The organism is Shewanella livingstonensis, assembly GCF_003855395.1.
Lineage (GTDB): Bacteria > Pseudomonadota > Gammaproteobacteria > Enterobacterales > Shewanellaceae > Shewanella > Shewanella livingstonensis.
Genome location: NZ_CP034015.1, coordinates 4,205,624 through 4,263,294, shown reverse-complemented (window position 1 = coordinate 4,263,294; position 57,671 = coordinate 4,205,624). Strand labels below are relative to the sequence as shown.

The 57,671-nt window shown below is 40.4% G+C and carries 50 protein-coding genes (2 of these 50 running past the window's edge); 32 read left to right on the top strand and 18 right to left on the bottom strand.

Translation table 11 applies throughout. The features are described from left to right. On the bottom strand, positions 1–388 hold the 5' portion of the coding sequence (locus EGC82_RS18520; RefSeq protein WP_124732056.1) for a WD40 repeat domain-containing protein. 584 nt of this gene lie to the left of the window's left edge; only the first 388 of its 972 coding nucleotides appear in the window; the start codon lies at positions 386–388; the stop codon falls past the left edge of the window. Positions 389–557: 169 nt separating this feature from the next. On the opposite strand from EGC82_RS18520, the gene fkpA reads away from it, so the two are divergent. Further along, positions 558–1,310 carry an FKBP-type peptidyl-prolyl cis-trans isomerase gene (fkpA, locus tag EGC82_RS18515; RefSeq protein ID WP_124732055.1) on the top strand — a complete coding sequence of 251 codons (753 nt, stop codon included), beginning with the start codon at positions 558–560 and terminating at the stop codon, positions 1,308–1,310. Between the two features lie 290 nt (positions 1,311–1,600). Here the strand turns inward: fkpA and EGC82_RS18510 are convergent, their stop codons facing one another. Beyond that, positions 1,601–2,566 (bottom strand): zinc transporter ZntB, encoded by a 966-nt coding sequence (locus EGC82_RS18510; protein WP_164839164.1) that lies wholly within the window; start codon positions 2,564–2,566, stop codon positions 1,601–1,603. A 199-nt stretch (positions 2,567–2,765) separates the two neighbouring features. Here EGC82_RS18510 and EGC82_RS18505 point away from each other — a divergent pair, with 199 nt between their 5' ends. Next, positions 2,766–3,137, top strand: coding sequence for a YacL family protein (locus EGC82_RS18505; RefSeq protein WP_124732053.1), 372 nt, complete (start codon positions 2,766–2,768; stop codon positions 3,135–3,137). A 115-nt stretch (positions 3,138–3,252) separates the two neighbouring features. On the opposite strand, the gene EGC82_RS18500 is transcribed toward EGC82_RS18505, so the two are convergent. Together EGC82_RS18500 and narQ are read right to left on the bottom strand one after the other, a co-directional pair. Continuing rightward, positions 3,253–3,882 (bottom strand): response regulator, encoded by a 630-nt coding sequence (locus tag EGC82_RS18500; RefSeq protein ID WP_124732052.1) that lies wholly within the window; start codon positions 3,880–3,882, stop codon positions 3,253–3,255. After that, positions 3,875–5,590 carry a nitrate/nitrite two-component system sensor histidine kinase NarQ gene (gene narQ, locus EGC82_RS18495; RefSeq protein WP_124732051.1) on the bottom strand — a complete coding sequence of 572 codons (1,716 nt, stop codon included), beginning with the start codon at positions 5,588–5,590 and terminating at the stop codon, positions 3,875–3,877. Before narQ ends, EGC82_RS18500 begins: the two co-directional genes overlap by 8 nt. Before the next feature lie 283 nt (positions 5,591–5,873). On the opposite strand from narQ, the gene nrfA reads away from it, so the two are divergent. The 5 genes from nrfA to EGC82_RS18470 all read left to right on the top strand — a co-directional run bounded on the left by nrfA (position 5,874) and on the right by EGC82_RS18470 (position 11,031). Continuing rightward, positions 5,874–7,265 (top strand): ammonia-forming nitrite reductase cytochrome c552 subunit, encoded by a 1,392-nt coding sequence (nrfA, locus tag EGC82_RS18490; protein ID WP_208646908.1) that lies wholly within the window; start codon positions 5,874–5,876, stop codon positions 7,263–7,265. 335 nt (positions 7,266–7,600) lie between these two features. Beyond that, positions 7,601–7,939 (top strand): P-II family nitrogen regulator, encoded by a 339-nt coding sequence (glnK, locus tag EGC82_RS18485; RefSeq protein WP_124732049.1) that lies wholly within the window; start codon positions 7,601–7,603, stop codon positions 7,937–7,939. Positions 7,940–7,948: 9 nt separating this feature from the next. Then, on the top strand, positions 7,949–9,199 hold the full coding sequence (locus tag EGC82_RS18480) for an ammonium transporter (RefSeq protein WP_124732048.1): 1,251 nt from the start codon (positions 7,949–7,951) through the stop codon (positions 9,197–9,199). Between the two features lie 158 nt (positions 9,200–9,357). After that, on the top strand, positions 9,358–9,699 hold the full coding sequence (locus tag EGC82_RS18475; protein ID WP_164839163.1) for a hypothetical protein: 342 nt from the start codon (positions 9,358–9,360) through the stop codon (positions 9,697–9,699). A gap of 111 nt (positions 9,700–9,810) precedes the next feature. Continuing rightward, the gene (locus EGC82_RS18470; protein WP_124732047.1) at positions 9,811–11,031 is read left to right on the top strand and encodes a tetratricopeptide repeat protein; all 1,221 of its coding nucleotides are present in this window, start codon (positions 9,811–9,813) and stop codon (positions 11,029–11,031) included. Between the two features lie 5 nt (positions 11,032–11,036). On the opposite strand, the gene EGC82_RS18465 is transcribed toward EGC82_RS18470, so the two are convergent. Then, on the bottom strand, positions 11,037–11,879 hold the full coding sequence (locus tag EGC82_RS18465; protein WP_124732046.1) for a substrate-binding periplasmic protein: 843 nt from the start codon (positions 11,877–11,879) through the stop codon (positions 11,037–11,039). 433 nt (positions 11,880–12,312) lie between these two features. On the opposite strand from EGC82_RS18465, the gene aroG reads away from it, so the two are divergent. Further along, positions 12,313–13,368 carry a 3-deoxy-7-phosphoheptulonate synthase AroG gene (gene aroG, locus EGC82_RS18460; RefSeq protein WP_124732045.1) on the top strand — a complete coding sequence of 352 codons (1,056 nt, stop codon included), beginning with the start codon at positions 12,313–12,315 and terminating at the stop codon, positions 13,366–13,368. Positions 13,369–13,411: 43 nt separating this feature from the next. On the opposite strand, the gene EGC82_RS18455 is transcribed toward aroG, so the two are convergent. Continuing rightward, entirely contained in the window at positions 13,412–13,588 is a 177-nt protein-coding gene (locus EGC82_RS18455) for a hypothetical protein (RefSeq protein WP_124732044.1), read from the bottom strand. A 351-nt stretch (positions 13,589–13,939) separates the two neighbouring features. On the opposite strand from EGC82_RS18455, the gene EGC82_RS18450 reads away from it, so the two are divergent. Next, positions 13,940–15,733 carry an ABCB family ABC transporter ATP-binding protein/permease gene (locus EGC82_RS18450; RefSeq protein ID WP_124732043.1) on the top strand — a complete coding sequence of 598 codons (1,794 nt, stop codon included), beginning with the start codon at positions 13,940–13,942 and terminating at the stop codon, positions 15,731–15,733. A gap of 337 nt (positions 15,734–16,070) precedes the next feature. Further along, positions 16,071–16,286, top strand: coding sequence for a hypothetical protein (locus tag EGC82_RS18445; protein WP_124732042.1), 216 nt, complete (start codon positions 16,071–16,073; stop codon positions 16,284–16,286). 245 nt (positions 16,287–16,531) lie between these two features. Here EGC82_RS18445 and EGC82_RS18440 read toward each other — a convergent pair whose 3' ends face one another. Beyond that, a complete protein-coding gene (locus EGC82_RS18440) occupies positions 16,532–16,723 on the bottom strand; it encodes a hypothetical protein (RefSeq protein ID WP_124732041.1) in 192 nt (63 codons plus the stop codon). A 152-nt stretch (positions 16,724–16,875) separates the two neighbouring features. Then, a complete protein-coding gene (locus EGC82_RS18435; RefSeq protein ID WP_124732040.1) occupies positions 16,876–18,363 on the bottom strand; it encodes an FMN-binding glutamate synthase family protein in 1,488 nt (495 codons plus the stop codon). A gap of 297 nt (positions 18,364–18,660) precedes the next feature. Here EGC82_RS18435 and EGC82_RS18430 point away from each other — a divergent pair, with 297 nt between their 5' ends. The 6 genes from EGC82_RS18430 (at position 18,661) to EGC82_RS18405 (ending at position 25,499) form a co-directional block, all read left to right on the top strand. Further along, a complete protein-coding gene (locus EGC82_RS18430) occupies positions 18,661–19,293 on the top strand; it encodes a DUF5610 domain-containing protein (protein ID WP_124732039.1) in 633 nt (210 codons plus the stop codon). Positions 19,294–19,336: 43 nt separating this feature from the next. Continuing rightward, positions 19,337–20,086: a ferredoxin--NADP reductase gene (locus EGC82_RS18425; protein WP_124732038.1), complete on the top strand. Its 750-nt coding sequence runs from the start codon at positions 19,337–19,339 to the stop codon at positions 20,084–20,086. Positions 20,087–20,300: 214 nt separating this feature from the next. After that, a complete protein-coding gene (locus EGC82_RS18420; protein ID WP_124732037.1) occupies positions 20,301–21,308 on the top strand; it encodes a Fe(3+) ABC transporter substrate-binding protein in 1,008 nt (335 codons plus the stop codon). A 102-nt stretch (positions 21,309–21,410) separates the two neighbouring features. Further along, a complete protein-coding gene (locus tag EGC82_RS18415) occupies positions 21,411–23,042 on the top strand; it encodes an ABC transporter permease (protein WP_124732036.1) in 1,632 nt (543 codons plus the stop codon). A 2-nt stretch (positions 23,043–23,044) separates the two neighbouring features. Then, positions 23,045–24,076 carry an ABC transporter ATP-binding protein gene (locus tag EGC82_RS18410; protein WP_124732035.1) on the top strand — a complete coding sequence of 344 codons (1,032 nt, stop codon included), beginning with the start codon at positions 23,045–23,047 and terminating at the stop codon, positions 24,074–24,076. Positions 24,077–24,560: 484 nt separating this feature from the next. Next, positions 24,561–25,499: a Dyp-type peroxidase gene (locus tag EGC82_RS18405; protein ID WP_124732034.1), complete on the top strand. Its 939-nt coding sequence runs from the start codon at positions 24,561–24,563 to the stop codon at positions 25,497–25,499. A 60-nt stretch (positions 25,500–25,559) separates the two neighbouring features. Here the strand turns inward: EGC82_RS18405 and argR are convergent, their stop codons facing one another. Then, the gene (gene argR, locus EGC82_RS18400) at positions 25,560–26,030 is read right to left on the bottom strand and encodes a transcriptional regulator ArgR (protein ID WP_011636127.1); all 471 of its coding nucleotides are present in this window, start codon (positions 26,028–26,030) and stop codon (positions 25,560–25,562) included. 444 nt (positions 26,031–26,474) lie between these two features. After that, a complete protein-coding gene (locus tag EGC82_RS18390; protein WP_124732033.1) occupies positions 26,475–26,888 on the bottom strand; it encodes an META domain-containing protein in 414 nt (137 codons plus the stop codon). Between the two features lie 122 nt (positions 26,889–27,010). Here EGC82_RS18390 and EGC82_RS18385 point away from each other — a divergent pair, with 122 nt between their 5' ends. The 3 genes from EGC82_RS18385 (at position 27,011) to EGC82_RS18375 (ending at position 28,372) form a co-directional block, all read left to right on the top strand. Further along, a complete protein-coding gene (locus EGC82_RS18385; RefSeq protein WP_124732032.1) occupies positions 27,011–27,229 on the top strand; it encodes a hypothetical protein in 219 nt (72 codons plus the stop codon). Positions 27,230–27,232: 3 nt separating this feature from the next. Then, positions 27,233–27,784: a GNAT family N-acetyltransferase gene (locus EGC82_RS18380; RefSeq protein WP_124732031.1), complete on the top strand. Its 552-nt coding sequence runs from the start codon at positions 27,233–27,235 to the stop codon at positions 27,782–27,784. Positions 27,785–28,015: 231 nt separating this feature from the next. Further along, complete coding sequence (locus tag EGC82_RS18375; protein ID WP_124732030.1) at positions 28,016–28,372, top strand: hypothetical protein; 357 nt, start codon at positions 28,016–28,018, stop codon at positions 28,370–28,372. Positions 28,373–28,467: 95 nt separating this feature from the next. On the opposite strand, the gene EGC82_RS18370 is transcribed toward EGC82_RS18375, so the two are convergent. Together EGC82_RS18370 and metK are read right to left on the bottom strand one after the other, a co-directional pair. Continuing rightward, entirely contained in the window at positions 28,468–29,133 is a 666-nt protein-coding gene (locus tag EGC82_RS18370; RefSeq protein WP_124732029.1) for a GNAT family N-acetyltransferase, read from the bottom strand. A 161-nt stretch (positions 29,134–29,294) separates the two neighbouring features. Then, a complete protein-coding gene (gene metK / locus EGC82_RS18365; RefSeq protein WP_124732028.1) occupies positions 29,295–30,446 on the bottom strand; it encodes a methionine adenosyltransferase in 1,152 nt (383 codons plus the stop codon). A gap of 540 nt (positions 30,447–30,986) precedes the next feature. Here metK and tkt point away from each other — a divergent pair. From tkt to EGC82_RS18320, 9 genes are all read left to right on the top strand, one after another. Beyond that, on the top strand, positions 30,987–32,981 hold the full coding sequence (gene tkt, locus EGC82_RS18360; protein WP_124732707.1) for a transketolase: 1,995 nt from the start codon (positions 30,987–30,989) through the stop codon (positions 32,979–32,981). A 190-nt stretch (positions 32,982–33,171) separates the two neighbouring features. Then, positions 33,172–34,191: an erythrose-4-phosphate dehydrogenase gene (gene epd, locus EGC82_RS18355; RefSeq protein ID WP_124732027.1), complete on the top strand. Its 1,020-nt coding sequence runs from the start codon at positions 33,172–33,174 to the stop codon at positions 34,189–34,191. A gap of 78 nt (positions 34,192–34,269) precedes the next feature. Then, positions 34,270–35,445, top strand: coding sequence for a phosphoglycerate kinase (locus EGC82_RS18350; protein ID WP_124732026.1), 1,176 nt, complete (start codon positions 34,270–34,272; stop codon positions 35,443–35,445). Between the two features lie 157 nt (positions 35,446–35,602). Then, positions 35,603–36,667, top strand: a complete 1,065-nt coding sequence (gene fba, locus EGC82_RS18345; protein ID WP_124018035.1) for a class II fructose-bisphosphate aldolase — start codon at positions 35,603–35,605, stop codon at positions 36,665–36,667. 194 nt (positions 36,668–36,861) lie between these two features. Beyond that, positions 36,862–38,202, top strand: a complete 1,341-nt coding sequence (locus tag EGC82_RS18340) for an MATE family efflux transporter (protein WP_124732025.1) — start codon at positions 36,862–36,864, stop codon at positions 38,200–38,202. A gap of 110 nt (positions 38,203–38,312) precedes the next feature. Continuing rightward, complete coding sequence (locus EGC82_RS18335; protein ID WP_124732024.1) at positions 38,313–39,053, top strand: DUF481 domain-containing protein; 741 nt, start codon at positions 38,313–38,315, stop codon at positions 39,051–39,053. Positions 39,054–39,444: 391 nt separating this feature from the next. Then, positions 39,445–40,194, top strand: coding sequence for a hypothetical protein (locus EGC82_RS18330; protein WP_124732023.1), 750 nt, complete (start codon positions 39,445–39,447; stop codon positions 40,192–40,194). Positions 40,195–40,210: 16 nt separating this feature from the next. Continuing rightward, positions 40,211–40,771: a hypothetical protein gene (locus EGC82_RS18325; protein WP_124732022.1), complete on the top strand. Its 561-nt coding sequence runs from the start codon at positions 40,211–40,213 to the stop codon at positions 40,769–40,771. An 89-nt stretch (positions 40,772–40,860) separates the two neighbouring features. Then, positions 40,861–42,303 (top strand): hypothetical protein, encoded by a 1,443-nt coding sequence (locus EGC82_RS18320; protein ID WP_124732706.1) that lies wholly within the window; start codon positions 40,861–40,863, stop codon positions 42,301–42,303. Positions 42,304–42,453: 150 nt separating this feature from the next. Here the strand turns inward: EGC82_RS18320 and EGC82_RS18315 are convergent, their stop codons facing one another. The 6 genes from EGC82_RS18315 to EGC82_RS18290 form a co-directional block, all read right to left on the bottom strand. Beyond that, complete coding sequence (locus EGC82_RS18315; RefSeq protein WP_124732021.1) at positions 42,454–44,709, bottom strand: PAS domain-containing protein; 2,256 nt, start codon at positions 44,707–44,709, stop codon at positions 42,454–42,456. A gap of 90 nt (positions 44,710–44,799) precedes the next feature. After that, the gene (locus EGC82_RS18310) at positions 44,800–45,417 is read right to left on the bottom strand and encodes a TatD family nuclease-associated radical SAM protein (RefSeq protein ID WP_124732020.1); all 618 of its coding nucleotides are present in this window, start codon (positions 45,415–45,417) and stop codon (positions 44,800–44,802) included. 144 nt (positions 45,418–45,561) lie between these two features. Continuing rightward, positions 45,562–48,714, bottom strand: coding sequence for an efflux RND transporter permease subunit (locus EGC82_RS18305; protein WP_124732019.1), 3,153 nt, complete (start codon positions 48,712–48,714; stop codon positions 45,562–45,564). A 2-nt stretch (positions 48,715–48,716) separates the two neighbouring features. Next, a complete protein-coding gene (locus EGC82_RS18300; protein WP_124732018.1) occupies positions 48,717–49,916 on the bottom strand; it encodes an efflux RND transporter periplasmic adaptor subunit in 1,200 nt (399 codons plus the stop codon). A gap of 446 nt (positions 49,917–50,362) precedes the next feature. Further along, entirely contained in the window at positions 50,363–51,583 is a 1,221-nt protein-coding gene (srmB, locus tag EGC82_RS18295; RefSeq protein ID WP_124732017.1) for an ATP-dependent RNA helicase SrmB, read from the bottom strand. 53 nt (positions 51,584–51,636) lie between these two features. Then, positions 51,637–52,392, bottom strand: a complete 756-nt coding sequence (locus tag EGC82_RS18290) for a tRNA1(Val) (adenine(37)-N6)-methyltransferase (RefSeq protein WP_124732016.1) — start codon at positions 52,390–52,392, stop codon at positions 51,637–51,639. Between the two features lie 481 nt (positions 52,393–52,873). Between EGC82_RS18290 and brnQ the strand changes: the two genes are divergently transcribed. From brnQ to recJ, 4 genes are all read left to right on the top strand, one after another. After that, positions 52,874–54,205 (top strand): branched-chain amino acid transport system II carrier protein, encoded by a 1,332-nt coding sequence (gene brnQ, locus EGC82_RS18285; RefSeq protein ID WP_208646907.1) that lies wholly within the window; start codon positions 52,874–52,876, stop codon positions 54,203–54,205. Positions 54,206–54,293: 88 nt separating this feature from the next. Continuing rightward, positions 54,294–55,199: a site-specific tyrosine recombinase XerD gene (gene xerD, locus EGC82_RS18280; protein ID WP_164839162.1), complete on the top strand. Its 906-nt coding sequence runs from the start codon at positions 54,294–54,296 to the stop codon at positions 55,197–55,199. 127 nt (positions 55,200–55,326) lie between these two features. Further along, positions 55,327–56,055, top strand: coding sequence for a bifunctional protein-disulfide isomerase/oxidoreductase DsbC (gene dsbC / locus EGC82_RS18275; RefSeq protein WP_124732014.1), 729 nt, complete (start codon positions 55,327–55,329; stop codon positions 56,053–56,055). A gap of 115 nt (positions 56,056–56,170) precedes the next feature. Next, positions 56,171–57,671, top strand: the 5' portion of a protein-coding gene (gene recJ / locus EGC82_RS18270) for a single-stranded-DNA-specific exonuclease RecJ (RefSeq protein WP_124732013.1). 224 nt of this gene lie beyond the right edge of the window; 1,501 of the gene's 1,725 nt are visible here — the first part of the coding sequence; it begins with the start codon at positions 56,171–56,173; its stop codon lies beyond the right edge, outside the window.

The following is a 57,671-nucleotide window of genomic DNA, read 5'->3' as shown; positions in this document are numbered from 1 at the left end:
TGGCTATGGCGACACTTTGGGCATAAGAGGGCAAAGACCACCACCCCACAGACGAGCCATCGGTTAATCGCCATATTGCCAGTGAATTACTGCTAATTGTTGCCGCATAAAGGCTATTAGCCGATATGGCGGTATCAATGACGTTACTGGTATTTTGCTGCTGACCTTGGAGCCATTGATAAGACAAGGTTGAGTTGGTGAGATCCCATACTTGTACACCGTTATGAGCCGTGCTTACTAAAGCAATGCTGGCATCATTTGATAAGCTTGCACTGTAACTGGCATCGGTAGTGATAACCTGTATTTTAGTTGCGGTCGGTTGGCATGCGGATAATAGGCTTGCTAAGACGAGTGTTGGCCAAAAAAACAGCATTGGAACGCGTATCATGAACTTGCTCCTTGAATTATTGTCCTAAACCTTGTCATATAAGGTTTACCCAATGGTATAACCGTTTTAACTAGTATAAAGTGGCAAACGAACATGACCACTTAAACATCTCATTTATTGAATGTATTTAAGGTTATTGTAACCACTAAAGGATGCTGAGGAAGCTTTAATGAAATCTATTTACAAATTATCGTTAGTTGCATTAGCCGTTGTTGGCCTTACTGCGTGTAATCAGGCACAAGACGTTGCTCAAAAGAAAGTTGAATTAACAACTGACGTTCAAAAAGAAGCATATAGTGTTGGTGGTTCAATTGGTAAATACATGTCGGGCCACATTAAAGAGCAAGAAGAATTAGGTTTTGCTGTTGACCGCACCATGGTAATTAAAGGCTTTAGTGATGGCTTAGGTGAGGAAATGCAGTTAACTGAAGAAGAAATGCAGACTGTATTACAAAACTTAGACAAAAAACTAAACGACAAACGTTTAGAGCAAGCTGAAACATTAGCGGCTAAATCAATTGCTGAAGGCAAGAAATTCTTAGAAGACAACAAAGCCAAAGAAGGCGTAACGACTACTGAGTCTGGTTTACAGTACGAAGTATTAGAAGCTGGAAGCGGTGATAAACCTGCAGCGGAAGATACTGTTGAAGTGCATTATCGTGGTACGTTAATTGACGGTACTGAGTTTGATAGCTCTTATGCTCGTGGTGAAACGGCTAAGTTTCCACTAAACCGTGTTATCCCTGGTTGGACTGAAGGCGTACAGTTAATGCCTGTAGGCGCTAAGTATAAGTTTGTTATCCCATCAGAACTTGCTTATGGCGAACGTGATACTGGCACTATTCCTGCTAACTCAACACTTGTTTTTGAAGTTGAATTGATTTCAGTAGAAAAAACCCCTGCAGCAGTAGAAACTAAGTAATATCATCTGTGGTTCAGTCGCCAAGCGATTGAAGTACTGATATCAAAAGGACGCTTCGGCGTCCTTTTTGTTTACTGCGCAGTAGACTCAGCTTGTTAATTTTTTGCTCTCATAACGGCGTAAATGATTCACTTTCATGGGCTAATATGAATCACGCTAGGCAGTGTTAGAGCTTCATGATACCGAGCTTAACGTGATAACAATCTTATTGCCGTTACGTTACACATTATCTTTAACTCACGAGCATAATCTTCAGCGATGAATGTAACGTTATGTATATTCAAGACGGATTATAACCATTTCAAACGGTAGAATAAGTACATCTGCAAGCCAATCAACGCGAATAACCCGCCACAGAATGCGGCAAAAGCCCAGTTTGATTCTGCACCAGGGATGCCGCCAATATTGACACCTAATAAGCCGGTTAAAAAACCTAATGGTAGAAATACTGCCGAAATTAACGATAGAAAATATAACCTTTGATTCACTTGCTCAGACTGTTGAGATTGCAGTTCTTCTTGGGTAACACTGGCGCGATCTCGAATTGCATCTAGATCTTCAATGACCCGAATAAGGGTTTCATGAATTTCACGTAAGCGGATTTTATCATTATCGTCAAACAGTTCGCTGGCTTCTTGTAGCATACGAGCAAAGGCTTCCCGCTGTGGTGCAAGGTAGCGGCGCAGCACAACAGTTTGCCTGCGCAGTTCAGCAATATCAGTGCGCAAGGTTTTGTTTACTTGGGTCACAACGCGTTCTTCTAGCTCATCTAGCTCTTCTTCAAGCTTGCCAATAAACTCTACTTTTCGTTGTGTTAGGCGCTCACAAATGGCCATGATAAACGCTGCGCTATCAATTGGGCCTTTGCCTTGAACTATCGCATCAGCAACATCAATCACTGATTGCAATTGGCGCTCGCAGGTGGAAATTATTTTATATTCTTCAGCATAGATCCGCACTGCGACCATGTCTTCTGGATCTGAATTGGGGTTTAAATTAACCCCACGTAACGCCAGTAAGATGCCTTTGTCTGAGCTTAATACTCGTGGGCGAGTATCTGTGGCCAGTAGGGTATCCATTTCAACTCTATCTAAACCAGAATTAAGGATCCATTTGCGCGCTTTAGGTTCACGGTAACGCAGATGTAGCCATAGCAGGCCATCAGCAGGTTGCCATTGTGCTATTTGATCGGCGGTAAGTGACTGGCCAGCATTAGGTCCTGTCAGCAACAAACTGTATATAAAACCATTATTCATTATTAGAGATTCCATGTGATCACTATCGCAATAATTTACGCTATTTTTTAATCATGCCCAAGTTTACACACCTTAATAGAATAAAATTCATTATTTATCGAGCATTTAACAACCAAGTACACTATTTGATTAGCTAACGAGCAGCAGAGTAGCTGATCATCAGTTAAAATAGAAAAAATGCTAATAAAAGAGTTCTAGTATGGAATATCAATTTCGTCGTAATCGCCTAGAAGGCACTGTCTTTGCTGAATTTAGTATGGGTCATGAAGTCTTAGGCAGATGGTTTGCAGAGCAACTAGGTAATGATAATCGCAAAGCTGAGTATATCCTCAGTCAAATCGCTTCCATTAAGAAAGGCACGCTTAACCATTGGCGAGATATTGGCGGTGACTTAACCATTGATATTGATACTGAACAAGTGAGGGTGTTTGCCAGTGTGATTGATTTTGAGGAAGAGCACATATTAGAAGATTCAATGAGTCTGTACGATGCCGAGTCTGAGTCTTATTGTGGCCTTGAAGATTTTGAGTCAGTACTGCAAAGTTGGATAGCGTTTATTAACGATAAATAGCCCTATTTATCACGCCATTATTCATCGCTCCAAGATTTAACGTATGGTGAAGTAAAATAACAAAAAAACCACGGTAAGGTGGCTTTTTTAATGTTAAATAGGTTCTTGAAAATGCCTAATTGTTAAGGTAGCGTACTGCCATTTCTGTGCGTGATTTTGCATGAGCTTTACGCAGTAAATTCTTAACGTGAACTTTGACCGTACCTTCGCTGATGTGTAAATCCTCAGATATCATTCTATTACTTTTGCCTTCGGCCAGTTCTTGTAATATTTGTAATTCACGAGGAGTTAAATTACCTATCCAGCTATTATCATCGACCGTGTTTTTCAACTCATAAAGATAAGCTTCTACTTCATCACTAATCACTCTATGACCCAACATGGCCTTTTTGAGTTGCTCTAGCAGTAGATCAGGCTCAGTGTCTTTGAGTAAATAACCATCAGCACCAGCGCGAAGTAATCGAGTTACATCTTGTTTAGCATCAGAAACGGTTAAAATAACAATTCTTGCCGTGACGCCCTCTTGGCGCATAGCATTAAGCGTATCAAGGCCAGACATGCCTTTCATATTCAAATCGAGCAAAATAATATCGGGTTCATTTTCAGCTACGGCGGTAAGAGCTTCTAGCCCTGTGCCCGTTTCACCAAAAAGCGTAAAGTCGCTATCGGAGGTGATTAATTGGCAAATACCACGGCGTAATAATGGATGATCATCGACAACAAGTACAGAATACGGCTTACCCATTTAAAGGCTCCTGTTGAGGTGGAAAACTCAGCGTGACAGTAGTACCGCCAAGCTGATTACTATTGAACGAAACAATACCATTCAGTTTGTTAGCGCGTTCATGCATGATACCAATACCAAAATGTTGGTCTCGTTCTGCTAAATGTGTCACGCCAATGCCATCATCACAAATTGAAATAGTGATTTTGGCATTATCAGTTAACTGACAATCTACCACTATATGGGCAGGCTTTGCGTGTTTTATTGCATTTAATGTCGCTTCGCGAATTAATTGTAAGATATGAATATGTTGTTTAGCTTCCAGTAAATGTGCAGATAGTTTGTAATTTAATTGGATATCGATACTGGTTTGATGACGTAGTTGGTCCAGCATTACTTCAATAGCTTGGCTTAGATTAGGCTCTTTAATGGTTAACCTAAAAGTTGATAATAGTTCGCGTAATTGCACATAAGCGGTACTCACACCCTCATTTATCTCCATCAATTGACCTTCTACTGCAGGGCTACGACAAGTTTTATCAAGACTTTTACGTAATAGACTAACCTGGATCTTTAGAAAGGATAGTAATTGTCCAATTGAATCATGTAGTTCTCTGGCGATAACAGCCCGCTCTTCAAGTAACGCTAATTGTTGACGTTGTTCAGATGCATTATGGATCGTAATCGAGCGGGTCAACATCATGGCGAAGTTTTCAAACAGTAATTGGTTTAATGGGCGGTTAGAAATAACATCTAAATAACCCATTTGGATCTTTTCTATCAATAATGGAAACTGTACCGATTTAGTCGATAGTTCGTCTGGCCAACCGCCTTCTGCTTTAATAACATCTTTAGAGCCGTCTTCATGTTCAATTACTAAGCGCAAAAAGGTTAAGTCTTCATAATACTTCAGTTGATTAATAGCAGACTGTAACGCTTTATAATCCAGTTTATCGGCATGTAACGTAATTAAGTTGTCATATAAAAATTTTAACTCGTTATTTGCTCGTGTTAACGCCAAGGTTTTTTCGTTTACCTGGCTTTCTAAATCATCGTATAAACTGGCTAATTCGGCCGCTGTTTTTTGTAATGCATTACCCAAAGCGGTTAGTTCAATATAACCCGTTTTAGGCATTTCAACTTTGAAGTTTCCTTTGGAGATTGTAGCTGCACTATCCATCAATAATTGTAATGGTTTAACAACTCGTTTACGTGTGAATACTACGGAAAAGAAGGCGATAACAAGTAAAATAGACAAGCCGATAATTTGTCCAATAACCAATAATTTTAGTTTAAAGGCGGCGAATAACTCCATCTTTAATACCAAGGTATCAATGGTGTCAACAAAGTCGGTTAATGAGGCTGAATAAAGGCGGGTATTGTCTTCATCTATGTAGACTTTCATGACTTGCCACTTATCTATAACCAATAAATATTGGTCTTTTAGTTCTTTTGGGCTATACCACGCAAGGGTGCGGCTAAGTGCCTTAGAATTAAGCGTTTTTTCAAACTCTAAAATTTTCTCATCGGTATTGTTACTGCCTGCATTGGTATACAACAACAGTCGATAACTTTGCATACGCAGTGAACCTGAGGCATTTATGCCTTTGGCATCGCCTAAGCTGAAGGTTAAATTAACAATAGAAAATACCGCTAAGCTTGATGACAACAAAATTAAAATCAGCATTAAACTTAAAATGGTCGAGGTAAGGCTGCCACGAGTAAACATAATATCCTGTTGTTGATAACGATTAGTGATGAAAAATAAGCCAAAAGTACTGTTTTATACCGTGTTCAATAGTGTGTTCTACATTAGGTGTGGCTTGATAACATTAACAAGTTTACAAAACTGTGAAATACATCCTGTTTACATGTTGATCTGGCGCAAGCTTTCGCATCTATACCTCATAAGAGGTATAGTTAAAGCGGTGTTAAATCGCTAACTTTGACGATGGAGATGTCGTGATTATTAAATTAAATATAATGTAACACGGAGATAAAGGGTGATGAAGATGAATGTAAAATCAATTGCACTCAGTGCCGTTATCGCAGCCGGTTTTATGGCTGCTGGCGCAATGGCGAGTGATAAAACCGAACCTCGAAATGAGGTTTATAAAGATAAATTTTCAAAGCAATATGACAGCTGGCATGCTACTGATGAAAGTAAAGATGTTGTTGATATGTTGGAAAAAGTACCTAGCTTAGTTGTATTGTGGGCTGGTTATGGCTTTGCTAAAGATTACAATGCACCACGTGGTCATATGTATGCAATTACTGACGTAACTAATTCACTACGTACTGGCGCACCAAAAAATGCTGCAGATGGTCCAATGCCGATGGCATGTTGGAGCTGTAAAAGCCCTGATGTACCTCGCGTGATTGAAGAGCAAGGTGAAGATGGTTACTTTAGCGGTAAGTGGGCTAAAGGTGGACCAGAAATCGTTAACGTTCTAGGTTGTGGCGATTGTCATGAAAAAGGCTCATCTAAGTTACGTATATCACGTCCGTACGTTGACCGCGCAATGGATACGTTAAATACACCATTTGATAAAGCTTCTCGTAAAGATAAGCAATCAATGGTGTGTGCTCAATGTCACGTTGAATACTATTTCGAGAAAACAGCAGAACGCCCTGGTTTTGTTAAATTCCCTTGGGATATGGGTACTACAGTTGAGCAAATGGAAGTGTATTATGACAGCATAGAGTTTTCTGATTGGACTCATGCAGTGTCTAAAACACCTATGTTAAAAGCCCAACACCCTGGTTATGAAACTTGGAAAATGGGTGTTCATGGTCAAAATAACGTGAGCTGTGTTGATTGTCATATGCCTAAAGTGACTAACGACAAAGGCCGTAAATTTACTGACCATAAAGTGGGTAACCCATTTGATCGCTTTGAAGAAACCTGTGCAACGTGTCACAGCCAAAGCAAAGAGTTTATGGTTAAGCAAGTTGAAGAAAGCAAGCATAAAGCAGAAGATTTAAAAGCTCGTGTTGAAACTCAACTGGTTAAAGCTCACTTTGAAGCGAAAGCTGCTTGGGATGCTGGTGCCACTGAAGTTGAAATGAAGCCAATCTTAATGGATATTCGTCATTCACAATGGCGTTGGGATTTTGCAACTGCATCACATGGTGCCTCAACTCATGCTCCAGCTGAAGTATTGCGTATTTTAGGTACTGCATTGGATAAAGCAGCTGATGCTCGCGTTAAATTGGCTCAGTTATTAGGTGCTAAAGGTGTTAAGCAGCCAATTGCTTACCCAGACACGTCTACTAAAGCAAAAGCGCAAGCAGCATTAGGCATGGATATGAAAACCATGAATGCTGAAAAAGCTGAGTTTAAGAAAACACTGGTTCCTCAGTGGGAAGAAGAAGCTAAAAAGCGCGAAGCGACTTACAAGTAAGTTGTACTTAGTAGCATAAAAAATCTCCTCAGGTGGAAACCTGAAAAATCTAACAAACAGCCCTCATTTGAGGGCTGTTTTTTTATGTGCATTATGCCGAAATAGTGACGTAACATTTGGCTGATAGGTCACATAAAAGGTAGATGATTTACTGCACCAAAACGATGCACCTCTGTTTCTTATGCACTCGATTGGTGCCTAGATGTTAATAAATAAAAGAGTGGATAAAATAAAGCCTATATATAACAGTGCATTAAAAAAGTGGCCTAATGATTGAATTAACTTGTTCAACAAATAAATAACAACTACATTTTTTCACACTTTTGGAGGTCGAGATGAAACTCGTCAGCGCTATCATCAAGCCATTTAAATTGGATGATGTCCGTGAAGCCATTGCAGGCATGGGCATTGAAGGTATGACTGTTACTGAGGTAAAAGGCTTCGGGCGTCAAAAAGGTCACACTGAGCTTTATCGTGGGGCAGAGTATCAAGTTGATTTTTTACCTAAAGTAAAATTAGAAATTGCCACCAAAGATGAAAACTTGGACATGCTTATTGAAGCGATTACCAATGCTGCCCATACCGGCAAAATTGGTGATGGTAAAATTTTTGTTACTGATTTAGAACAAGCTATCCGTATCCGTACGGGTGAACTTGATAACGAAGCATTATAGGAGGCTGTTATGGAAGAGTTAACTCAATTAGGCCTGACGGTAACTGAATTACGTTTCGCACTCGATACATTTTACTTTCTTATTTCCGGCGCATTTGTGATGTGGATGGCAGCGGGTTTTGCCATGTTAGAAGCTGGCTTAGTTCGCTCAAAAAACACCACTGAAATTTTAACTAAAAATGTGTGTTTATACTCAATTGCATGTGTCATGTTTCTATTAGTTGGCTATAACATTATGTATGTAGACAATATAGAAGGTGGCTTTATTCCTTCTTTTGGCTCACTAATAGGGACACAAGCTGAAGGTGCAGATCATGCACTTGAATCTGACTTTTTCTTCCAAGTGGTGTTTGTTGCTACCGCAATGTCAATTGTCTCTGGTGCTGTTGCTGAACGGATGAAGTTGTGGTCTTTCTTAGCCTTCTCAATCGTAATGACCGCAGTGATTTATCCTGTTGAAGGATACTGGACATGGGGTGGTGGATTTCTGTCTGAAGCTGGTTTTGTTGACTTTGCTGGTAGTGGTATTGTTCACATGGCTGGTGCAGCTGCTGCCATTTCTGGTGTACTGCTTCTTGGGGCGCGTAAAGGTAAGTACGGTGAAAACGGTCAAGTTCACCCTATTCCTGGCTCTAATCTACCAATGGCAACATTAGGTATGTTCATTTTATGGATGGGTTGGTTTGGCTTTAACGGTGGTTCGCAACTGTTGGTTTCAGATGTTGAAAATGCCAGTGCGGTGGCTAAAATCTTTGTAAACACTAACTCTGCCGCTGCTTTTGGTGCCATATCAGCACTTATTGTTTGTAAAGTCGTGTGGGGTAAAGCAGACTTAACCATGATTTTAAACGGTGCGTTAGCAGGATTAGTGGCTATTACCGCTGATCCATTATCACCATCATTGTTAATGGCTGGGGTGATTGGCTTAGTTGCTGGTGCTGTGGTTATCTTCTCTGTGATTGCATTTGACCGGATTAAAATTGATGATCCCGTTGGCGCTATTTCAGTGCATGGTGTTGCTGGTTTTCTTGGGGTAATGCTAGTTCCTCTATCCAATGTCGATGCGAGTTTTGGTAGTCAGTTATATGGCGCAGCAGTTATCTTTACTTGGGTATTTAGCACATCGCTATTGGTATGGTTTGTATTAAAAATGACTATGGGTATCCGTGTAACAGAAGAAGAAGAGTATAACGGAATGGATGCTTCTGACTGTGGTGTAGATGCTTACCCTGAGTTTGTTAGCGTTAAAACCGCTGGTTAGATTGACGAGTTAACTCTATCAACATAAAAAACAGAACCTTAGGGTTCTGTTTTTTTATGTGAGCATATAAGATTATTAAGACTTTTTTGGGGAACATGAGCGAATATGCTAGCGTGAGGTATACGTTATAGAATGATAAAATCTACGATGAGGTCATTATGCAACTAAGATGGTTAAATTTATTGATGGGGGTTTTGTTATTTAATCTGTTATTTAGTGCGATGAGCTATGCTGGAACTGTTGTGGTGCGCCAATCATCAACGCCTTTTGATGCCTTTGCTATTCGTGACCTTGTGTTACAACAACATCAATGGCAAGAATTATTAAGGCAACAACAGCAGATCACTATTTTACAATCCTTGCCTGTTGGCTGCTTGACGGTGGCTTCACCCTTTAACTATTTTAGCTGCGGCCAACAATTTTATCGTCCCTATGAATATCAAAACACGCAACTCTTTATCCAAATAGATCCGCCTATTATTGATAATCTTCCTGAGTAGTTAAATCCTCATATGGCAGTTTATCTAAGTTGTTTTATCGGATTATTTTGGCTGAATATGCTGTTATTGACTATGCTTTTAGGTAGCGTATTCCTATCTAAGGGTTGAATTATGTTGACTCATTACCCCAAAAAAACCGAGGTTGATACACTTAACTCTGATGGCCACTTATTGCCAAAATGGACCAAGCTACTGCTTGTTGTTTTCTTGTTCACCATGAGCGCCTGCCAATCTATTCAATCCCAACATAAGCCTATTGAAATGGCTAATCTATTCCATGATGACAAGTTTATAACTGTCGAGACCTTGGGTTTTGATGATATTTATCGTTTACCTGAGACGTTTGTTGCACAATTTAGAAGGCAGTTTCAAGCTGAGAACACTATCCGTGGTCAAAACCTTATGGCTAATGAATGGCTCGCTCAATATATTGGCACCCAAAATGGAGGTTTTGAATACCGTGATAATGTTACCCGCACCGCCAATGAAACAGTGCTCAGTCGTCAAGGTAATTGTATGTCCCTGGTGGTGTTGTCGGCGGCGCTAGCTGATGCGTTAAATGTGCCCGTGGAGTTTAATGACATCGATGTTGAGCCTGTTTGGGATAGACGAGGTGGTTTTTATTTCGTTAATGGACACGTTAATTTACGTTTATTGCCTCCGACAGCTAGCAACACGGTATTATTTAGAGCGGCAGATGTGCTGGTGGACTTTTTACCTGAACGATCAGTTCGGGCTTATCATCGAAAAAGAGTTAATAAGCGTCAGCTCACAGCCATGTTTTATAACAATATTGCCGCTGAGGCGTTGATTAAAGCCGATTATGATACGGCATATGCACTGGTTAAAAAAAGTATACAGCTAGACCCTCATTATGTGGCTGCAATAAATACACTTGCGGTTATTTACCGACATCAAGGTTATGAGACCGAGGCTGAATATGCATATCGTGTAGCGCTGCAAGTGGACTCCCAAGATTTAAGCTCACTGTATAATTTAGCGTTAATCTTAGGTGAACAAGGACGTCTTGATGAATGGGCTGAAGTACATAAGGTGCTTGAGTTAGCCAGAATTAATAATCCATTTTATTATTTTGATATGGCTCAACAAGCCTATTTTGATAAGCAATACCAAGACGCTTTAGTGTGGTATAAGCGAGCGGTAAAAAAAGCAGACTACCGTCATGAGTTTTATTTTGGTTTATCTAGGGCATATTGGGCAACCGGTGAGACTGGGCTTGCAGAGAAAAACCTTAAGCGTGCGATGGCCTTAAGTGATGGTAACAATAAGCAACGCTACCAAATAAAACTGCAAGCGTTGAAACAGAATTAGTACCTTTAAGGCATTTGATGCTGTGGTTGATAATTGTTTTGTTCAGCTAGATCCAGTATCTCTTGGTAGCGATATGACTGTTTGAGTGTAGTAATAGCACTATCTACTCGGTTAGCTATTATTTGATCATGACAAGCAATTTTTCGTTGTGCAGGGTCAAACAGTACCACTTCTGTTACTGGGATACTGGTATCGAGTTTTGATTTGAGTAAATGACGATAATATTCAAATATCCGTCTTTCTAAAACAATGACTTCAACATATCCATTAAATAACATCACCACTTGGCTTTTTTGATTGGTTATTTCACTGTAGTTAGGATTAGCATTGGCGATGTCTTTAAACTCATCACCTAAGTATTGTTTTGAGTTTTGAAATCCTAAAATAGACAATGCGCTAAGATCGTTAAATTGTTCAATTTGAAGGTTGTTTCTTGATAAGTAAAACACGCTATTTTGATATTCAAGTAAGCTTTGCGTATAAAACAGTCCTTCCACATTATCAGGGGCATTGATCATGCAGTCTATTTTATTGGTTTTAACTAGACGCTGTGCACGTAAATTAGGCGCATGAACAATTTCTTTTATGTCTATATTTTCACTGTTCAGAGCAGCCTTCAAAAGGTCATACTGCATGCCAGCATTTTCATCGGTAAAGAAATAAGGTGCAATACTGTTACTGGTAGAGAAACTAATACTATCAATGACTGGAATCAATTTTTCATGGTAAGTTTGCGAGTGAAATTCGACTAATTCGTGTACATCATCGATTGGAACAACGGATGTGGCAATGGCGGGATAGCAAAGAGTTAACAATAAGCTTAATAAAAAAATTGACCAATATTTCAATGTGTTATCCTCCTCTGGATAGCTTGCCAAGTATTTAGTTGCTCATCTTCCTTGTGTTGAATTAACGATGTAAATCACTAAAGTAAAGCATATTAATATGATGAGGGTGTCTTTTTGATAAGACAGTTTTTTAAGTGATACTAGGTGCTAAAAATTCAATGTATAAGTGTATTCCATACTTGATTTACGCAGCTATTACGTGATGCTCTGCTGCTATTGCTTCCTAATTACGTATTTCCAATCACTTACGTATAGTCTCTATTATCGGCACTGATGCATAATACTTGATTGATTTGTCAATAAATACTGGTTAAATTGAAGATTCATGTTCATTTTTTCGATGGTTTCTTATCATTTTTTAATGAATCTTATCAGCTGATTTATCTTTTATTGAATCAGATAAATAGAACGTTTTGCCGGAGTTGTAACCACTATGCATTATCAAAATGACGATATTCGTATCGATGAAATAAAAGAATTGTTGCCTCCAATTGCAATTCTAGAGCGATTTCCGGCAACAGAGCATGCATCAAAAACCGTTTTCAATGCGCGTAACAGCATTCATAACATTTTAGCGCGTAAAGATGATCGCATCTTAGTGGTGATTGGCCCTTGCTCAATTCATGACCCCATTGCCGCTTTAGAGTATGGCAAACGGTTAGTTAAGTTACGTGAGCAGTATAAAGAGCAGCTAGAAATTGTCATGCGAGTATATTTTGAAAAACCGAGAACAACAGTAGGCTGGAAAGGGTTAATTAATGATCCCTATATGGATAATAGCTTTCAATTAAATGATGGCTTACGCACAGCTCGTAAGTTACTAGTCGATTTGAATGATGCTGGTATCCCAACTGCGGGTGAGTTTTTAGACATGATAACGCCTCAATATGTTGCCGATATGATGTGTTGGGGCGCTATTGGGGCTCGCACTACCGAATCGCAAGTACACCGGGAGCTATCATCAGGTTTATCATGTCCGGTAGGCTTTAAAAATGGCACTGACGGTACTATAAAAGTGGCTATTGATGCTATTGGCGCAGCTAATGCCCCGCATCACTTTTTGTCGGTTACTAAGTTTGGTCATTCGGCGATAGTATCAACTAAAGGTAATCCAGATTGCCACATTATTTTACGTGGTGGTCGGGCGCCTAACTATAGTGCTGAACATGTAGGTGATATTGCTAAGCAACTGACTAAATCAGGATTGATTGATAATATCATGATTGATTTTAGCCATGCTAATAGCAGCAAGGACTATAAAAAGCAGATGATGGTTGCTGAGGATGTTGCGGGTCAAATAGCTCAAGGTAACCATGCTATTTTTGGCGTGATGGTCGAAAGCCATTTAATTGAAGGGCGCCAAGATTTAATTGAAGGTAATGCTTTGTGCTATGGACAAAGCATTACCGATGCTTGTATTGGATGGGATGACACAGAGTTACTTTTAGCCACTTTAAATAAAAGTGTCCTTGGCCGTCGCCAAGGATAAAGTGAGTTTAGGCTAGCTTAAAAAATAAGGCGCAAAATGCGCCTTATTTTTTAATATCTTGTACTAAGTATTCATTGGCTTTAGCTAAGCTTCCAAAAGCCAAGATAAGATTATCTCGGCCTTTATCTTGCAGTTCAGGGTTACCTGATTCAATCATCATCCATACCCATGTTTGTATTAGTTGTAATGGTGGGTATTGAGTTTCTGAGCTATCCAACATAAAGCATCCTTTAAACTAGTAAATCGGTGTTTGTTTATCATCAAACAGGCGTTTATCTGTAGCTGAAGAGTAACAAATTCTGCTTACAGAAATAACTCTATTTAGATTAAAAAAGCACAAAATAGTTAAAATAGTTAAAAAAATAGTATTTTTGCCTAACTAAATGTCAATAAAAGTAAGCCTAAAGTATTACGGCTGGTAAGCCGCAACCCCTACTTTATAATAAATAGTAGATTGTCATTATTGCAGCGTAATGTGACCTATGTTTGGTAATAAAATGGCATATAATAAGACAATCAATATTAGTGTGTCGTAAATTTACTATAACAGTGGTAAATAACTGGAGTATAAATGAGACCTTCTGCATATTTTGAAGGCCCGGTAGGGAAGTTAAATTGGCATGTTTTACGATTATTATGGCCATATTTACTAGAATTTAAAGCGCGTGTGATATTGGCAATGATTTGCTTGATCGTTGCTAAGATCGCCAGTGTTGCACTACCATTTATTTTAAAAGAATTAGTCGATACTTTAGATAAACAATCTTCAGCTCAGCTTATCGCTGTTCCCGTTGGGTTGGTGCTAGCTTATGGTGCGGTTCGTTTACTCAATGTCATTATTGGCGAGGTACGCGATACATTATTTGGCCGAGTTACTGAACGCGCTATTCGTCGTCTGGGTCGAGCTGTTTTTGAGCATTTACATCGACTCGATCTTGATTTTCACTTAGACCGTCGCACCGGTGGTTTGTCTCGTGACATTGAGCGTGGCACTAGCGGTGTTAGCTTTTTAATGCGCTTTATGGTGTTTAATATAGTGCCAACATTACTTGAGATTGCCTTAGTTATCGGTATTTTCTTTTATAACTATGGCGTCAGTTTTGCTCTTATTACCTTATTCTCTGTTGTGGTCTACATTGGTTATTCTGTAATGGCGACAGAGTGGCGCACTGGTTATGTTCGCGATGCAGCTAGAGCGGACTCACTGGCTAATACACGTTCAATCGATAGTTTGTTAAATTATGAAACCGTAAAGTATTTTAATAACGAAGAGTTTGAATCACAACGATATGACTCAGCGCTTGAGCAATGGGAAGTTGCAAAGCGCAAAAACCGCTTATCATTATTTGCGCTGAATGGTGGCCAGGCACTTATTATAGCCGTTGCTATGACCGCCATGATGGCGCTAGCGGCTTATGAAGTGAGCCAAGGTTCGATGACAATTGGCGACTTTGTGTTAATTAATGCATTTATGATGCAGTTGTTTATTCCATTAAACTTTTTAGGATTTGTTTATCGCGAAATTCGCGGTGCATTAGCCAATATTGAACGCATGTTTGATATTTTAGACAAACAACCGCAAGTGTTAGATTCTGTTGATGCTATTGAAACCAGCCCTACAATTGGGGCGATAAAGTTCACTGATGTGAGTTTTCATTATGACCAACGAGCTATTTTAAACAGTGTCAGTTTTGAGGTGCCAGCGGGGAAGAAAATAGCTGTAGTTGGAGACAGTGGCGCAGGTAAGTCTACTATCATTAAATTGTTATTTCGCTTTTATGATGTTGCCAGTGGTGCAATCACGATTGACGGTATTGATGTACGCCAGCTCAGCCAGCAGGCATTACGCCGAGCTATCGCTGTTGTACCTCAAGATACTGTATTGTTTAACGATTCCATTTACGAAAATATTCGCTATGGTCGCTCAGATGCGACTCACGATGAGATTATCGCGGCGATTAAATTGGCTCATTTGAGTGACTTTATTGAATCACTACCAGATAAAGGCAACACTAAGGTGGGCGAGCGAGGTTTAAAACTTTCGGGTGGCGAAAAGCAACGTGTTGCTATTGCTAGAGCGGTGTTGAAAGGGGCACCCATTTTAGTGTTCGATGAAGCCACATCGTCATTGGATTCACGCTCTGAGCAAGCCATTTTGAGTGCTTTGCGAGATGCAGCAAAAGGTCATACAAGTTTAGTGGTAGCCCATCGTTTATCGACCATTATTGATGCAGACCAAATAGTGGTACTGAGTAAAGGTAAAATTGTTGAGTATGGTACTCATGCAAGTTTGTTAGCTAAACAAGGTCTTTATGCTCGCCTTTGGCACATTCAGCATGAACAACAAAACCTACCCACGGGTTAAGTGCAGGCAAACGCATATTGCTTTATGATGTTGTAGGGTAAAATACTCTTAATAGATGTTTATTATTACCGCGTGTTGGGTGACGGTTATCATGAGCAAAGCCGTTAGGCTGAGTATAAATAACCTCTTAAAGTGTAAACACCCTATAATTGCATACTTTAAGAGCTCTAAATGTGTATAAATGGTCTTGTTACATGTATGGTCAATGAATTTTTTGACGATAGTGATCAACCTCGTTAATCTATAGCGTAATATGTGGATGACTTATCTCAGATAACTTTATTTTTCAATCAATTGGATTTTATAAAAGGTGCGAATTCGTGTATAGAGGTGACTTGTGCATAATATTGCGTTAATTGCGGCGCTAGAAGGCACTCAACATCAAGTGACTACCGATTGGTTTGCTATTATGGCAATGCTAAAAACGCGTAATATGTCTGATGACGCTATTAAAATAGTATACAACGATTTGCGTGCAGGTTTAAGAGTGACGACTCGCGGAGTGACCTTAGCTAAAGCGATGGACAGCGAACTCGATGAGAGTGCTGTTTAATCTAATCTAATTAAATGACCTTATATTGGACACATTTCTCTCGTTTAATTCTGTTTAATCAACTCACGCTGTTCTATCGATTGGCATACATGATGCTGAAGAATTGTTATCAGCGGATCTCTTTGAATGCTCAAATGGCATTAATCGCTAAATTAGGCTTGTTTGCCAGATTAAACACTTGGAAGAAGATAGTGATAGAGTGAGTTGATTTGTGTTGATGAGTACTATTCTTGATTGTCGATGACTTACTTTTTCTGCCAACCTATGCACACCATTTTTATCAGTGCAGCTGGAGACGGGTCGAGTGTTAAGCGTTTAATTTTACCTTGCTCAAAACACACTAATTCACCTTCGATCTCTGTCATTCGATTACAGTTTTTACAGCTTAAACTCAAGCCTTTGGTGTTTAAATCTGCTGCAGTCGTTTTTATATTCAACACGAAACCCTCTGGATTGATGTCCCTTTAAAATCACGATAAGACCGCTTATTGTGACCGATATCACTTATGTTGTACACCTTTTATAATTTTCGGCAAAGTAATCCTCCAAGCGCACCCCCAGTTATTAACTGAGGGTGCAGGCTTTCATCTTACTGCATATGGCGGTAATGTTTGTCTAACGTCACTGCGACCCCAGACGACTGCACTATTCGGGCATGATGGCGGGTTAGGTATCTGGGGTCCGTTACGCCGCAAGAATGTGCGATCATGGTTAAATCGTAATGTAAAAAATGATTATAGTTTGCGACTCGCGCAGATTTATCCTTAGGATCTAAGCCTTTTTGTAGACGGGTATTATGGGTAGTGATACCGGTTGGGCAGGTGTCTTTATTGCACTGCAGCGATTGAATGCAGCCTAAAGCAAACATATTACCGCGAGCAGAAGCGATAAAGTCTGCTCCAGTGGCTAATGCCCATGCGACATAAGAAGGCATGATCATTTTACCTGTTGCGATAACCTTAATTCGTTGCTTAAAACCGCGTTCATTAAGTAAATCAACCAATAAAGGTAAGCTTTGGCGTAATGGTAAACCTACGTTATCCATCAAGGCTTGAGGCGCCGCACCTGTACCGCCATCTGAACTGTCTAAAGTAAAAAAATCTGGTGCATGTTCAATTCCACGGCGCTCAATTTCATCTAAAAATTCAGTTACCCAAGACATATCGCCCAATACTGCCTTAATGCCAGTTGGTTTGCCGGTAATATCTCTTACCTGATTTATCATATCGACAATGTCAGCAACATTATGTAATTCAACATGGCCGTTAGGGCTAATAGAGTCTTGCCCCGCTGGGATCCCGCGAATGGCTGCAATTTCTTCGGTCACTTTTACCGCGGGTAAAATGCCTCCCTTACCGGGCTTAGCACCTTGACTTAACTTAATTTCAAACATTTTAACTTCAGGATGGGCTGCTATATCGATGAGTTTTTGTGGGTCTAAATGACCTTGCTCGTTTCGCACACCGTATTTGGCGGTACCTATCTGAAACACTAAGTCACAATGGCCTTTAAGATGATACGGACTTAATCCACCTTCACCAGTGTTAAGCCAACAACCGGCTTTGGCTGCGCCATGAGATAACGCCGTGACTGCTGGGCGAGATAATGCACCAAAGCTCATCGCTGAAATATGACAAATTTTGTCGGTTGTATAAGGATGTTTGCAATTGCTACCTATGGTGACAGCGATGATGTTGTGGGTGTCATAATCACTAACCGGAAAGACTGAGTTCATGAACATCACAGCACCGGGTTTATCTAACACTTGTGTTGAGCCAAATGCAATTGTACGGTCTACATTTTTGGCGGCGCGATATACCCAACTGCGCTCGGCACGGTTAAACGGCAGCTCTTCGCGGTCTTGAGAAAAAAAGTATTGTCTAAAAAACTCACCTTGTTTCTCAAATATATATCTAAATCGACCAATAACCGGGTAATTGTGCCGAATGGCTTGTTTAGTTTGTAATTTATCCGCAATAAACATGTAGATTACTGCAATCAGTAATAACCAAAACAATACTAAGAAAAGTCCAGAGAAAATATCTATCCCCCACATAAACCAATGTTGTTGCGGCATATTCTTCTCCTTAAATTGAATGTAGTACGCTTGGTTCATTGCGAATAATCTAGTCACAGCAATACCGGTAACAATAGTAAAGTAATCTTATAAACTAGGCGTATTAGCAATATCAAATACGGGTTAACTATATCGTTAAATTTTTGGCCTTGCTATAAAACGATTTTCTTTAGTCGTTGTAGCTCATTTACGGATACGCTTGTGAGGATGTCAATGCGATATTTATCGGTTACGACTTCAGCTATTCATTTTTTGGTCGATAATTAGGCTATCTATCATTTTAAATAAGAAATTATTATGGATATTAAAAGTGCCATTTCACCTAATGTGACCACCGCCCGAGAAAACAAAGGCGATTCAATTAGTGCAGCCAATTCATCAACTCAAACAGGGGCTAATAATACGAGCTCAGCAGTGAATAGCTCAACTAAAGTATCTATCAGCCAACTTAGCCGTCAAATGATGAACAATACTATTCTGGCTGCACAAGAAGAAGTGAGTATTGCTGCTGGCGACAAATCAATGGCATTACTTTATCGCGCTGCGATTGAAGCCATTAACGAAGAACTTGCACCTACTCTGGGAGAAAACTCGGTTCAAAAGAGTGTTGATAGCGGGGTTGATTACTCACCTGAAGCAACTGCAGATCGTATTGTTAGCTTTGCAACAAAGTTTTTCTCTACTCATCAACAACAAAATAAATCTATGGGGCTAGATGAACAAGTCGATAGTTTTATGTTGAAAATTGGCGGCGCCATTGATCAAGGTTTTAAAGAGGCTAGCGATATATTGTCGGGTTTAAAAGTATTAGAGGGTGATATTGCTGCTGGTGTTGATAAAACATACGAGTTGATACAGCAAGGATTAGCGCAATTTAGGCAAGATAAGTTACCTAAAGATGAATCACAAAGCGTGACTCAAGCTACTTAGTCTTTTATGATTGAGATTGGCTTTCAGTGAAAGGATAGTGACTATGTGGACAACGGGTAAAGTAATTGAACGTATTGATTGGAATGAAAAATTATTTTCATTACGTATCAAAACCGATGTTGAACCTTTTATCGCAGGTCAGTTTATTAAGCTCAGTCAGATGCGAGATGACAAGCGTGTTGCTAGAGCATACTCATTGGTTAATCCGCCAGGTTGCGACTATGTAGAAGTATTAGCTGTGGCGGTTGAGGATGGACAGTTATCTCCAGATTTAAAAGCATTAAACCCAGGGGACAGCATTGAAGTAACGCCCAAAGCAGCAGGGTTTATGACCCTAGATGAAGTGCCCAAAGGTGCATTGCAGGGTAAGCATTTGTGGTTCTTTGCTACTGGCACTGCAGTTGGCCCTTTTATCTCTATGTTGGCAACCGATGAGCCTTGGCAACGTTTTGAAAAGGTTGTACTCGTTTATGGTGTCCGTCTTGGCGAAGATCTTGCTTATTTGGACACGATTAAGCAGTTTATTGAACAACATCCACAGCAGTTTGTATTTATTCCGATTGTGACCCGTGAAGATTATCCCGAAGGTTTATCATGTCGTATTCCTGACGGTATTAGCAGTGGATTAATTGAACAGAAGGCGGGGTTAGGGATTAATGCCGAACATTCCCAAGTCATGATCTGTGGTAATCCAGGGATGATAACGGATGCTCAAACAGCGTTAGTCGAAAAAGGCTTGGTAAAAAACCTTCGACGAGCACCTGGGCAAATAACCGTTGAAAAATACTGGTAATAGCCTAGTGAATCGCAATACAGCAATGGTTGCGCCAGCTCGCCACATTGACTGACAATATGCTAATGGCTACGTTAAGTATTACGTCTTTAGCGTTGCAAATAAAACAGCACTTGCTCCTTTTGATATGATCACTTACCCTATCGCAATTGATAACTATTATCAATTGCGTCGGTGGCGGCGGAATATTGTTTCAATTAGGGAGCGTAGATTAATGAAATTGCTAAAAAGTGTCGCATTATTAAGTTTGGCTTGTGTGGCTTCTTCTGTCACTGCAGCAGATGCACTAACGGTTTATTCTTATCGCCAAGCCTTTCTGATTGAACCTATTCTGGAAAAATTTACCGAACAAAGTGGTGTTGACGTTAATATTGTATTTGCTAAAGATGGTATAGCAGAACGTATGGCACGAGAAGGTCGCTTATCTCCTGCTGACGTGGTGTTAACATCAGATTTCTCTCGCTTAATGGAGTTGGTGGATAAAGATCTTGTTTCTCCAGTTGAAAGCAATGTTATTAACAATAATATTCCGCCTCAATATCGCTCTCTGCAACACAACTGGTATGCACTGACGATGCGCGTTCGGAATCTATATTCTTCCAAAGATCGCACCGGTAAAATTGATATTGATTACGAAGATTTAGCCTCAACAGAATACAAAGGCAAAATTTGTACTCGCAGTGGTAAACATCCTTATAATGTAGCATTAGTGGCGTCTATGATTGCTCATGACGGTGAAGCGAAAACGAAAACCTGGTTACAAGGGGTCAAAGCTAATTTAGCTCGCAAGCCTCAAGGTAACGACCGTGATCAAGTATTAGCGGTTAAAGAAGGCATGTGTGATATTGCTATCGGTAACAGTTATTACTACGGCAACATGCTGATGGATAAAAACCAAAAAAGCTGGGCGCAAGCGGTGGAAATTAATTTTCCTAATCAAAAGAACCGTGGAGCTCATGTCAACGTATCTGGTATGGCATTAGCCAAACATGCTCCGCATAAAGACAATGCAGTTAAGTTAATGGAATTCCTAACCTCTGATATGGCACAAAAAATGTATTCTGAAGTGAATATGGAATATCCGGTTAAGGCAGATGTGGCACCGTCTGAATTAGTTGCATCATGGGGTGATTTTAAAGCAGATAGCCTACCTATCTATAAGTTAGCTGAATATCATCAAGATGCAGTAAAATTACTAGACGAAGTAAAATTTGATCTTTAATTGAAGCTTATTTAAACATTACCAGCGCACGGTGAATTATCTCGATTTTATTGATTATATTAATCACGATGTTTAGTGCGCTGAGTTAACTCGGTATTATTTATGATTTTAGGTTTAACCAGAAGCTGGTCGCTTGCTGGTTATTTTATTGCGGCGATATTAATCTTGCCGCTGATTGCCTTAATAGTGCAATCCACTCTTCCTGATCAAGCTGTATTCAGCCATTTGTTCAATACAGTACTGCCGACATACATCGCTAATAGCTTATTATTGATGTTGTTCGTTGGGCTTGGCTCTCTATTATTAGCTATTCCTGCTGCATGGTTAATTGCCCGTTGTGATTTTCCTTTTCGACGTTACTTTCAATGGCTATTATTGCTTCCATTAGCCATGCCAGCTTATATTGTGGCTTATGTTTATACTGATATGCTCGACTATGCTGGCCCGGTGCAACGCACGCTAAGGGCTTGGTTTGAATGGCAATCACCCCATGACTATTATTTCCCCGCAATACGAAGTCTTGGCGGCGCAGCAATAATATTGTCGTTAGTCTTATTTCCTTATATTTATTTATTAGCGCGCACCGCTTTTATGGAGCAATCTTCAAGTTTGTTGTATGCCTCCCGCGTAATGGGCTGTAGTCCTTGGCGCAGTTTTTGGCGGCTGGCATTACCCATGGCAAGACCGGCTTTAGCCGTAGGTGTCGCACTTGTGGCAATGGAAACCGCAGCAGACTTTGCTACTGTAAGCTATTTTGCAGTGCCAACATTAACTACTGCTGTTTACGATACCTGGCTTGGCTATGGCAGTTTAACGGCAGCGGCAAAGTTGTCAGCTATTATGCTACTGGTGGTTTTTTCTATGGTTGGTGTTGAACGGTTTGCTCGTCGTAAACAACAATTATTTCAAAAACAATCAATTCTGAATGAAGCAGACCGATATGTACTGTCATCAACCAAAGCTTGGGTTGCTTTAAGCTATTGCTCCTTATTGTTGTTTATGGCCTTCTTACTGCCCTTTATGGTGTTATGTGCTTATGCTATTGATTATTTTAACGTGAGTTGGGATGTGCGTTTTTGGCAATACAGTCTAAATAGTTTATACATTGCCGCTATCGTCAGTGGTGTGTGTATGGTGTTATCACTGATACTGATGTTTGTACGCCGCGTCAGTCCGCGTAAAAGTGATCATCTTCCATCTAGACTCAGTAGTACCGGTTATGCCTTACCCGGCACCGTGCTGGCGATTGGTGTTTTGGTGCCACTGACATTTATCGACTTTGCAATTAATGATGTTTACGATTGGCTGGGTGAGCGTGGGCCAGGTCTGTTGTTGACCGGCAGCGTGTTTGCACTGGTTTTTGCTTTTTGTGTTCGATTTATTGCAATATCTATCGGCAGCCTAGAGAACAGCTACAAACGTATTTCTCCTTCTTTGGATATGGCATGTATTACTCTAGGACGAACGCCTAGTCAGCTACTATGGCGAGTGCATCTACCTTTATTACGTAAAGGCATTTTTGCCGGTGCATTGTTGGTGTTTATTGAAAGCATGAAAGAGCTACCCGCAGCGTTATTGTTGCGCCCGATCGGATTTGAAAACCTAGCCACTTATGTATTTCAGTTTGTCTCAGATGAAAAGCTTGAGCATGGTGCATTAGCCGCTATTGTTATTGTTTTAGTAGGACTTGTTCCGTTGATTTATCTTAATCGCTCATTGGAGCAACAAGGCTAATTATGTCAACCTTAACCATTGAAAATGTGTGTAGTGATTATGACGGTCAAGTGGTGTTGCGCCATTTAGATCTTACCCTGGCACAAGGTGAAATTGTCGCATTATTAGGCCCCAGCGGTTGCGGCAAGACCACACTACTGCGTGCGATTGCGGGTTTACAAGCCATTAGTCAAGGTAGCATCAGTATCAATGGGCAAACGTTGAGTGGTGATGGTGTGTTTGTTGCGAGTGAGCAGCGTGGTATAGGGATGATATTTCAAGATTATGCCTTATTTCCGCATTTAACTGTGGCAGACAATATCTTATTTGGGGTAAATGAACTCAATCGTACTGTGCGGTTAGCTCGATTAGAAGAAATGCTCGAGCTGGTTAAATTAACCGGATTAGCATCGCGTTATCCGCATGAATTATCTGGTGGTCAACAGCAACGAGTGTCGATTGCGCGTGCATTGGCATATCAGCCAGAATTATTATTGTTAGACGAACCGTTTTCTAATATCGATGCGCAAGTCCGTAACGATATGATGTTAGAAATTCGCGCCATATTAAAACAACGTAATGTTAGCGCTGTGTTTGTGACTCACAGTAAAGATGAAGCATTTGTGTTTGCAGATAAACTGGCTTTATTTAAAGATGGCGCCATTATTCAGCACGGCGAAGCCGAAGCGTTATACCGCGCGCCAAGAGATCGCTACGTTGCCGATTTTTTAGGAGCCGGTAATTATTTACCTATTGTGGTCACTTCTAGTCATCAAGTGCAGTATGCTTTGGGCCACCTAAGTAGCACTGAAGAATTATTTTTGCCCATTGGTAGCCAAGGGCAGTTATTATTAAGACCGCAACAAATTGAAATTTATCCTAGTATTAATGGCCGTGGGTGTATTGTTCAAAGGCATTTTCTTGGTACGGTATGCCATTATCAGGTTCAAATAGGCGGTGTCATTTTGGATGTTAGTAGTCAATCAACAACATTAATCTCAGGTCAACAAGTTGATATTAGTATTGCTGCACACCCACTGGTCATTTTTAGTTAAAAGTGGCTGAGGCCGTCTACAGTGTTAGGCATAATAATTTACCTCCGCTTGAGATAATTTACGGTTACCAAATCGTCATTTTATCGCAAAATGGGGAGGTAACTTGCAGCAATCCGCGATTAACCCATCGAATATAATCGATGGCCGCTTGTACTTAAAATCATCAGCTTGATACCAGATAAGTAAATTTTTAAGCCTGTAAATAACGTCGGCTTACTTATTCTATCCTTTTGCCTAAGTTGAGGTTCGTTAACGATTATAATGAATGATCAAGCTGTTATCTGACTAATATGAGTATAATGGGTATTACAAATAGACTAAATGTGAGTACACTTCAAGTAATTTACCGTTGATTAAGTTAAGCTCTTTGCTAGTTAATAATGAGTTAAATTAATCAGAGATGTTAATCACTCGCTAATAACATTAATGCGTTAAATTATTATCATTTAGGCCGACATTTAGTATTAAGGTGGATCAAGTTAATATGGGTAACCAAGCTATGCCTCGTGAACAGTTAGGGATTTGCGCAGAAGGGAATTTACACAGTGTATACTTGATGTTTAATGCCAATGACGGTGTTGAAGATCAGTTACGTCCATCTATTGCTAATGTAGCGCAATACATTTACGAACTCACGGATCAATATGCCGACAGTGCTTTTAATGGCTTTTTGGGTATTGGGGCTAACTTTTGGGATACCTTTTATCCTGAAGCACGCCCAGCACTCTTAAAACCTTTCCCGGCTATGAATGAAGGTAATCGAGATGCTCCAGCAATGGAATATGATCTTTTTGTCCATATCCGTTGTGATCGTTATGATATTTTGCATCTTGTCGCTAATGAAATTAATCAAATGTTTGAAGATTTGGTTGAGCTAGTCGATGAAGAGCGTGGTTTTCGTTTTATGGACAGCCGCGATTTAACCGGTTTTGTTGATGGAACTGAAAATCCTAAGGGACGCCAGCGTCAGCAGGTTGCGCTTGTGGGAGATGAGGATGAAGACTTTGTCTCTGGTAGCTATGTTCATGTCCAAAAATATATGCATAACTTAAGTAAGTGGCATCGTTTACCGCTTAAAAAACAAGAAGATATTTTTGGTCGAACTAAGGTTGATGATATTGAGTATGAATCAGAAGATAAGCCATTAACCAGCCATACTAAGCGAGTCAACTTAAAGGATCCACAGGGTAATACATTAGAAATTTTACGTCAAAGCATGCCATATGGTTCGATTAGAGAACAAGGTTTGATGTTTATTTCAGTGTGTCGCACTCCGGAGCATTTTGAACAAATGCTCCGCAGTATGGTGCATGGTGATGGTCATGGAAATCATGATCATTTAATGCAGTTTACCAAAGCGCTGACCGGATCGTCATTCTTTGTCCCATCACTGGATTTTTTAACTCAATTTGATGATGTGTAATCGTTAATTTTAGATAATAAAAAGCAATGCCATGGCATTGCTTTTTTATTTAATGGTTTGTTATTCACTATAATTGAATAAAGATCTAACAGTCTCTAAAGTCTCATCGATCGTTTTTATACTTGCTGGACAGATAAAAATTGTGTCATCGCCTGCAATGGTACCTAATATCCCTTCTGGTTTGCCTATTGAATCGAGCAAACGTGCAATTAATTGTGCTGCACCTGGGCTGGTTCTTACCACGATCATTGCTTGGTTATGATCAACATCGAGTACTAAATTTTTAACTGGGCTACCCGCAGTAGGTACTCCAAGCTCGGCTGGGAGACAATACACCATCTCTTGCTTAGCGTTACGAGTTCGTACAGCACCAAATTTGCTGAGCATGCGTGATACTTTAGATTGATTAATATTACCGAATCCTTCGGCTTGAAGCGCATTAACAATCTCGCTTTGGCTTCCAAAACGTTCTTCTTTCAGAATCGCTTTAAAAGTGCGTACGAGCTCATCCTGATTTCTTGTCGCTGGCATAGTGATTATTCATCTTATAGTTGTTATTCAAAAATCTAGCACATTTTGAATAGATTGACTGATTAAGTCAAGAAAGAATCAGATTTGCTGAATAAAAATTCATTTTTATAGTGGAACCTTAAGCTGACACAAGTGGCTGTTCCTAGGACCCATTTAAATGATGGATATTAGGGCCTGTTGATCTTTCAAGGTTATTTTTGCAGCGAATTGTTGGCCATTTGTACAAGGCAGAGACTTTGAGGTGTAGTTATTCTACATAAAAAGTCGATAACACAGTAAAAATGGCCAACAAACGCTGCCCGAAGGGTTCGGCTAAAAACGTTTTACTCTTTGTTGAATGCATTTTGCTTAGATGACTAGGCATCAATCCATTCGCCTTGATTAAAACGTTTTTAACTCGAACAAAATTCAACCAGCAAAGATCAACAGGCCCTAGGATATCGGCTACGATTGTTTTGTCAGAACCAGTAGCGTATCACCATTTATAGACAATAGATTGAGTTTTCCTTTTGAAAAATCAACTTGCTGTACTAATGAAATAGCCTGCATCAGTTCGGTTTCTTGGGTCATCAAACTATCAACGCAGGCTTTCATGGTGGTACCTGATGGTGCAAGTTGTAGCAAGTTACCTTGCTGAGCGTAACGACCAAAAAACTGATTACAGCTATTATTACCGGTTAGCTCACCGTTTGGTGCAAAAGTTAAATTTGCTGGACTATTATTAACCGTCGGAGTGTCGAGAACGACGTCTACATGCCAAGTACCAATTAATTGTTCATTTGAGACAATTTGAGTGTGGTTTTGACAAGCACTAAGGCCTAAAAATATAACCGCGGCGCCGAGAATATGCTTTATCATGCGAAGAGAGTTCCAAATACTAAAAAATTGCCGTTATTCTACTACTTGAACATTAATAAGGGCGTAAATAATTGTAATGTTTTGGATTCATGAACATTATTTAACGTATTAAAGAGTGTCAAATGATCAAATTAGTCAAAGTGTTGCATATCATTGGTTTAATCATGATGTTGGTGGGCGTCGGCTTATATTGGCAAAGTGATGTAGGTCAACAAGTCAGTGGTATGTTAGTGATTGCGTTACTCATTGGCGTAGGAACATTAATTATGTCTCCGCTGCCTGTTGCGCTAGTGATAGAATGGGCCAAGAAACAATCTCCCCATTCAGGTTCAAAGGAATAATCATTGTCATTTATTATCCGTAAGGCGTTATTAACCGATGTTGCTGCTATTGTGCAGTTAGAGCGTGCTCATGTAGATGATGAGTTGTTTGGTTCAGATAACCAACTTCATGCCCACTCGTTCACCAAAAGTGAAGTGAGCCAGCTTATCAATCAACATTGGTTTATCGTGGCAGAAGAACAAGGCCAAATCATTGGTTATGTGATGGCTGCAAAATGGTCATTCTTTTCTGCGCAGCCATTGTATCGTCATATTATCCAAAAAATTAGGTTTGCTGAGTTAGAGGGTCAAGCCTTATCGACGACTAATTCGTGTCAATATGGACCTGTTTGGATTCAAGAATCTAAACGTGGTCAAGGCGTGTTTGTGGCGTTAGTGAGTGAGTTAAAAACACAAGTAAGCGCTACTTTTCCATTTATGGTGACCTATGTTGCCGCAGATAATGCGCGTTCGTTAGCTGCACATCAACAAAAAGCGGCGATGACAGAGATAGAAAAATTTAGTTTTGAACAACGTGACTATTGTTTATTGGCCACCTCTAATGTTGCACTCTAGTTAAGCTAGATTTTATTGCTAACGTGGTTGTTTATTAACTTTCCTTTAGAGATAAACGGTTATTAAACAACTTTTTTAGAGTCTATTGTATTGCCAATAATTATGTTGAAGCAGCGACTAACCCACTAAGGCTATTTGTTAGCAAAACACATAGCAAGTTTAACGTTACTCGCTTTAAATCAATCGATTTATCCCACCTTTTATCTCGAGCTGAGATTAATTAGGAATATTATGGTCGCTGACTTTGAAACACTTTTTTCACCATACTGTCATTTAAGGTTATCAGCGTTCGACAATATGAAGCTAATAGCTGCGGTATTGGCAGACGCGACTGAGTCTTATGAGTGTGTTGAAGCTGATGTGCAAGGTGAACAAAATCCGCAATTGCAGCAAGCAGGATATTTTGTGCGCTGGAATGATATGTGGTTATTTTGTGGTGTAACCAATGACTACCATGCCGCGATTACAATGTTTACCCAAGTTGAGCGTATCAATCTGACGTCAATAAGTGTCAAAGAGGTGCCAGTAATGAGTATGCAGCAAGTATCATTTATGTGTATTGAAAGCTCGCATTTCGATCACTGTTAACGTATTTGATCGCATTGGCTTAATGTTAATCGGCATCTTCCCTTTGTACATTAGGATTATTTAGCTAAATAATTGATACAAATAATTGATACAAATTATTGTTCAGGATTAGTTAACTGCATCAACACCAGTGGTCGTTCTTCAGAGTGATAACGATAATATAATTGAGTGATCTCTGCCGGTAATGCCAATAGTGCTTCATTGTCTATCACTACAAAGTGTTGCTGTTGATATAAGCCTATTAACCACGGGTGAGCAAATAAGAAGCAATGTTTAACTTTTAAAGTTGGCGCAATAAACTGCAATAATTGAATTGAAAGTTGCAGGCCGCGATAATCAGGATGAACCAGTAATCCATTGACCAGTTGATATCGACCTATCGGTTTAACTCTTATTGCGGCAATAATTTTCAGTTGTCTGTATTCCGCTTCATTAACGTCATTACTACCGTTATTAATATCACGACTAATATCATCTCGACTATTTTTAGCCGTCGAATCTAGATGATGGATCACTGCAACGGCTTCTTTTTGGGCTAGTCGCGCATAAGGCATATAACGGCGATAGAATAATTTAATCGCAGACCACTCTTTTATGACGGAGAGTTCAATAGCAGCGAGTTCATCCTCAGTGACTTTAACTGCAGTAGGATTGGTTATCACCGATTTATTTGCAATCGGTTTAGCCTCAATGGATAACGATGTAACAGATGGTTTGAGGTTTGCCGTTATTTTTGTGTCCAGCCAAGTCGGTTGATACATAACAAAATCCATTGTTGAGACCAAATCGTTGCCTTTAAAGTGATTACTACAAATGAGGTATCGTAAATAACATAAAACCGCCAATGGGCGGTTTTATGTTTGATATCGTTTTAGCGTAATCAACAAGCTACAACGTTATGACGATATATTTAGTTTGCTTATTATAGTCCGGCATCTGCACGGAGAATTTCAGCTTTATCCGTCGCTTCCCACGGGAATATATCGCGACCAAAATGACCATAAGCCGCAGTTTGTTGATAGATTGGACGCGCTAAATCTAACATTGCCGTTAAGCCATATGGGCGTAATTCGAAGTGTTGACGAATTAACTTGATCAATACTTCTTCAGACACTTTACCAGTACCGAATGTTTCAATACTAATAGAGGTTGGCTCTGCAACACCAATAGCGTAAGACACTTGTAGCTCACAACGGTCAGCAAGACCAGCAGCAACGATGTTTTTAGCTACATAACGTGCAGCATAAGCTGCGCTACGGTCTACTTTTGATGGGTCTTTACCAGAGAAAGCACCACCACCATGACGCGCCATTCCGCCATAAGTATCTACAATAATCTTGCGGCCTGTTAAACCACAATCACCAACAGGGCCGCCAATGACAAAGCGACCAGTAGGGTTGATAAAGTATTTAGTGTTTTTGTTTAACCATTGCGCAGGTAATACCGGCTTGATGATGGTTTCCATTACCGCTTCAATCAAGTCAGCTTGGGTCACATCTTCACGATGTTGAGTTGATAATACAATCGCATCGATACCGATGATTTTTCCATCATCATAAGCAAACGTGACCTGGCTTTTAGCATCTGGGCGTAACCAAGGTAGTGTGCCGTCTTTACGGACTTCAGACTGACGCTTAACTAATTTGTGGGCATAAGTAATCGGTGCAGGCATTAATACGTCGGTTTCATTGCTGGCATAACCAAACATTAACCCTTGGTCGCCCGCGCCTTGCTCTGCAGGATCTGAACGATCAACACCTTGGTTAATATCTGGAGACTGTTTGCCAATAGCATTTAAAACAGCACATGAATCAGCATCAAAACCCATATCTGAATTGGTATAACCGATTTCGCGTACCGTTTTACGGGTAATTTCTTCAATGTCGACCCAAGCAGAAGTGGTGACTTCACCGCCCACTAATACCATACCGGTTTTGACATACGTTTCGCACGCAACACGAGCTTTTGGATCTTGCTCAAGTATTGCGTCTAATACCGCATCAGAAATCTGATCGGCGATTTTATCTGGATGACCTTCTGAGACCGACTCAGAGGTAAACAAGTGCTTTGCCATAATAGGAGAATCTCGTTGGTTGCATTTGAATATACGTCTAGACGTCTATTTTAGTCGAAATCTAATTTGATAACACCCCTTTATACGAATTTAACTGGAGAATTGTGCAGTAGTGCAGGAATATTTTATATTCACAATGAGTGTGTTTAGCTGGTGGGTCAATCAAATTACTGATTATAATGGGTATTAATGGTTTGCGTTGATCTGTTTTAATCACTTTGGTGCCATTAATTGAACAATATCAAGGTTGATTATTAGGCCTTAGCTGAAGATATGATATGTTTTTTACCGATGTTGAGTTGCTTTTTAGCTTGACTGTCAATAAATAATTACTCGGTTCATCAATGTCTCTGATTGGTTTTTATCCTTGAGATGTGGTGCATAAAATAGAGCTGTTTTGTGACCTGCAATGGTTAAAATGTGGTTTATTAATGACAAAAAATGTAAACTGAGAAATTTTAATTTGCGTCACATCGCCTAGTAGGGGAAAATATGGCTTCACAATTGCCCGCTAAACCTTACAAACAAGCAGGAGAGAGCATGTCATCTCGTAAAGTACTCGCTAACGCTATTCGCGCCTTAAGTATGGATGCGGTTCAAAAAGCCAATTCTGGTCATCCAGGTGCCCCAATGGGTATGGCTGATATCGCCGAAGTGCTATGGAATGATTTTCTAAAGCATAATCCAACTAATCCTAACTGGGTCGATCGCGATCGTTTTGTTTTGTCAAACGGTCATGGCTCTATGCTTATTTACTCTTTACTGCATTTATCTGGTTATGAATTGCCAATTGAAGAGCTAAAGCAATTCCGCCAATTACATTCAAAAACACCTGGCCATCCAGAATATGGTTATACACCTGGTGTTGAAACGACAACGGGTCCTTTAGGTGCTGGTTTGAGTAATGCTGTTGGTATGGCGATTGCTGAAAAAACCTTGGCAGCCCAGTTTAACCGTCCAGGTCACGACATTGTCGATCACTTCACTTATTGTTTCTTGGGTGATGGTTGTTTAATGGAAGGTATTTCTCACGAAGTCAGTTCATTAGCCGGAACATTAGGCCTTGGAAAGTTAGTGGCATTTTGGGATGACAACGGTATTTCTATCGATGGTCATGTTGAAGGTTGGTTCACTGACGATACCCCTAAGCGTTTTGAAGCTTATGGCTGGCATGTCATTGCTGATGTAGATGGCCATAATCCAGATGCTATCCGTGCAGCAATTGAACAAGCTAAATCTGTAACAGATAAACCATCTATGATTTGCTGTAAAACCATTATTGGTTTTGGCTCGCCGAACAAATCGGGTAGCCATGATTGTCATGGTGCACCATTAGGTGATGCTGAAATTGCCGCCGCACGTGAGTTCTTAAACTGGCCACACGCGCCATTTGAAATCCCATCAGATGTGTATGCTGGTTGGGATGCTAAGCATAAAGGTGTTGCTAACGAGTCATTATGGAATGATAAGTTTGCCGCTTATCAAGCTGCATTCCCAGAGCTTGCTGCAGAATATGAACGCCGTGTATTGAAAGGTGACTTACCTGCAGATTTTGAAGTAAAAGCACAAGCTTTTATTCAAGAAAGCCAAGATAAAGCTGAAGGTATTGCGAGTCGTAAAGCGTCTCAAAATGCGATTGGTTTCTTTGGTGCTATGTTGCCTGAATTACTCGGCGGCAGCGCAGACTTAGCCGGTTCTAACTTAACGCTTTGGTCTGGTTCAAAAGGCATACAAGACGATCCTGCCGGTAACTACATCTATTACGGTGTACGTGAGTTCGGGATGAGCGGTATTATGAACGGCGCGTCGTTACATGGTGGTTTTATTAACTATGGCGCAACCTTCATGATGTTTATGGAATATGCGCGTAACGCGGTTCGTATGTCTGCGTTAATGGGCATTCAAAATATTTTCGTTTACACCCATGACTCTATTGGTCAAGGCGAAGATGGTCCAACCCATCAGCCTATTGAGCAATTGGCTAACTTGCGTTTAACGCCGAATATGGCCGTTTGGCGCCCATGTGATGCAGCAGAAACGGCTGTTTCATGGAAAGTAGCCATTGAGCGTCGTGATGCTCCTACATCATTAATCTTTAGTCGTCAGGGTCTTAAAGCCCAAGCGCGTACCGCTGAGCAATTAGCTAACGTGGCTAAAGGGGGTTATGTACTGTCTGATTGCCAAGGTACTGCTGATGTGATTTTGATTGCAACAGGTTCTGAAGTGCAATTAGCTATGGATTCTGCTGTAGAGCTAACCAAACTAGGTCAAAAAGTACGGGTAGTGTCTATGCCTTCTACTACCGAGTTTGATAAGCAAGATGCTGCTTACAAAGAATCTGTACTACCAAAAGGCGTCACTAAACGTGTTGCTGTTGAAGCTGCCCATACTGATTTCTGGTACAAGTATGTTGGTTTTGATGGCGGCGTAGTGGGTATGACTACCTTCGGTGAGTCAGCTCCTGGTGGTGATTTACTTAAACATTTCGGCTTCACTGTTGATAATGTAGTAAAAACTGTCCAGTCTTTAGGATAATCATCTGAGATTAAACACTTATCTATTAAGTGTTTAATCTGTATAATAACGGCTTGCAATACGATTGCAGGCCGTTTTTTTATGTCTTTATTTCACGTAAAACAATACATGCTAAGTTACTTATATTTCAGTTCTTTTTACTATAATTGATTCAATCATAAGTGCTTTAGTTAATTATTCTGGACCCTAAATGATTCGAGTTGCAATTAATGGTTATGGCCGGATTGGCCGCTCAATACTTCGTGCCTTGTACGAATCTGGTAAACGTCAACAAATCCAAATTGTGGCGATCAATGAGTTGGCAAAGCCAGAAGCCATTTGTCATTTAACCCAATATGACACTACTCATGGTCGTTTTAAGCATACCGTTAAACTAAGCGGTGATCAGTTACTTATTGGCGATGACAGTATTTTATTACTCAATCAAGCTGATGCTAACTTATTGCCTTGGGCTGAGCTTGATATTGATATTGTTTATGAAGCCACCGGCAGCTTAATTGACCGTCATGCTTGCGAAGCACATATTCAAGCTGGCGCTAAGCAAGTGCTTATTAGCCATCCTTCTTCTGCAGACGTTGATGCCACCATTGTCTATGGTGTCAATCATGACTTATTACGCGCAGAGCATACCGTTATTTCTAACGCGTCTTGCACCACTAATTGTATTGTTCCGGTTATCGATGTATTAGATAAGCATTTTGAAGTCAAAAGTGGCGCGATTACCACAATTCACTCGGCGATGAATGATCAACAAGTGATTGACGCTTATCATGACGATTTACGCCGAACGCGCGCCGCAGGTCAATCTATTATTCCAGTGGACACAAAATTAGCTCGCGGCATTGAGCGTATTTTGCCGCACATGAAAGATAAGTTTGAAGCCATTTCTGTGCGGGTTCCCACCATAAATGTGACCGCGATCGACTTATCTGTCACGCTAGAGAAAAAAGTCAATATTGAACAGATTAACAGTGTGTTACAACTTGCCTCAAACGGCAGTTTTAATGGTATTTTAGGTTATACTGACGAGCCATTGGTATCGTGTGACTTTAACCACGATCCCCGTTCTAGCATCGTTGATGGTACCCAAACTCGTGTCAGCGCCGGCCACTTGGTCAAATTGTTATTATGGTGCGACAACGAATGGGGTTTTGCCAACCGTATGCTCGATACTAGCTTAGCAATGATCCAAGCAAAGTTAGATAGGTAATATCAACAGATTATGTGCAATGGGTTAAACCGGTTGCGCAGCAAGACTTTGTATTAACTTAAAAAGGAACTGCTAATTATGGCAATTATTAACATGACAGATTTAGATCTACAAAATAAGCGCGTGCTTATCCGTGAAGATTTAAACGTACCTGTCAGCGACGGTGTTGTAACAAGTGATGCGCGTTTACGAGCATCATTACCAACCATTCAACTCGCATTGAAAAAAGGCGCCGCCGTAATGGTGATGTCTCATTTAGGCCGCCCAACAGAAGGCGAGTTTAACGCTGAATATTCAATGCAACCGGTAGTCGATTATTTAACTAAAGCGTTAGATTGTTCAGTGCGCTTAGTGAGTAATTATCTTGATGGTGTTGAGGTTAATGTTGGCGAAGTCGTCGTATTTGAAAACGTTCGCTTTAATATTGGCGAAGGTAAAAATGATGAAACATTATCTAAAAAAATGGCAGCACTGTGCGATGTCTATGTAATGGACGCATTTGGAACGGCTCACCGCGCCCAAGCATCTACTCATGGCGTCGGTGTGTATGCGCCTATTGCCTGTGCTGGCCCATTATTATCACAAGAATTAGATGCATTAGGCAAAGCGCTTGATAACCCTGCTCGTCCAATGGTGGCGATTGTAGGTGGATCTAAAGTGTCAACTAAATTAACCGTGCTTGAAAGCTTATCGACCAAAGTTGACCAGTTAGTTGTGGGTGGCGGTATTGCTAATACCTTTATTGCTGCTGCAGGTTATAAAGTTGGCAAGTCGTTGTATGAAGCTGATCTAGTAGAAGAGGCCAAGCGTCTTATTGCGAATGCCCGAAGCCGTGGTGGTGATATCCCTGTGCCAACGGATGTGGTAGTGGCGAGTGAATTTAGCCCTACCGCAGCAGCTACGTTGAAATCAGTGAGCGAAGTGACTGACAGCGACATGATTTTCGATATTGGTCCTGACAGTGCAGAAGCCTTAGCTAAAATTATTGAACAAGCGGGCACTATCGTCTGGAATGGCCCAGTAGGCGTGTTTGAGTTTGATCAATTCGGTGAAGGTACCAAGCGTATTGCTCAAGCGATCGCAAATTCCAAAGCATTTTCTATTGCTGGCGGTGGTGACACTCTGGCAGCAGTGGATAAATACAATATTGCCGACAAAGTATCGTATATTTCAACCGGCGGTGGTGCTTTCCTTGAATTTTTAGAAGGTAAAGAGCTACCTGCCGTTGCAATGCTTGAAAAACGTGGCGCTTAGTTCACGTATTAAATATTTGTGCCGTAAAGCCTAATAATAATTATTATAAAAAAAATGCTCTGACATAATCTACAGGATGTAGGTTATGTCAGAGTGTAAAATCCGTCCAAACGATAGCGACCTAGGTGAGTAATCACCCTATTAATGGAGAACAAAAATGGCTCTTATCTCTCTACGACAACTGCTTGACCACGCTGCAGAGCATGGTTATGGCGTCCCTGCATTTAACGTGAACAACCTTGAGCAAATGCGTGCAATTATGCAAGCGGCTGAAGCAACAGACAGCCCTGTGATTGTGCAGGCATCTGCAGGTGCACGTAAATATGCACGCCCACAATTTTTAAAATACTTAATGGCCGCCGCGCTTGAGCAGTATCCTGATATTCCGGTCTGTATTCATCAAGATCACGGTACTGATCCTGACATTTGTCAGCGTTCAATTCAGTTAGGTATGTCATCAGTGATGATGGACGGCTCATTAATGGCTGATGGTAAAACACCAGCGTCATACGACTACAACGTAGATGTGACTCGTCGTACGGTCGCATTTGCTCATGCTTGTGGTGTATCTGTTGAAGGTGAAATTGGTTGTTTAGGCAGTTTAGAAACTGGCCAAGCTGGTGAAGAAGATGGTGTGGGTGCGTCAGGTATTCTAAGCATGGACCAAATGCTAACTACGCCAGAAGAAGCAGCGCGTTTTGTTGCTGATACTCACGTTGATGCATTAGCCATTGCTATTGGTACCAGCCATGGTGCGTACAAGTTTAGCCGTAAACCAACCGGTGATGTACTACGTATTGACCGTATTAAAGAAATCCATGCGCGTATCCCTAATACGCATCTAGTGATGCACGGTTCATCTTCAGTACCGCAAGAGTGGCTTAAAATCATCAACCAGTATGGTGGTGAAATTCCAGAAACTTACGGTGTACCACTAGAAGAAATCGTTGAAGGTATTAAGCACGGTGTGCGTAAAGTGAACATTGATACCGATTTACGTTTAGCGTCCACAGGTGCCGTGCGTAAATTCCTAGCTGAACATCCTGCAGAATTTGATCCGCGTAAATTCTTAAAAGCATCAATGGAAGCAATGGCTGACATTTGTACTACGCGTTATGAAGCATTTGGTTGTGCTGGCATGGGCTCTAAAATTAAGCCTAAGTCACTGCAAGCCATGTATAAAGCTTATCAATCTGGTGAACTTGATCCTAAAATCATGTAAACCAATTATAGCGTAAAACAGCAAATCAGCTCATTTTTTGAATGAGCTGATTTTTTTTGTAAATAAATTACGATAAACGTTGTTTTTTTAAACGCTATCGAGCATCATCCTCGCCTTAAAAATTGACGCTAAACGTCATTATTTACTGATATAACCTTATTCTGTTAGCCATTCTCAATAGTTGAACTCATTCTATGCTTGTTAAGCCAAATGCACCTTTGTCATTATTTTCATTAACTTGGCCATTATTCGTCGATTTTGCTCTGCACTTTTTAACCGCCGCAATTAATACCTTTATGATAAGCCATGTGTCGTATCAGGGAGTGGCGGCGTTGTCTGTTGGTAATATGGTGTTCGAACTGGCAATTACGTTATTTAGTTTCGTCAGTATTGGCGCTAGCGTTGTCATTACCCAGTATTTAGGCGCCAATAATAAAACTGCAGCCAGCGCCGTGGTGTATTCATCTATCGGATTCAATTTCTTAGTTGGCTTGGTCGCAGCGGTAGGTATTTTAACCGGCTCAACCATGATGTTGAATTTAATGAACTTACCAGCCGAGTTGATGGCCGATGGTAAATTGTATTTACAAATTGTTGGTTTATGTTTAATTCCTGAAGCTATGGCCATGTGTTTAGCGGCGGGAATGCGTGCTCATGGTTTTACCCAGCAAGCCATGTGGGTCACATTATCGATGAATGTGATCACCTTTATCGGCAACTTATTATTGCTCTATGGTTGGTTTGGTTTGCCCCAAATGGGTGTAGCGGGGGTTGCGATTAGTACTGTTGTCGGGCGACTTGTGGGTGTGAGCATTATGATGGTGTTGTTTGTACGCTATACCAAAATACCATTACATATTCCAAGTATTTTACGTCCCGATAAAGCCATGCTTAAAAAGGTATTCCATATTGGTTTACCTGCAGCGGGCGAAAATGTCTCGTGGATGCTGCAATTTATGGTAGTCACTTCATTTGTTGGCTTAATGGGTGATAAGGCCTTAGCTGCGCAGTCATTATATTTTCAAATTTGTATGTTTATCTTATTGTTCGGTCTATCGATAGGCATTGGTAACGAAATTATTATTGGTCATATGGTGGGTGCTAAGCAATTAAAAGCCGCAGAGCAGCAAATGTATCGCGCATTAAAGTTGGGTTTGATTGTGACCAGTGTAGTGGCTTTATTTGTCGTAATATGGGGACCTAATCTTGTCAGTCTGTTTACGGATGAACAGGATATCGTTGTCCTTGTGGGGCAATTATTTGTCCTCACGTTGGTCATGGAACCGGGTAGAACATTTAACTTAGTGGTCATTAATGCGCTAAGAGCCAGCGGTGATGCTAAGTTTCCGTTTTTCATGGGGTTGTTTTCCATGTGGTGTATCGCGGTACCTGGTGCTTATTATCTTGGGATCTATTTAGACTTTGGCTTGTTGGGTATTTGGGCTGCTTTAGCGCTAGACGAATGGGTTAGGGGATTAGCCATGTTGTGGCGTTGGCGTAGTGGCCGCTGGCAAAGCAAGAGCTTAGTCGCTTAAATCAGCTGACTATTTTTCAATTCTGCGACCAAAGTGTTAATATGCGGGGAATTTAGGCATATAACCCCCCCGTTAGATTTTATTACATTATAAATAAAGGACGAAATGACATGAAAAAACTGCTACTTACTGCAGCTATTACACTAACCATGCCATTTGCAGCACATGCTGGAAGTGAGTTTGTTGAAGGCGATGCTACTTTTGCTGGTGAAGCAGAATTAGGTGCAACGTTAACCACTGGTAATACTGATACTTCTTCGTTTAAAGCGCGTTTAGCGCTAAAACAAGAATTAGGTAACTGGGAGAACCAGTATGTGTTAGAAGGGTTATACAAAGAAGATACTGAAGAAGTAACCGCAAAACGTTATTTTTTAGGTGTACAAGGCGACTATCAAATTAATGATGTGAGCTATTTGTTTGCCAATACTAACTATGAAGTTGATCCATTCACTGGTTATGATTTCACCTCAACAACTTCTGCCGGTTATGGTCACCGTTTTATTGATACTGACAGAATGTCTTTAAAAGCAGAAGCTGGTCCTGGTTATATCTATCAACAATTAGATGAAGAGTCTGCTCTTGCTGAAGGTTATGATAGCGACGACAGCATTGTTGCTCACGCTGTGATTGATTTTCAAACTAAAATAAGTGATTCATCTAAGTTTCAACAGAGATTTATTGCCGACTGGGGTAGTAAATTAGATGCTCGTTCTGAAACCTCATTAACAGCAAATATCGTTGGTGCGCTAGCAATGAAGTTTGCAGTGATCGTGCGTTATAACAGTGAACCACTTGATGACAAAGAAAGCACTGATACTGAAACAAACATGACATTACTTTACGCATTTTAAGTTAATGTCTAAAGGATGTTAACGTCAGTGTGAATAGAACAAAGCTGGTTTTGCCAGCTTTTTTTATGCCCGTTTTAAAAAGGCTGATATGGCATCTATATCATAGTTATTACCACTTTTCATTTATTAGTATGTTGTTACTGCTTGTGATTAATGGTCGACTAAGGTTAACTTTTTTATCCTATCTTTATCAGAGTTAGCGCTATTCGTGATGCGGTAATTTAGCGACCTCTACTTTCATCATCATGCAATTATACCTTGTGCAAATAAACGCTATATTCGCGGACTGGTTCACGAATTAGCAATCTTATCCAGAGGATAGCTGACTTAGCATTCATGCGACTCGTACTTGAGAGTATACTTTTTGCATAAGTCGATACACTGAGAAAGTGTGATGCAAATAGGATGTTGTTGGTTCGACAGTACACAGCGTTTGTTGATAGATAAGACCACGGCAGCGCAGTGGCATTTAAATGATCATGAATATTGGGTTTTAAACCAGTTAGTCGAGCATCGTGGCCAAGTGGTTGCTTTATCTATGCTCGAAACGGTGGTTATTTCTGGCAATTGCTCTCAGCCATTATCCCATGCTGAATTGCTAAGTATAATTGATAATATTATCAATTATCTGTGTCAACCCCATACTAATCTTATCGAATATGTTCCTGAGCAGGGGGTCATTTTATATGCAACAGTGTCCACTAAGCGCACCAAAATTTTAGAATTACCTAATAGACTATTATCTTTAGGCCAGTATCTGTTTATTATTGCGATTTTATTGAGTGTTCTATTATTTGTATTTTCTAAACTTCACCCGCCTCAGCTTGCTCAGGCTGATGTGCTAAGGCAAGTGTTAACCTCAGATGGACATATTGTTCAACTATTTGTATTTGGTAATAATAATCAGCAAGATGCGCTATTACACGCTGATTGCTTATCTTCACAATTACGCTTATGCCATCATGTTCGCTGGGATTCAATTAACATGACTTTATCGGCGAATCAACATTACATCAGCTTTACCTTGGCAGATTCCACTGAAGAAAAACCATTAATTAATAGCATTAAAGTCAACATTGATAACATGAGCGTGCCATTTATTACTCAGCAATGGCTGCAAAAGGTGCATATTTGTGGCTAGATTAATGAGCTGGCTAATGCACATTAAAATACATCGATTACTGCAGTCAACACGCGGTAAACTTGTTTTTGTATTGAGCTTTGTGTTGATGATCTTCATTGTTATTAGTGTCATTAATCGTATTGCTAATAGCCATAATATGGGGCATTTTGATTGCCATGCTGACGGTTATTTTAGTCAACAAGGAGAGTCGTCGTTAACCGTTAATAAAAGTGATTTATGGTTAACGCTAGATATTGATCACCATGACGCTAAACTGACTTATAGGTTAGAATCGTCAAATAGTACTGAAATTGCTCAACTAGTTGGTAAGGTTAAACGTGTTGATATGGGCTCATTTACTTATTATTTAATCTTAACTATTTTGCCTGTTCGCTGGCAAGATAACAGTCGATTACATCCCTATCTACGTAATGAATTTGGCATTCTGCCACCCCAATCTATAGATGGTATCAGTGTATCCCAGCAAGTTCAGGTGATTGACTTGGATCATACATTAACCAGCGCAACGCTAAAGTTTCTTCCTAGTAATAATATCTGGGCCTGTCAGTTAATCTCTGCCAATACTTCTGACTAATTTTCATTGAATAAATTATCTTTTAGCTTAATATTGCCTTTGCGGTATAGTAGCTACGTGTTAATGAAAAAAGGTGTGTGAAATATATAGTGGCAAAAGTTAAAGTAAAACAAGAAGAAGCGTTATCAATTAAGTTCAGTCATCAAATGGGCCCTGGTGATCAACGGGTATTTGATCTGTATTTTTATTTGCCAACAGAAATGGGCATTGGTTCGCATACTTTAGATGAAGAAGACTATTACCACAGTAGTATTCTTGGACGTCGTTCTTATTATTCTAAAGGGCTGCATTTACCATTAGTTCAGTCTCGTTTTGTTAGTTTAAATAAACGCACCTTAGAAGAGTTTCGTTTATACCTCAATTTATTCGCCTACCAATTTGCTGTCGCCATTGAAACTGATGTTAAAGAGTTACAGCAAAAAGTTGATCCCAATGAATTTTATCCAGCTTTAGATGAGCTGTGTGATGTGGTTGCACAACTACTGAAAAAGTTTCGCCGCAATGAACCGAATGATCCTAAGTGGAAATCCTATTTTGAACATGCGGATAATTACCTGTCTTGGTTTTGTGAACAGCAGTTATTAAAGACATTGGCTCGAAGCCCTAGAAGTGCTGACTATCACGATGTTAAAGACAAAGTTTTGAATTTATGCCGCAGTGAAAATCATTATAGAGAAAAAGAGTGCAAATATAATTCTTTGCAAACTCAGCTCGATGCTAATCGAATCTCTAATAAAATGCTGCTTTTAAGACGTTTAATCCAACAAGGGGTTGTGTTAAAAGAAGAGTTAAAACCCTTGGGTGTTGGTCTTAAAAAATTCGTTACTGGCGTAGCAACGGGTCTAGTGATGCTAGTAGTATCGGCTTTAATTATAAAAGCTCAGGGTTTCTTTAATGAATTAACCTTGACCTTGCTGCTGACGTTAGCGGTTATTTATGGTTTTAGGGAGATTTTCAAAGAAGATTTTCGTAATGCAATGTGGCGGTTTATTCAGCGCGGTCGTCCAAGATGGAGCCGTATTTTACGAGATACAACAACCCAAGCAGTCGTCGCTAAACAGTTAGTTTGGCTTGAATTTATGCGTAACCAGGATATCCCTAAAGGGGTTTCTGATATTATGAGACAACGCCACAGTCAGAATAAAGTGGATTCAGAAGTACTGCATTATCGTATTGCAACTAAGGTAACCAATAGGCCCTTTGAGGCAGATTATTCGCAAATCCAAGAACAAGTTAATTTTAGTTTAGTACCTTTTGCTCGTCATTTAGAGCGCGGAAAAGCTAAAATATACTCAGAAAGCGAAGGCAATATTAGTAATGAGTCTGTGGAGCGCCGTTATCAAGTTAACCTAGTTGCGGTGCTCCGCGATGGTAAACAACAACCTGAGTATGCTCGTTTTAAAGTGACTATGAACCGTTCAAGTATTGTTGAGATTAATGAAAGTAAACTACCTGATAATGTACAGCCTTTTAGGCTTGAATCTGATGAGCTTCTTCCTGAGGTTGTTAGTCATCCCCAGCTAGAAACATAATATGAACAGGGTAAAACTACGCCAATATATGTTCTGCCTGATGAATTTATCCATGCCTTGGTGTTGACGTTATAAATTATTATTAATGGTTAACATTAAGTATCACCTGATATTGAGCAATACAGTATCAGGTGATTTAATCCGGTAATGTTAGCGGATATTGTTGCTGTCGTTATTACTCGGACGAGTAAAGGCTTGGCAAATATTTTGGTCAACAGATTGTTTAGCGCGCTTTAACGCTATTTCAGCGTTAGTAAGGTATTGGTCTAAGCTTTGTTGTTGTAAATAACTCGCGATACCAATGTTAATTCCTTCACCTAAGTTATTTTCTTCTAGGCGCTGCATCATATTAAGTGCATATTGATGTGCTGAATTTGCATTTGTTTCGGTCAACAAGATCACTAGCTTTCCGAGCTGCCATTGAGCAATTTGGTAATTAAATGGTAGTTCAATCAGTAACTGTAGTTCAATATCTTTTTGGCGCTTTTCAAGTTGGCTCATGTTGCCCATATTGCTGAAAATGCCTTCTGGATTAATGTCCATAATGAGTAAACATGAATGTTCTTTAGTGAGTTCACTGAGGTTGATAAAGTAATTTTCAAGCTCATTTAAGCGTAATACTATGGCACTGCGATGGCCAATGATGTTACTGCTGTTCTGGGAGGAAATCGCTGGAGTTGTCTGTTCAAAAGTACAAATAAGATATTCAATATCACCTTCAAATGTCAATTGACCTGCTAGTGTCGTTTTTAAGCAATGCTCATAACGGCTTTGGTTAAATGGCATTATTTGCGCTGTCCATTCGCCCTGCAAACTAATTTGTGCAGTAATATTTTGCCATTGATTACTCAGTTCATCGCCGAGTAATTCGGTAATTGAAATATCCGTATCACCGTGTAAAGACATCAGACGATCAAATTGATTATTACATTTTATAATCATTCCGTTGGCATCAGTTAGCGCCGAAGCTACTGCTCCATTACTCATTAGTTGATACAGGTAAGCCTGGCGCTGACTATCAAATAACGCGCTAATGTCTTCAAATGTGACTAACCAGTAATGCTCATTACTGTTAGGGCATTTTTCACTACGAATGTGGGTTTGTAACATACTACTATTAAGCGTGTCTAAACTCAGCTCACCATGCCATTGCTTATGATCAGTTAACGCCTGTTTAATGTGATTGAAGCGGTCATCATCAAGATGCAATACACGTTGTATACTGCGATCTTTGAGAGCCTCAATGGGCAAAGACAATGCTGCAGCAGCCTTGGCATTGATGCTCTGAATACGGCCGCAATCATTAACAATTAAGCAGCTTAATTGACTGCTAAATAAACCGTTGCTCAATTGAACGCTATTTTGTTTCGATCGTCGTTCAAGCACAAATCGGTGTCTTAATATAATCAGTAAACTGGCTAACAGTGCAATTAAGCATCCAGCGATAATAATCACTATGCGCCATTGTGCATACCGAGTGGCAATGTCGTCATGACGAATATAAGACAATAAAAAATATTCTCTTTTAGTTTCGAATTGACTGGTTAACTCGACTTTTAAATATACAAAAGTGGCATTTTGGCTGTGAAACTGGCCAAAATTATTCATTGCCATTACCCGCCACAATTCTGGGTAAGTTTGTTTTAAACTTGCACCAAGTGTGTCTGGCATACTGTCTAATGGCGCAGGTTGATTGGCGCCGGCATAGAGAAAACCTTGAGTATCAAGCAGTAATAAAGGTGAGTTTTGATTGAAAAAAGCAGGTTTTATGGTTTCTAATAATTTAACAATAGAATTGTAAGTGACCAAATAGCCTTTAATGCTTTGGTCTGGGTTTTCTATCCATGATAATTGATAAAAATACGGTTCCAATATGCCATCAATGGGTGTAAATGCCATTGGTGAGGTGTAAATGTCATTACCCCCCATATTTCTACCTGAGCCTAATAATGCTGCGGGAAGTTGCATGTTATTAAAACTTCCAGTGGTAGAAAACTGCAGTTGTCCTTGAGGATTAAATAATGCTAAACCAAGCAGTTCTGGAATATTATCTGTCAATGAGTCCCAGTTTTCGATAGTTTTTAATTGCAGTTTTTCTGATGGATCTTGCAGATATTGTCGTAGTAACTCGCCTTTGGCGATGATCTGGGTTCTAAACTGCAAAAATGACACTTTGTCAGACGCTAAGGATGCGACCGTTTGTAACTCACTATAGCGTTGGTCTGCCCAATCTTCTTGCAGGCGACGTTCGCCTAAATTGACCACCATACTGGTGACAATAAACAGCGTAATTAATAAAATAATCAATTGGCTAAGCAGCGAAAGAATATGCTGTTGAGACCAATGTGTCGCTTGTGAAGATATTAATAACGAGTTTGAAGAACCCACTGCTTTGTGTTTAGACATGGTGCCACTTTTTTAGCATTCTCTTGCAAGCAATACTAGCATGAAGCCGACGTTGGCGAAAATGTCTATCCACTAATCGAACAGATTTGTTTAGCCTAGTATATCCAACTCGCGTTGCTTAAATATTGCACCACTGCGTTCAGCAATGTCGCGGCAACGCTCAATATTTACATTAGCCAGTCCGTTGATTGCACTGACATGTACTTCAGGTATGTATTGGGGTGCCAGTTGAATAAATTCAAGCAGTGCCTTATAAGAGCCTGCTAGCTTGGGACGACAGTGTTGTTGGTAGCTTTCTGGTGTATCGGCATTAAGTGAAATAGATAGACTGTCTACGCATTGGCTGAGTTCTGGCAAAATATTACGGCGATGAAAATGGTTGCCTAATCCATCAGTGTTTAACCTTACGTATCCACCTTGTGCTTTAATTGCTTTGGCAACGTGTAATAAACATTCAAGGTTTAATGTGGGTTCACCAAAGCCGCAAAAAACATACTCTTCCACTTCGTTTACTTTACCCAGCAAGGGTAAAATATCTTCTGCAGTAATACGCTTAGACAGCGATAGGTCATACTCATGTATTTGTTTGGAACCATTGTGTTTAGGGCAAAATTGACACCTTAAGGTGCATCTTGCGGTGATATTAAGGTAACGGTGATTACCGATATCGTAAACGAGGGTGGGTGTAACTGAATTCGTGGTGGTCATAATGGCTTGTTATTATGGAGTGCATGACAAGTATTGTAGCTAAATATCATCGGTGACTATGTTGCTTGGCTCGCAGATTTTAAAGCAAAAAAAACAGAGCTGACTTAGCTCTGTTGTTGGGATTAACAATCGTGATTAACTCGATTAATACTGCTCGTCAGAACCTAATGGTTCAGTAATGCTTTTAGGTTGCCACCACCAAATGAAAAATCGTTGCCACAAGCGTTTTATATCATCCAAAATGATGTACAAAATAGGCACCAAAATCAACGTCACTACGGTAGAAAATAAAATACCAAATGCGAGGGATGTAGCCATTGGGATAACAATTTTAGCTTGTAAGCTTTTTTCCATAATAATCGGCACTAAGCCAACAAAGGTGGTGAGCGAGGTTAATATAATAGCTCTAAAACGGTAACAACCAGAATCGATAGCAGATTGCATTAACGATTTGCCCTCTTCACGAGCGCGGTTAACAAAGTCGACTAAAATCAGCGAGTCATTTACCACCACCCCAGCTAATGCAACAATTCCGCACAAACTTAGCACGCTCATGGATAAACCAAGTATATAGTGGCCAAATAAAGCACCAATCATGCCAAAAGGAATCACCGACATAATGATTAACGGTTGTGTGTACGACTTTAAAGGGATGGCCATTAAGGCGTAAATGGTGAACATGGCAAAAAAGAAGCCTTGGGCTAAACCCAGCATGGCATTTTGCTCATCTAAACTGCCACCATCTAAAGCTGAAGCCACTTTAGGGAAACGCGCGGTCAGTTCAGGTAAAAAGTCTTCCTGAATTTCGGCGACCACTTTAGATGGCTCAACATTGTTTTTATTCACATTGGCACTAATGGTAATCGCTCGGCGACCATCAACACGGGTGATCGATGCATACGACTCACCCAGTTCGATATTGGCTACTGTTGAAAATGGCACCGCTGCGCCTGATGGCGTGCGGATAAGCATGTTTTCAAGATCACCCACAGTGCGGCGTTGTTCGAGTGGGTAACGTACCATGACTTTGACTTCTTCTTTATTACGCAAAATACGTTGGGCTTCATAACCATAAAAACCATAACGTACCTGGCGAGCTAAATCTGACAGGGTTAGTCCTTGTGCTTCAGCCTCTGGACGAATGTTTAGGCGGATTTCGTGTGAACCGGATGAAAAATTATCGGTAATGTCGTACACGCCTTCATAAGTAGCCAATTTAGTTTTTAGTACTTTGGCGGCTTCTGATAGCTGGCCTAAATCAGTTGCGGTTAAGCGAAATGATAAATCGCCACCGGCATCGTTGGTGCTCGCATTAATATTAAGCTTTTTAACTGATAATAACTCAGGTAATTGGTTACGCCACTCTTCTGCAATTGCAACTCCGTCGATTTCGCGGTCTTCGCCTTTAGTCAGTTCGGTAAACACAAATGCACTGCTGCGTGAGCTAAGCTCGATATAGCTATGCTTTACCATTGGGTAACCGTATTGTTCTTCAAGCTTGGCGTTCATCTTATATAACGCATCTTCGACTTGTTGCAGTACTTTTAGGGTGTTCTGCTCAGAGCTACCTTCTTCCATTTCAAGCTGGACTTGAATAAAATCTGATGGGATATCAGGAAAGAAAACCCAGCGGACTTTGCCACTTTGTACTAATGCAAGCGACAAAATCAGTATGCCAATAAATACCGCGACGACACTATAGCGTCGCGTAATACAACGTTCTAAAAAGTGACGATAGGTATTATGAATAAAGTGTTGTAACCATTCATTAAGACCAAATTTAAAGCGTGAGAAAATATTTGTTGGTGTAGTGCGTTTTTTGATTTTCATGTGAGCTAAATGCGCAGGCAGAATCAGTTTAGATTCGATCAGCGAAAACGCTAAACACAAAATCACCACCATACCGATAGATTTCCAAATAATGCCCATTGGCCCAGACACCATGATCATTGGTATAAAGGCGGCAATAGTGGTGAGCACGCCAAATGTGGCGGGCATTGCTACTTTTTGTACTCCTTTTACCACGTTTTCTAGCGAGTGGCCGTTTTCTTCTAACTCGGTATAGGCGCTTTCTCCGATGACAATGGCATCATCGACGACTATCCCCAGCACCAAAATAAATGCGAATAAGGTCAGCATGTTAATCGACATGTTAAACGGCTCAAGCGGCATTAATAACATAGTGCCCAAAAAGCACACCGGTAAGCCCATCATCACCCAGAAGGCGAGCTTAAGATCTAAAAACAAGGCCAGAATAATAAACACCAGCAGTGCACCATAAAACATGTTTGATAACATCATGTTTAAACGACCTTGCAAGTAGTGAGTTAAATCACCCCAGGTATCAAGTTGAATATTGCTTGGTAACGTTTTTTTACGTTCGGCTACATAAGCCTTAACTTGTGCTGAAATATCTAACGCATTTTGATCATCAATACTGGTGATTTCGATTACCGCAGCAGGTTTGCCGTTAAAGCGGGTGTACTCTAAACGTTCTTCAAAATCATCATTAATAATGGCCACTTGCGGTAACATAATACGACTACCGTCTGGGCGAGTCTCAACTACAATTTGGGCAAAATCATTAGCGGTATAGGCTTGCCCCTTGGTACGCAGTAGGATGTCACCATCTTGGGCTCGAATTGATCCGCCGGGTAAGTCGATAGACGAGTTTTGTACTGCTAAAGCCACTTGAGTAAAGGTAATGCCGTATTCACGTAGTTTGTCTTCCGACAGCTCTATACCTATTTCGTAGTCGCGAACGCCAGTCACTTTTGCACGAGTCACTGCGGGTAAGTCGGTAATATCGTCTCTTATCGCTTTAGCCATTTCTTTCATGTCATGTAGGTTCATGTCGCCATAGACCGACACCCAAATGACATTGTTTTCTGGCTTTATTTGGTAAATATTGGGTTTTTCGATGTTATCTGGAAAGGTCGCAATAGCATCGATACGCAGCTTGGCTTCATCTAACACTTGCTGTACATCGTAACCGTCTTCAACTTCAATGGTGACCGATCCGACACTGTCGCTGGCAACTGAAGTGACTTTTTTAATCCCGCTAATATCTTGAATAGCTTCTTCAATTTTTATGTTAATGCCTTCTTCAATCTCCTGTGGCGCGGCGCCAGGATAGGCTACATTGATATTAATAAGGTTTAATTCAAATGTTGGGAATATTTCTTTATTAATAAGAACAGCACTAAATAAACCACCAATAAGTAAGGCGGCCATTAATAAGTTGGCTGCGACACTGTTACGGGCAAACCAGGCAATAATTCCTTTATTAGTATCCATGGTTATTCACCTGCCGTCGTAGCAGCTTCGGTATCAGTTTCAACTGGAGCTGTTTGGGTTTTTTCACCGAGTACTTTAATGGCCTGCCCGGAGTTTAAGTTATTGATACTAGTGGTAGATACGCGTTCATTGGCCTTGAAACTACCTTGAATATAAATAGTATCAACGTCTGAGCGAATAACATTTACAGAACGCATTTCGATAATATTGTCTGCACTCACTACTGCGACTTGACCATTTCGCACCACGTGACGAGGCAGCTTAACCACATCACTTACCGTTCTACCTGTAATAACAGCGTTAACAAAACTACCGTATTTTAACGGTAATTGGCCTTCGATTTTGTTATTACGTAAATAGGGGTCATGAATTTCAGCGACCAGATACACCATGCGAGTTTTCTCGTCGATGACGTTTTCGCTGCGAACAATGTTGCCTTGCCAAGTCACTTGTTTACCAGCCAATAACGCGGTAAGTGTGACTGCGGTTTCAGGGTTATCTACAGATTCAAGGTAAGCAAGATCTTCATTTGTTAATGGTAATCTAATTTCAGCAATACTGGTGTCGTATAGCTCACCCAAGTTAGTGCCTAGTGTTACGTACTGACCTAAGTCAACATTACGAGCCTTAATGATACCGTCAAATGGTGCACGGATAACGGTGCGGGCTAAGTTACGTTGCGCACGAGCTAGCGCGGCTTCAGCATATTTGACGTTAGCTTGCTCTTTTTTTAATTGTGGAATACGTAAGCCAAGTTCTGGTGGTAAGCCTTTACCAAAATCTTTAAATTCAATTTTAGCAACTATGCCACGAGCTTTTTCTTCGTTAAGGGCTGCAGTTGCTTGAGCGACTGTTGCTTCTGCTTGTATCAAATCGGCTTCGTAATCAGAGGGTTCAATAATAGCCAGTTGTTCGCCTTGCTTTACCACGCCGCCAGCAACAAAGTTGGCTGAAATGCTAAGTAAACGTCCTTGAACTTCAGTGACCAACTGGGTTTTATATTTTGGACTAACCACGCCATATGACGGTAAATTTAGCGATAAGGTTTGGGGTGTTACGGTTTGCACATCAATAATCGGCACGCTGATAGGTTCATCTTTTTGTTCGGGCGCTTCTTGCGTGCTAATAAGTAGCATCGCTGCGGCGGCAAACACCGCAATGATCAGGAGGGGTGATAATCTTCTTAATATTGTTGTTATCATTTCTTTTTGCGTATCCATGCTGAAATAATGCGGAAAGGCTGTTAACTACGTTGGCTAACAAGCTTTATCTGATTCATGTTGTTACTCATTAGCTCTAAATTAACAGAGTATGAAGCGTATCTGAATAGCTTAATGTAAATAAAATGTTTCAGAGTTTTATGTTTTTACTAAATAGTATGGCTTAACGCGACATAATCAGTATTTTAATGATTTATCGGTTCTATGAGAAATAAGTGACTTATATAAAAACTATATTATTCAATTTGTTATATATCAATTAGCGAGAGTGCTTTTTTTGAGCATATTTTTATATATGTTGATACTTTTAAGCTATTTTAGCGCAGTTTAATATACTGATATGTTAGTTTGGATATAAAAAAGCGAATTACTAAGTAATTCGCTTTTATGAAGACAACATTGCTATTTAAAATAACTGACGAAGTCGGTTATTTTTTCTTATATTTTTTCGATTTTACTCGAGCATCTTTCGCATTGGCTTTTTTCTTACCAGGGACCTTAGCTTCTTTATGCTTAGGACGAAGCTCTTCAATCACACGGCGTTTCAGTGGGATCTCAATGTAACGTTCAATTTTAGACACTATGCGCATGTCGTGTGCTTCAATCAATGAAATAGCGGTCCCCTTTGCGCCAGCACGTGCTGTTCGTCCTATACGATGAACATATGCATCTGCAGAGCGAGGCATGTCAAAGTTAATCACATGAGTAATGTCATCAACATCAATACCTCGAGCGGCTACATCTGTTGCCAATAGCACATTGACTTCGCCTTTAGAAAAACGTCCAAGCGCTTGGAAGCGTTTTTTTTGTTCCATATCGCCTCGCATAAATGCACAAGGGATATTGGCTTTTAGTAATAAACCTTCAAGGCTGGCAACCATTTCGCGGGTTTTAACAAACACTATGGTGCGTTTAACATTTTCTTGTTGAAGAATATGGCATAACAACGCAAATTTATGTGCTTGATCATCTGCTAGGTGAACCCACTGATGTACTTTTGCTTTTTCGCTACGCGGTGCTTCTACATCAACCATGACTGGATCGTTTAGCAATTCACGCGCAAAACGATTAACGCCATTGCCTTCAAGCGTGGCAGAAAACAACATATTCTGCTTACGGCCTTGGGCTTCAATGGCAATTGATTGCACCACTGATGAAAAGCCCATATCAAGCATACGGTCAGCTTCATCAATAATTAAAATTTCAACTTCAGTCGCGTCAAATTTATCTTTATCTAAATATTCCATTAATCGGCCTGGGGTGGCGATTAATATATCAACATTGTCTGCAAGAGCTTCTTCTTGTGGGCCATATGGCACGCCGCCAGTAATAATGACGATGTTAAGCTCAAGTCCGGTGGCTAAATGACTGGCATAACGATGAATTTGACTGGCTAATTCACGAGTTGGTGTTAGTACCAAAACACGGGCTTGACCTTCAAAACGACGTGGGAAGTCGATAAGGTGTTGTAAAGCAGGCAGTAAAAAACTGGCCGTTTTACCGGTGCCGGTTGGCGCACGCGCTAAAATATCCCGCTGATCCATGGCCAATGGAATGGTTTGCTGCTGAATAGTGGTAGGGGTGTTGTGTCCCATGGCCTTGAGTGACTCTAATAAGCTAGGGTCGAGCTGGAAATCTTCAAATTGCATGCGCTGGTCTCGCTGAAAAATAGTTGAGTATTATAGCTGACCTAATGAGTAGGCTAAAGCTTTAAGTAGAATGGGCGGCATAAATCTATCATCGTTTCACTGTATCGTCCTTGTTTATCGCGGATTGTCATTTGCAGGTATTGAGTTTCAACAGGAAGATAAGTGTTTATTTGTTGTTGAGTCATCGCTTGTTGATGTTGGATTGCTAGTATTGATCTGTTGGGGAGCTTTCCCTCAATGCTAATGATATCAAACTGCTTTGCAACGAATAGACCATAAGCGTTAAGTTGTTGAATAAAGCTGGTTAAACTTTGTTGCGGTAAAATAACACTTGCTGTGCCCTGGGGAGCAAGTAATTGGCTTATTGCACTCTGTAACTCAGCAAAAGACAAGGTATTGGTATGCCTTGCATCTGCGCGAGCACTATTTTTGGCCTGTGTACCTTGTTCAAAGTAGGGTGGATTACAAATAATATGCTCAAATAATGGTGCATTATTCTTATGGTGTTGTTGCTGAAAGTCCTGAATAGCGCCGTGAAATAGTTGTACTGTGTCTGACCAAGGGCTTTGGTTAATATTAAATTGGCAAGCCTTTGCAGCGGCGCTATCTATCTCTACGGCAATAATACTGTTGTGTTGGGGGCTGCGCTGCGCTGCCATTAGGCTAAGTAAACCACTTCCTGCACCAATATCGAGTATATAGCTCGATTGTGTTAATTCAGCCCAAGCACCGAGCAAAACAGCATCAGTACTCACCGCCATACCACATTCTTTATCATCTATATGGAATTGTTTAAACGTAAAAGACATAGGTAATAGATTACTTTTTCAGCTGCTTGAATGACTTGAGCCAGATCATAGCCGCTTTGGTTTTTACTGTCGCGTTTTAATTACTGCCAGATGTTGTGGTTGATTTTTTGTTATGTTGATTAACTTAACATTCATAGATGTGCTGGATATGTACACAAGTCTTGCTATAAAAGGTAACTAAAGAGGTTTTTTTAATTGTTTACAGTGCTGAAGCTTGAGTATTAAGGCGATATTTGGTATTAGTTTGGCCCCTTTTTTAGGCTTTAAATTGAGTAAAAAGTCTAATTAAGGCTATTTTGACAGGAGTATGATGCTGAATACTGAGCTGACGGTTCATTTTCGTTACTCTCTCAACAAAGTTTACTATTTTCTAAGTGTATTTTTAACTTTACAAATTATTATTCGTTCAGTTCAGCAGTAGCTAATTATGGCGTAATCAATTAGGTTTGTTAAAAAACATAACAATAAAACGAGGCTAGTAGTGCAAACAACCAAAATGAGTGTAACTGATACGCTAGGGTTAGGGTTTATGACCTTTGCGTTTTTTTTAGGTGCGGGCAACTTAATTTTCCCACCTTTTGCTGGCATGCTTGCTGGCGAGAATATGTCTTTTGCGATGTTCGGTTTCTTAATTACCGCAGTCGGTATGCCATTGATAGGCTTAATTGCGGTTGCCAAAGCTAATGGTAAAGTAATGGCGTTATTACCAGCATTTGCAGCAACGACATTAGCTATTGCGATTTATATCATTATCGGTCCAGCATTTGCCGCCCCGCGAACCGCTTTAGTGGCGTTTGAAATTGGTGCAAGACCCTTTATTACTAACCCTGATGCATTGATGATGTTAGGCGGTAAAGAGTTTAATATTGCACAACTTATTTACACTTTAGTGTTTTTCTCCATTGTGTTGTTTTTATCATTATTCCCTGGAAAATTACTCGATAGCGTAGGTAAAGTGCTTACTCCGGTATTGATTCTATTATTAGTAGGCTTAGCCAGTTCAGTGATTATCCTTCCTGGTGCAGAGGTTAACTTACCCGTTGGTGAGTATATTAATAATCCATTAACCAAAGGAATTATTGAAGGTTACAACACCATGGATACCTTGGCATCATTAATGTTTGGTATGCTAATTATTGATTTATTACGCAAAAAAGGCGTTAACGATGCAGCCGATCAAACAAAGTATTTAGTTCGTGCAGCCTTTATTGCTGCTGGTGGCTTAGCCTTTGTTTATGTTTCGCTATTTTATCTGGGTGCATCTGCGGGCGATTTTGCTGTTGGTGCAGATAATGGTGGCCAAATTTTAACTAATTATGTCACCTTTCACTTTGGTTCTATTGGCACATTAATGTTGTCAACCGTTGTGACGCTGGCATGTTTAACTACCGCTGTTGGGTTGGTAACCGCGTGTTCGGAATTCTTTAATGAGTTAATGCCAAGCTTGTCTTATAAGTCGCTGGTGGTTTTGTTAAGTTTGATTTGTGCTACCGTTGCTAACGTTGGCTTGTCGCAGTTAATTAGTATTAGTATTCCGGTGCTAATGACCATTTACCCTGTTGCGATAGCATTGGTGTTGGTGACCTTTTTAACCGAACGATTTGCTCGACCAAAGTTTTCACATCGTATTGTGCTCAGCGTTGCGTTATTTTTCGGTATTTTCGACGGGTTACAAACCGCTGGTATGGACATGAGTTTTCTTGATTTTCTGCCATTGCATGCAGAGGGAATGGCTTGGTTACTACCCACAGCGTTGACCGCGATTGTATGCTTGTTTTTACCTAAAAACAGGCCTCAAAAAGCGGGTGTTTAAACGTTAAATAAGTATAATAAACGCATCAATATAACGACGTTATGATAGATTATCTAACGTCGTTTTTTATCACTTATTGGATAATGCTTTGGCCAAACCTGCTTATCAACCAGATCCATTAATTAACCAGTTTGTTGACGATTTATGGTCAATCAACGGGTTAAGTGATAATACTTTGGTATCCTATCGTACTGATCTACAAAGTTTAGATCGCTACCTTTCGGCCAAAGGCCATAATTTACTTCAAGTAGACCAAGCTGGGCTGCGTGACTACCTTGCCGAACGTTTCGATAAAAACTTTGCTAAAAGTAGTACCGCTAGATTACTCAGTAGTTTGCGACGCTTTTATGCTTACTTAGTGGTTAAGCAGAAAGTGAGCCAAGATCCCACCGCGTTAATTAAGTCTCCAAAACTCGCTCGCCAATTACCCGATACCCTATCGGAGGCCCAAATTGATAGTTTATTGTCAGAGCCTAATATCGATGAGCCAATTGAGCATCGCGATAAAGCGATGTTGGAGCTCTTGTATGCAACCGGCTTACGAGTAACCGAATTAGTCAGTTTAACGATGGAGCAAATTAGTTTGCGCCAAGGTCTGGTTAGGATTATGGGCAAAGGCGGTAAAGAGCGTTTGGTTCCTTTAGGTGAACTGGCCATTACAGCAGTAGAGCAGTACATTAAGTTTGCTCGAGGTGAGTTATTGAGTATGAAGCAATCCGATGTGTTGTTTCCATCACGTCGTGGGCAAATGATGACTAGACAAACTTTTTGGCATCGAATTAAATTGTATGCTGCAAGGGCAGGGATTGTGTGTCATATATCGCCACATACACTCCGACACGCCTTTGCGACTCACTTATTGAACCACGGAGCTGACCTACGAGTAGTACAACTTTTATTAGGACATAGTGATTTATCTACCACGCAAATATATACTCATGTAGCTAAAGTGCGTTTGCAGCAATTGCATAGCCAGCATCATCCGCGCGGTTGAGCGCGAAGATGATCAAATCGTTACATTTTATGCATGCCAGGCTAGTTGCGTTAATGAAACTAAGTCTGTAAGTTTTATCGACTAAGTCGGGTCTATTCAATTGAACCCGTGCCATTTAGGAATTATCATGAAGTTAACCAAAGCATTAGCCCTTGTTGCCAGCCTTGTTATTGCCCCTATTGTGTCAGCTGCACCTGCGACCGATGTATCAAATCAATCAGCATTAAAGCAAAAGCTTACCGATACCTTGGGTGTCAATGTGAGCTTAATTCAACAGTCTCCAATTGATGGTTTATATCAAGTCCTAACCGACCGAGGAGTGCTGTATGTGACTAAAGATGGCGCTAAGCTATTTCATGGTAATCTTTATGACATCGATAAAGGCATGAAAAACTTAACCGAGGCGGCATTAGCCGGACCACGTATTGAGTTGCTTAAGCCATTTGAAGATGAAATGTTGGTTTATAAAGCCAAAAATGAGAAGCATGTCGTTACTGTATTTACCGATGTGGACTGTGGCTATTGTCGTAAGCTACATAATCAAATGCAAGGTTATAATGATTTAGGTATTACTATTCGCTACTTAGCTTATCCACGTGCGGGTATTCCTTCTGCAAATGCTGATGAAATGCAAGCGGTATGGTGTGCTAAGGATCCTTTAAAGGCGATGTCTGAAGCTAAAGCGGGTGGTAATGTCAAAGCCGCGAGTTGTGATATTGATATTGCTGCGCAATATAATCTAGGCATGTCGTTCGGTATTAATGGTACTCCAGCACTTATTCTAGAAAATGGTGTGATGGTGCCTGGTTATCAAGCTCCGGCAGATTTATTACGTACTATTGAATCAAACTTATAAATAAGATTGATAAATCAAAGTCGTAAAATGTGTACTAAAAAAGTAAAATCAAGGTGAGCTTAGGCTCACCTTTTTGTTATGCTCATTGCTTAGATTATCCGATTAAGGTTACCTTTTGTCTCATAGAATAGTCCGTCGTGTTCAGGTTGATGATAGCCATTTACCCGTGTCTTTGTCGCCATTACTAAAACAACTTTATGCTCGCCGTGGCGTTAACGAAGGCAACTGTGAATTATTGCTAAGTAAATTGTTACGTCCAGATACCATGAAAGGGCTCGCAGAGGCTGCTGTTTTGGTTGCAGATGCAATTGCTGCACAGCAATCAATACTGATTGTTGGAGATTTCGATGCGGATGGTGCCACCTCGACTAGCGTTTGTATGCTGGCGTTAAAAATGATGGGGGCTAAACATGTCGATTACCTTATTCCCAATCGATTTGATTATGGTTATGGCTTAAGCCCTGAAATCGTTGCGGTGGCGTATTCTAAAAATGCCGATGTGTTAATTACCGTTGATAATGGCATCTCATCTATTGAGGGCGTCGCAGCGGCTAAGTTGTTAGGAATGACGGTTGTTGTGACAGATCACCATCTGCCTGGCAGTTCTTTGCCCAATGCTGATGTTATCGTTAATCCCAATCAGCCTGGTTGTCAGTTTGCCAGCAAGTCTATTGCCGGTGTTGGAGTAGCGTTTTATCTGATGTCAGCTCTGCGCGCCGAATTACGGCAGCGTAATTGGTATCAACTGCAACACATTACAGAGCCCAATTTAGGGACTTTACTTGATATTGTCGCTTTAGGGACTGTTGCTGACGTTGTGTCGTTAGACACTAATAATCGTATTTTAGTTAATGCTGGTTTGCAGCGTGTTCGAAGTGGTCGTTGTCGTGTAGGCATTACAGCATTACTTGAAGTGGCAAAACGCAGTCCCGAAAAGACTGTAGCCGCTGATTTTGGCTTTGCGGTTGGTCCCAGGTTAAATGCCGCAGGCCGTTTAGATGAGATGGCGCTTGGGGTTGAAACCTTACTGTGTGAAGACATCATGTTGGCCAGAAGAATGGCTGCTGAGTTAGATGGATTAAACCAAGAGCGCCGCGAACTTGAAACTGGTATGCAACAAGAGGCATTAAAGAGTTTATCTAAAGTGTCGCTTAATGAAGATGATTTACCATGGGGTATCGCCATTTTTCAGGATGATTGGCATCAAGGTGTGATTGGTATTTTGGCTTCACGAATTAAGGACCGCTATCATCGTCCCGTGATTGCTTTTGCTGATGCGGGTGATGGCATCATTAAAGGTTCGGCACGGTCGATAAAAGGCCTACATATGCGTGATTTACTCGAGCGTATTAACAGCCTTTTTCCTGGTGTGATAACCAAATTTGGTGGTCATGCTATGGCAGCAGGATTATCGTTAAAGGCCGATGTGTTTGAATTGTTTAAGCAAGCCTTTGATGATGCAGTAAGGGAAGTATTAGACTATGAGCAGCTTACTGGAGAGTTACTTTCAGATGGCGAGTTAACGAGCGATTTAATGACGCTTGATACAGCATTGTTATTACGAAATGCCGGCCCCTGGGGGCAATCGTTTGAAGAGCCTTTATTTGATGGTATTT

Bases quoted from the DNA above. Each gene is read 5' to 3' on its own strand.
- fkpA (WP_124732055.1), top strand. From the start codon at position 558: ATGAAATCTATTTACAAATTATCGTTAGTTGCATTAGCCGTTGTTGGC.
- EGC82_RS18510 (WP_164839164.1), bottom strand. From the start codon at position 2,566: ATGAATAATGGTTTTATATACAGTTTGTTGCTGACAGGACCTAATGCT.
- EGC82_RS18505 (WP_124732053.1), top strand. From the start codon at position 2,766: ATGGAATATCAATTTCGTCGTAATCGCCTAGAAGGCACTGTCTTTGCT.
- EGC82_RS18500 (WP_124732052.1), bottom strand. From the start codon at position 3,882: ATGGGTAAGCCGTATTCTGTACTTGTTGTCGATGATCATCCATTATTA.
- narQ (WP_124732051.1), bottom strand. From the start codon at position 5,590: ATGTTTACTCGTGGCAGCCTTACCTCGACCATTTTAAGTTTAATGCTG.
- nrfA (WP_208646908.1), top strand. From the start codon at position 5,874: ATGAATGTAAAATCAATTGCACTCAGTGCCGTTATCGCAGCCGGTTTT.
- glnK (WP_124732049.1), top strand. From the start codon at position 7,601: ATGAAACTCGTCAGCGCTATCATCAAGCCATTTAAATTGGATGATGTC.
- EGC82_RS18480 (WP_124732048.1), top strand. From the start codon at position 7,949: ATGGAAGAGTTAACTCAATTAGGCCTGACGGTAACTGAATTACGTTTC.
- EGC82_RS18475 (WP_164839163.1), top strand. From the start codon at position 9,358: ATGCAACTAAGATGGTTAAATTTATTGATGGGGGTTTTGTTATTTAAT.
- EGC82_RS18470 (WP_124732047.1), top strand. From the start codon at position 9,811: ATGTTGACTCATTACCCCAAAAAAACCGAGGTTGATACACTTAACTCT.
- aroG (WP_124732045.1), top strand. From the start codon at position 12,313: ATGCATTATCAAAATGACGATATTCGTATCGATGAAATAAAAGAATTG.
- EGC82_RS18455 (WP_124732044.1), bottom strand. From the start codon at position 13,588: ATGTTGGATAGCTCAGAAACTCAATACCCACCATTACAACTAATACAA.
- EGC82_RS18450 (WP_124732043.1), top strand. From the start codon at position 13,940: ATGAGACCTTCTGCATATTTTGAAGGCCCGGTAGGGAAGTTAAATTGG.
- EGC82_RS18435 (WP_124732040.1), bottom strand. From the start codon at position 18,363: ATGCCGCAACAACATTGGTTTATGTGGGGGATAGATATTTTCTCTGGA.
- EGC82_RS18430 (WP_124732039.1), top strand. From the start codon at position 18,661: ATGGATATTAAAAGTGCCATTTCACCTAATGTGACCACCGCCCGAGAA.
- EGC82_RS18425 (WP_124732038.1), top strand. From the start codon at position 19,337: ATGTGGACAACGGGTAAAGTAATTGAACGTATTGATTGGAATGAAAAA.
- EGC82_RS18420 (WP_124732037.1), top strand. From the start codon at position 20,301: ATGAAATTGCTAAAAAGTGTCGCATTATTAAGTTTGGCTTGTGTGGCT.
- EGC82_RS18415 (WP_124732036.1), top strand. From the start codon at position 21,411: ATGATTTTAGGTTTAACCAGAAGCTGGTCGCTTGCTGGTTATTTTATT.
- EGC82_RS18410 (WP_124732035.1), top strand. From the start codon at position 23,045: ATGTCAACCTTAACCATTGAAAATGTGTGTAGTGATTATGACGGTCAA.
- EGC82_RS18405 (WP_124732034.1), top strand. From the start codon at position 24,561: ATGGGTAACCAAGCTATGCCTCGTGAACAGTTAGGGATTTGCGCAGAA.
- argR (WP_011636127.1), bottom strand. From the start codon at position 26,030: ATGCCAGCGACAAGAAATCAGGATGAGCTCGTACGCACTTTTAAAGCG.
- EGC82_RS18390 (WP_124732033.1), bottom strand. From the start codon at position 26,888: ATGATAAAGCATATTCTCGGCGCCGCGGTTATATTTTTAGGCCTTAGT.
- EGC82_RS18385 (WP_124732032.1), top strand. From the start codon at position 27,011: ATGATCAAATTAGTCAAAGTGTTGCATATCATTGGTTTAATCATGATG.
- EGC82_RS18375 (WP_124732030.1), top strand. From the start codon at position 28,016: ATGGTCGCTGACTTTGAAACACTTTTTTCACCATACTGTCATTTAAGG.
- EGC82_RS18370 (WP_124732029.1), bottom strand. From the start codon at position 29,133: ATGTATCAACCGACTTGGCTGGACACAAAAATAACGGCAAACCTCAAA.
- metK (WP_124732028.1), bottom strand. From the start codon at position 30,446: ATGGCAAAGCACTTGTTTACCTCTGAGTCGGTCTCAGAAGGTCATCCA.
- tkt (WP_124732707.1), top strand. From the start codon at position 30,987: ATGTCATCTCGTAAAGTACTCGCTAACGCTATTCGCGCCTTAAGTATG.
- epd (WP_124732027.1), top strand. From the start codon at position 33,172: ATGATTCGAGTTGCAATTAATGGTTATGGCCGGATTGGCCGCTCAATA.
- EGC82_RS18350 (WP_124732026.1), top strand. From the start codon at position 34,270: ATGGCAATTATTAACATGACAGATTTAGATCTACAAAATAAGCGCGTG.
- fba (WP_124018035.1), top strand. From the start codon at position 35,603: ATGGCTCTTATCTCTCTACGACAACTGCTTGACCACGCTGCAGAGCAT.
- EGC82_RS18340 (WP_124732025.1), top strand. From the start codon at position 36,862: ATGCTTGTTAAGCCAAATGCACCTTTGTCATTATTTTCATTAACTTGG.
- EGC82_RS18335 (WP_124732024.1), top strand. From the start codon at position 38,313: ATGAAAAAACTGCTACTTACTGCAGCTATTACACTAACCATGCCATTT.
- EGC82_RS18325 (WP_124732022.1), top strand. From the start codon at position 40,211: ATGCACATTAAAATACATCGATTACTGCAGTCAACACGCGGTAAACTT.
- EGC82_RS18315 (WP_124732021.1), bottom strand. From the start codon at position 44,709: ATGTCTAAACACAAAGCAGTGGGTTCTTCAAACTCGTTATTAATATCT.
- EGC82_RS18310 (WP_124732020.1), bottom strand. From the start codon at position 45,417: ATGACCACCACGAATTCAGTTACACCCACCCTCGTTTACGATATCGGT.
- EGC82_RS18305 (WP_124732019.1), bottom strand. From the start codon at position 48,714: ATGGATACTAATAAAGGAATTATTGCCTGGTTTGCCCGTAACAGTGTC.
- EGC82_RS18300 (WP_124732018.1), bottom strand. From the start codon at position 49,916: ATGATAACAACAATATTAAGAAGATTATCACCCCTCCTGATCATTGCG.
- srmB (WP_124732017.1), bottom strand. From the start codon at position 51,583: ATGCAATTTGAAGATTTCCAGCTCGACCCTAGCTTATTAGAGTCACTC.
- EGC82_RS18290 (WP_124732016.1), bottom strand. From the start codon at position 52,392: ATGTCTTTTACGTTTAAACAATTCCATATAGATGATAAAGAATGTGGT.
- dsbC (WP_124732014.1), top strand. From the start codon at position 55,327: ATGAAGTTAACCAAAGCATTAGCCCTTGTTGCCAGCCTTGTTATTGCC.